A 56,721-nucleotide genomic window follows, 5' to 3' on the forward strand; every position below is an offset into this window, starting at 1 on the left:
ACGACGGCATCGCCATGGGCCATGATGGCATGCTCTATTCGCTGCCCTCGCGCGAACTGATCGCCGACAGCGTCGAATATATGGTCAACGCCCATTGTGCCGACGCCATGGTCTGCATCTCCAATTGCGACAAGATCACTCCCGGCATGCTGATGGCGTCGCTCCGCCTCAACATCCCGACGGTCTTCGTGTCCGGTGGTCCGATGGAAGCCGGCAAGGTGGTCCTGCATGGCAAGACGCATGCACTCGATCTCGTCGATGCGATGGTCGCGGCCGCCGATGACAAGATCAGCGACGAAGATGTCAACGTGATCGAGCGCTCGGCCTGTCCGACCTGTGGCTCGTGCTCCGGCATGTTCACCGCCAATTCAATGAACTGCCTGACCGAAGCGCTTGGCCTGTCGCTGCCAGGCAACGGCTCGACGCTCGCAACGCACGCTGACCGCAAGCGCCTATTCGTCGAGGCCGGCCACCTGATCGTCGATCTAGCTCGCCGCTACTACGAGCAGGACGATGTCAAGGCTCTGCCGCGCACGATCGCCTCCAAACAGGCATTCGAGAACGCGATGGCCCTCGACATCGCCATGGGCGGTTCGACAAATACCGTCCTGCACATCCTGGCGGCTGCGCACGAAGGCGAGATCGATTTCACGATGGCCGATATCGACGCGCTGTCGCGCCGCGTTCCCTGCCTTTCCAAGGTCGCCCCGGCAAAGAACGACGTCCACATGGAAGACGTTCATCGCGCCGGCGGCATTATGTCGATCCTGGGCGAGCTGGATAAGGGCGGCCTGCTCAACCGAGAATGCCCGACGGTCCATGCGGAAACGCTTGGCGATGCGATCGATCGTTGGGACATCACCCGCACCAATAGCGAAACCGTCCGCAATTTCTACCGCGCTGCGCCAGGCGGCATCCCGACCCAGGTTGCCTTCAGCCAAGAAGCGCGCTGGGACGATCTGGACACGGACCGCGAAAAGGGCGTCATCCGCTCCGTCGAACATCCGTTCTCGAAGGATGGAGGCCTTGCGGTTCTCAAGGGCAACCTCGCCCTCGACGGCTGCATTGTGAAAACCGCGGGCGTCGATGAATCGATCCTGAAATTCTCCGGTCCGGCCAAGGTTTATGAAAGCCAGGATGCAGCGGTGAAGGCCATCCTGTCGAACCAGGTCGTGGCCGGCGATGTCGTCGTCATCCGCTATGAAGGTCCGAAGGGCGGTCCCGGGATGCAGGAAATGCTCTACCCGACGAGCTATCTGAAGTCGAAGGGCCTCGGCAAGGCGTGCGCGCTGATCACCGACGGGCGGTTTTCGGGAGGCACCTCCGGCCTTTCCATCGGCCACGTCTCGCCGGAAGCCGCAAACGGCGGCATCATCGGTCTGGTTTGCGAGGACGACATGATCGACATCGACATCCCGAACCGCATCATCAGCCTGCGCGTCGATGACAAGGAACTGGCGAACCGCCGCGCCGAGCAGGAGGAGAAGGGCTGGCATCCGGCCGAGCAGCGCAAGCGCAACGTCACGACGGCGCTGAAGGCCTATGCTGCCTTCGCAACCAGCGCCGACCGCGGCGCCGTTCGCGACCTTGGCAGCCGCTGAACTGCTGATCAAGGGCGTGCATTGATGGACCGGTCGCTAAAGCGGCCGGTTTATTTTTTATAGGTCTCGTCCAGCTGCTTCAGGCGTTCGTCGTAGGCGGCCTTGATGCAAGCCGCATCGGAAGCGCATTCCTGGCGTTTCTTCAGCCAGGCCGTTTGCCCGTCCTGCAACGTGCCGCGCGAACCCATCGCCATCAGCCCGGAAAGCAGGTCGAAGGTCGTCACCATCTTCACATCGGCGTCGTTCAGCGCGCGGTTCTCGCAAATCACCTTTTCGTCCGGCTTCAACTCCTTGGCCTCGCAGTCGAAGCTCGCGGCATAGGAAATGCTGGCAAGGGCCGTGCAATGGATACATATCGCGAAAGGGAGAAGTGTGCTGCGGAGACGTCTCATGCATGAGTTCCTGTTCAATTCGCTGTGGAGCTGCCCATGGGTAGATGATGCACGCCGTGGCTTCGGCAAGAACAGAGTCGCGTTTGCAGGATGAATTGACGGGGAGACGTTCTCTATCGCCATCCGAGAAGGGCTCGTCGCTGCCATCCGTAGAGTCAAGATGTCTCTCACGGGTGACTTTGACCGCCTTTGTCATTAGATATCAGTTGCATGGAGCTCCTTCCTGAATCGATTTGCGAGGCGTGTTCAGCAGTTCGTGAGCTGCTTTATTCTTCCATGCTTCCGCCCTCTTTCCTTTCTAGCGTCCGGCGCTACAACGTCTTCACAAGAGAATTTCAGAAGGACTCCCCATGCAATACCTGTTGAAGCGCGCAGCCCTGCCTTTTGTGGCTCTGGTGCTCGCGCTACCGGTTTCCGCCAATGCTCAGACGGCCAAGACTGTCCCGCAGAGCCAGATGGAGATGCAGCTTTCCTTCGCGCCGCTGGTCAAACAGACGTCCGGAGCCGTCGTAAACGTTTATGCGGAAAAGACGGTACGCAGGCAGTCTCCCTTTGCCGGCGATCCCTTCTTCGAGGAGTTCTTCGGTCAGCAGATGCCGAACCGCAGCGAGAAGCAGTCGTCGCTGGGATCCGGCGTCATCGTTGAAGCAAACGGAACGATCGTCACGAACAATCACGTCGTGGAAGGCGCCGATGATATCAAGGTTGCGCTCTCCGACGGGCGGGAATTTCCGTGCAAGGTCGTCTTGAGGGATGACCGCGTCGATCTCGCTGTTCTCAAGGTCGATACGAAGGAAAGCTTCCCGACGCTGCCGCTCGGCAATTCCGATGCCGTCGAAGTCGGCGATCTCGTCCTGGCGATCGGTAATCCATTCGGTGTCGGCCAGACGGTCACGAGTGGCATCGTTTCGGCGCTGGCGCGCAACCAGGTCGTCAAGAACGAGTTCGGTTTCTTCATCCAGACGGACGCGTCGATCAACCCCGGCAATTCCGGCGGCGCGCTGATGAACATGAAGGGCGAGCTGATCGGCATCAACACGGCGATCTTTTCGCGCGGCGGCGGCTCAAATGGAATCGGCTTTGCGATCCCCGCCAATCTGGTCAAGGTGTTCCTCGCCTCGGCCGATGCGGGCGTAAAATCCTTCGAGCGCCCCTATGTCGGCGCGACGTTCGATGCGGTGACGTCCGAGGTTGCCGAGGCGCTCGGGCTCAACAAGGCGCGCGGCGCCCTCGTGGTCAAGGTGAGTGACGGCAGCCCGGCTGCGAAGGCTGGTTTGAAGACAGGTGAAATCGTGACCGCCGTCGACGGCATTGCGGTCGAGCATCCGGATGCGCTTCTCTATCGCCTGACAACGGCAGGGCTTGGCAAATCGGTGCAGCTGACCGTGGTTGAGAACGGCCGCGAGCAGCAGATCGCGCTGGCACTCGCCAGAGCGCCCGAGACGGCTCCACGCGACCAGCGCACGATCGGCGGCCGCACGCCCTTTACGGGCGCCGTGGTCGAAAACCTGTCGCCTCGCGTCGCCGACGAGCTTCGTATGCCCTCGGAGTCGACCGGCGTGGTTGTTTCCGAGGTGAAGGAGGATTCCCTTGCCGCTCGCCTCGGCTTTGAGCCGAAGGACATCATCATCTCGATCAACGGCACCGAAGTTAGGACGACCAAGGAACTGGCCGCCGTCGCCGACGAGGATCCGAGCTTCTGGCGCGTCGAGATCGAGCGCGATGGCCAACGCATCAGACAGTTTTTCCGATGAGCGACGATCTTTTTGCACCGCATATTCCCGAAGAGGTCGCTAATCGGCGGCCTCTCGCCGATCGCCTGCGACCCCGGACACTCTCGGAAGTGACCGGCCAGGAGCACCTGACCGGTGAAGACGGTGTATTGCGACGCATGATCGAGAGTGGCTCGCTCGGCTCGATGATCTTCTGGGGGCCGCCTGGAACCGGCAAGACCACCGTCGCCCGGTTGCTGTCGGGCGAGGCAGGTCTCGCATTCGAGCAGATATCCGCGATTTTCTCCGGGGTGGCGGATCTGAAGAAGGTATTTGAAACGGCGCGCATGCGCCGGATGGATGGCCGGCAAACGCTACTCTTCGTCGACGAGATCCATCGCTTCAACAGGGCGCAGCAGGACAGCTTCCTTCCTGTCATGGAGGACGGCACGGTCATCCTTGTCGGCGCTACCACCGAGAATCCGTCTTTCGAACTCAACGCGGCCTTGTTGTCGCGCGCTCGCGTGTTGACGTTCAAGTCGCACGACGATGAAAGCCTTGAGGAATTGCTGAAGCGTGCCGAGGCCGTGGAGGGCAAGGTATTGCCGCTGGCGGAAGACGCGCGCGCAAGCCTGCTGCGAATGGCCGACGGCGACGGTCGCGCCGTGCTGACCCTTGCGGAGGAGGTTTGGCGTGCTGCTCGGGATGGAGAAACCTTCGACACGGAGGGCCTGACCCGGATCGTGCAGCGTCGCGCCCCGGTCTATGACAAGGCGCAGGATGGGCACTACAATCTCATCTCTGCACTGCATAAATCCGTCCGCGGCTCCGACCCCGATGCGGCGCTTTACTATCTCGCTCGCATGTTCGACGCCGGCGAAGATCCGCTTTACCTCGGCCGGCGGCTCGTTCGCATGGCCGTCGAAGACATCGGCTTGGCCGACCCGCAGGCGCTGGTGATCTGCAACGCCGCGAAAGATGCCTATGACTACCTCGGTTCGCCGGAGGGCGAACTGGCGTTGGCGCAGGCTTGCGTCTATCTGGCGACTGCGCCGAAATCGAACGCCGTCTATACAGCCTTCAAGGCCGCGACGATGGCTGCCAAGCAGAATGGCTCCCTGCTGCCGCCGAAGCACATCCTGAATGCACCGACAAAGCTGATGAAGGGGGAGGGCTACGGTGAGGGCTATCGCTACGACCACGACGAGCCGGACGCCTTTTCCGGCCAGGACTATTTCCCAGAGAAAATGGGCCGGCAGACTTTCTACGATCCGCCGGAGCGCGGCTTTGAGCGGGATATCCGCAAGCGGCTTGAATGGTGGGCGAAGCTCAGGAAGGAACGCAATCAGAGCTGATCAGGAGGCACGGACCTGTCCAGCGGGCGCGACAAGTTTGACGGCGGATTCCGCAAGCCCGTGATGGCCTTCCATGTCGACGACCAGATGCCAATGTCCGCTGTCGGGAATGGATAGACGGATGGGAGACTTGCGCGCGACACCGCCGACATATTTGAAGTCGAGAACTTCGGTAAAGCGCAGATAGTTTGGTGCCGTCATCAGGCGAACATTCGCGACCGCGTTCAACGTCACCTCGATGATCGTCCCGGCGCGCTGTTCCTTCAGATCGTAGTGGGTAAAACGGAAGTTCGGTTTCGGCATCGGTCTGTGGCGTGGCTCGTCTCTGCCAACACCATAGCCCATTCCAGTTAAGGAAGCGTTCGCCATTTGCGGCGGACCGAACGACCTGGCGCCACTCGTATCAGATTCGTGGATGTCGTTGTCGCCGCGGTCGAGCGCGCTGAACTGCAGGACGACCTCCTCGGCCGCGCGGCAAATCTGCTCGGGATGATGATCGCACTCGGCTGCAAAATGGCGCGCGGCCTGCTCGCTGATGAATACGCCTCCCACGAGCCCCTTCCGGTCTTGTACGACCCAGCGGCCGTTTCGATCCTTGCCGATGATAAAGCGCGCTGAGTTCTGGCGTTGGAGGGGGGCGATTGCTGAAGCAGATCGAAGAGAGGGCATCGATGTTCCTTTCGAATTGTCTTCTGCCTTGGGAACAGGCGGTTGCGACGTTCATGACGTTAGTGGCAATGACATCCACCTTCCATTGGCTGGATCTAGAGAAAATATAAAAATATCATATAGATATGGCGCTTTTTTGGATCTCGGAGAGGCACGCCAGCGCTTGCGATACCGACTGTTTCCCATCGTCATCAAGAGCCAGAAGAGGCAGACGGACCTCCGGATCGATCTGCTGCAAAGTCTGTAACGCGTGCTTAATCGCCGCGGGGTCGACCTCAGCACCCAACGCGGTCGTCAGCGGAGCCAGCCTGTCCTCGAGCAGGCGCGCAGCCGAGAGGTTGCCGCCGCGCGCCGCCTGCTGCAGCGATGCATACAAACGCGGGCATACGTTCGCAGCAGCCGAGATGATGCCGCGGACACCGGTGCTCAGAAACGAGAGCGCCGTTGCGTCCCGATCGGAAAGCCGCAGGAAGCGCTGGCATAAGTCCGAAGGCATGGCCCGTGCAGCGGTGCTGCCGTCGGCAAGGAGCATGCCGACGATTGACGGGATATCGGCAAGGGCCGTGAGTGTAGGCAAGGTCACATCGATTGCCGTGCGCAGCGGGTTGTTCTCAACGATCAGGGGAAGGTGCGTCGCGGCCGCAAGCTGCGCGAAGTGACCGGCAATCCCCTTTTGGCTGGGTTTCGAATAGTAGGGCAGCGTCACAAGGGCTGCGCTCGCTCCCAACTCTTCGGCATCGCGCGTCAACGCGATCGTGCTTGCCGTCGCATTCGTGCCGGTTGCGGCAATCACGGGAACACGACCGCCGGCGAAGCGAACACAAGTAAGGATAACTGCGGCGCGCTCGCTTCTGGTGAGTGTCGGCCCCTCACCAGTCAGCGTGCAGACGGCAAGGCCGTCAACACCGCCACGGATCTGCCGCTCAGCCAATCGCTCCATTTTGGAAAGATCGAGTGCTCCGTCCCGAAACGGCGTTATGAGCGCAGTCGTCGTGGCGCCTAGGCGCAATGCTCTGTCTGCCGGTATCCCGGTGGCTCAAAGTCCACCGAGAATGACGTAGAGTTCGACCGCGGCAAGCACGACGCCGAACAGGATGAGCGCCTGGGCCGTACGTCGTTCGCGCATCTGCCTTTTCGGTGCCGGGCGGCGCGGGCGGGTGAGAGGAGCGTTCGACAGCATGAAGTTTCGCATGGCATTCAACCTTCGCATTTCATGGGAAGGCTAACGCCGTTCACGGTAGGAATTCCATTCGTGGGTAGGTGCGCAGATATAGAAATCGCATAAAGGAGCGGACCCGCCGAAGGCGTTCACTCCGGAGAAAATTTCTGAAATTGCAGATGGTTATTGGAAAATCCCGAATCATCCTCTTAGGAACTTGATTCAACGTCCGAGGAGCCGAGGGCGAACCCAGGGTTGATCTCGTCGCCGCGGCGGTTCACTGAAAGTCTACGACGCGCAAACGCGCGAGGCGCTTGTGCGGCTGGATGGCCGGATCGACACGCAACTGGCCACGCAGGTCTGGGACTCAGCTCTTTCGACTTCGTGGCAAGGTGTACCCGTCTGGTTCCACGGTGACATCGCCTACGGCAATCTTCTGATCAGAAACGGTCGGCTCGATGCCGTCATCGATTTCGGGACGTCGGGCGTTGGCGACCCTGCCTGTGATCTCGCAATCACCTGGCAGCTTTTCGAGGGGGAGAGCCGCGAGGTCTTTCGCAAGGCACGCCCGCTGGACGCGGGAACGTGGGCGCGAGGCCGCGGATGGACGCTGTGGAAGTCCCTGATAGTCGTTGCCGGCATGACAGGCGCAAATCCCGTAGACGTCAAGAGGTCGTGGCAGGTCATAGACGGCGTGCTGGCCGATCATTTGGCTTGGGCGTGAGACCCTCGGGATCGCGGAGTCGAAAATGATGGCGGATGCATGTCGGGAGGGACGATTCAGCTGCGTCCTTTGGGGGAAGGCTTCGCAATCGCAGGTGCTGGGAAGCTGGAAGTCTGGACAATGACGCTGAACGGCTTCGGGCCGAGGGGGAGACGAGATGAGCAAGACGATTGCAATTCTGCTGGCGCGACTGATCTTTGGCGCCGTTTTCGCGATGGCCATGAGCTTCAAGTTCATGGATATTCAGTCCACCGCAAGCTATATCGCCGCGGCAGGCTTTCCATTCCCGCTCTTCCTCGCCTGGATAGCGGCAATCTTCGAACTTGCCCTGACCCTTGCATTCCTCACGGGGGCCTTCTTTTCAGAAGCCTCGTTCCTGGCCGGCATCTACGTGGTCTTCCTGGCGTTTGCGTTCCATGGCCCCAGCCACTGGAGCGGCAATCAGGCGGAGTTCGGCTTCTTCGTCGATCACTTCACCTTCCTCGCTGGCCTACTTTTCGCAGCCGTGCACGGTCCGGGAAACGCGCTGGTCGTGAAGGCGCGCTCGCCATTGACGGCGCGATAGGCACGGACGGTCAGCCTATCCGGAGGCCGGAGGTGTCGCCAATTCATCGAGCAGGCGTTCAAACGCTGTCGGCTTCAGCGTGGCCGGCGGATTGTAGGGATCGGAGAATGCGTAGATGAAGAAGAGTATGATGCCGGTGAAGGCGCCGAGCACCGAAAGTAGAAGTAGGTTTCGCGGATCCGGCGGATAGGGGTAGTAGCCGAGCGCCATGAACACGACGCCGGAAACCGCTGCGAACCAGAAGATGATGCTAATGGAATCGGTGCCGCTGTTTTCCCGTTTGTCTCGGGCCTCGGCGATGCGGTGCACATCGCTGAGCATGTGCTCGCGAATGCTCTGTTGGCGCGCATTGGTTGGTGTCAGGTCGAGCACACGCTGATAGACGTTATCCCACTTGTTCCACGCCGCGGGGGATAGCTGCCCCGTGGCTCCGAGCAGGCGCCACTCATCGTCGACGACGATCTGCACATACTCGAAGAGCGCTTGCTGGATGGGGGCCTTCTCGTCGGCGCCGTAGCGATCCGCATCGAAATAGACGTCCGCGATCGCGTTCGCTTCCGTGACACTCTCAAATTTTAGCTGCTGATACTCGATCATCTCCTGAGCGAAGACGAGGGCCAGGATGAGTGCGTGCAGTGACGCGATCCGCATGACGATGGCACCGGCAAGTTCCCTGTCTTTGCCGGTCGGATCGCTGCCCATGATCAGGCGCATCAGAAAATAGAAAACTAGTGTTACGACGATCGTACCGCCGACAAAGGCAATACCGAACAGGACGACTGCATTCATGCCGCGCTCCCCCAAAGGTCACCCATGACTTTAGGCGGCTGGCAAAATTGATCAACGACGGTTGCTCGGCGCTTCATTCAGCAGTTTGACGAAGAAATATGCTCAGCGGAGGATCCCGTCGAGCGCCGGCATTCCCATGATGGCGGAGGCTGCGATCAGCAGATAGCAGATCGTTCGGAACGTGCTCTCCTTGCCAAGCCCAAACAGCTTCGAGCCGACGTACAGGCCGATGGCGTAACTCGGCAGAATCACGATCGTCAGTGCGAAGACGGCTTGAACGAAGAGCCCACCGAAATAGTAGCTGACGACGCTGAAGCAGGTCGAGATCGCGAAATAGAGAATGACGTTTGCTCGCACCCGGGCAAAATTGGTCTTGCCGCCGAGCCAATAGGCAACGACCGGCGGTCCACCAAGCTGGGCGGCGCCGCTGAAGAGGCCGGCAACGAGACCTGTCATGGAGGTAAGCGATGTTCGCGGTTCGCCATGGTACCGCCACCCGGAAACAAGCAATGCAAGCAGGCAAATGGCAATCGCTGTGATCGCCCAGCGCAACGTCAGCGGATCCACCAACGCCAGGGCTGCTGTACCGGCGGGCACCCCAAGTACCGCGCCCGCAGCCATGGTGAAGACTTCGTGGCGGTTGGCGCTGCGCCAGGCCGGCGGAATCATGCCGAGCGTCGCAAGACCATCGATGACAAGCAGGACGGGCGAAATCAGCTTCGGACCGATGATTGCGCCGCCAAGCGGAATGAAGATCAGCGCAGCTCCAAATCCGGAGAAGCCGCGTGCCAGTCCCGCAATGAAGGCTATGGCGACGAGTGACAGAATGCCGTGATCCGGCAAGGCGGCGACAAACCACGCGCCCGTGTTCGCCAGCAGCGTATCAAGCGACACCGATCGGTTCCGGGACTACGAGGCGAGCATCAGGTCCATGTTCTGGACAGCGGCCCCCGAAGCACCCTTGCCAAGGTTGTCGAGCAGCGCAACGAGATTGATCTGCGACGCGCCTGGCGTGCCAAACACGAAGAGCTTCATCGTGTCCTTGCCAGCAAGCTCGACAGCATCGATGCGCGGGAGTTTGCGGCTTTCTTCCAGCGGCACAACCGTCACGATGTCCTGACCCGCGTAGTGGGCCACAAGAGCAGCATGGATGCTTTCAAGCGTCGTGCCTTCCGCCAGATCATCGAGATGCAGCGGCACCTGAACGATCATGCCCTGCGGGAACTTGCCGACTGACGGGGAGAAGATCGGCGCGCGATCCAGCAGGCCGTGGATCTTCATCTCGGGCACGTGCTTGTGCGTCAGCGTCAGGCCGTAGAGGAAGTGCGGCGCAGCGATCGCATCGTTGCGGTTCTGGTCTTCGATCTGCGCAATCATCTGCTTGCCGCCGCCGGTATAGCCGGAGACTGCATTGACCGTGACCGGATAGCCGTCGGGCAGGATGCCGGCAGTGCGCAGCGGCCGTAGGAGGCCGATCGCACCGGTCGGGTAGCAGCCCGGATTGGCGACGAAGCGTGCCGACTTGATCTTGTCTGCCTGTTCCTTGTCCATTTCCGCAAAGCCGTAGGCCCAGGAAGGATTGACACGGAACGCCGTGGAGGTGTCGATCACCCGCACGTTGTTGTTGCGCGAGACCATCTGCACCGCTTCCTTCGAAGCGTCGTCGGGCAGGCAGAGGATGGCGATATCGGCGCCGTTCAGCATATCCTCGCGCATCGCGGCGTTGCGACGCTCAGCTTCCGGGATGGACAAAAGCTCGACATCGCGACGGCCGGCCATGCGCGTGCGGATCTGCAAGCCCGTCGTGCCGTGTTCGCCATCGATGAAGATCTTCGGTGCCATTGTCTTGCTCACACTTTCAATAGGTTAGAAAGAAGTCCGGAATCATTTTGCAAGAAGGATGAGTCAGCCGTGTGACGCGCTGGCGCGGCGCTCGGCATGCAGCCCCAGCATATACATCGCGACCGTCGCCCCCGCAATGGCGGTGATGTCAGCGTGATCGTAAGGCGGCGAGATCTCGACGACGTCGGCGCCCCTGATATCCAGCTGGTGCAGACGCTGCAGCACGGAGAGGATCTTGGCGCTCGAGGGACCGCCCGCTACAGGCGTACCGGTGCCCGGCGCATAGGCGGGGTCGAGGCAATCGATATCGAAGGTCAAATAGGCTGGCGCGCCACGCGTATGTGAGATGATCGTCGAGGCGATGTCGCCGGCGCTCATCTCCTCAAGTTGATGGCCATAGAGAATATGAATGCCGAAATCCTCGGGCGCATGGGTGCGGATGCCGATCTGGATAGAGCGATCCGGATCGATGATGCCATCGCGCGCAGCCCTTGCCACGAATGAGCCGTGGTCGATCCGCCTGTTGTCGTCGAACCAGGTGTCCTGATGCGCGTCGAACTGGACGAGTGCCAGCGGCCCGTGTTTGGCGGCATGTGCCTTGAGGATGGGCCAGGTAACGAAATGGTCGCCGCCAAGGGTCAGCATGAAGGCGCCACTGTCGACAATGGTCTTGGACTGCCTCTCTATTGCTTCCGGCGTCTCGTGGTGATTGCCGTAGTCGAGCAGGCAGTCGCCGTAGTCGATTACGGCCATCTCGGCAAAGAGATCGCGATTGAAAGGATACTGCGGGTCGTTGTCGAAGATCGCCGACGCACGCCGTATCGCTTGCGGCCCGAATCGCGTCCCCGGCCGATTGGAGGTCGCGGCATCGAAGGGAATACCCCAGACCACGGCGTCCACGCCGGTCAGGTCCTTGGTGAAACGGCGTCGCATGAACGACAGCGCGCCGGCAAAGGTCGGGTCGCTGGCTGCCGAGGTCAGGTTCGTTGCCGTAAATGCATGGTCGATCGACTTGTTGGCCAAGAAATGCTCCTCGAGGGTGTTTTGTCCGCTATGCCTACCAGAAACGAATCTCAAACCGAATGGGCAAAGCTGGTCGCTCGGCCAAGCCTGGTTTAGCCCGGCAGCTTCTCCGCCAGCACTTCGGGAGTCCTCAGCTGCGGAGCCTCGGCAAGCAGCTCCTCTGCTCGGGCCATCAGCGCCGCGGCCACCTTGCCATTCAAATGCGCCTGTCGGCCGGCCTCGTCATCGAAGGCATCGAAGATGGCGAATGTCCTCTGGTCATAGCGAACGGCAAACCATGTCACCGTGCCCGGTTCCTGCGCGACAAGAGCCTGGGCGCTTTTCAAGAACGTGGCCACTTCTTCTTCCTTGCCGGACCTTGCTTTCAGTTCGACATAGATTGCTTGCTTGGTCATTCCTGCCTCCCTTGGCGTGCGCGTGAAGCGCGTGGAATGCGGTAGAACTGGCAAGGGAACTTGGCCGCTTCAAGCGCCCGCCAAAAGAAAAGGCCGGGCAAGAGCCCGGCCTTCGCAATTCCGTATTCCAGTAGCGATTAACGCTTCGAGAACTGGAACGAACGGCGGGCCTTGGCCTTGCCGTACTTCTTACGTTCAACAACGCGGCTGTCGCGGGTCAGGAAGCCGCCCTTCTTCAGGACCGGGCGCAGGCCCGGCTCGAAGTAGGTGAGGGCCTTGGAAAGACCGTGACGAACGGCACCGGCCTGGCCGGAAAGACCGCCGCCTGCAACCGTTGCAATGATGTCGAACTGGCCGTCACGGGCAGCAGCGACGATCGGCTGACGCAGAATCATCTGCAGAACCGGCCGCGCGAAGTATTCCGCGAATTCCTTGCCGTTGACGATGATCTTGCCGGAACCCGGCTTGAGCCAAACGCGGGCAACGGCGTTCTTGCGTTTGCCGGTCGCGTAGGAACGGCCAAGCGAATCGACCTTACGGACGTGAACCGGAGCAGTCGCTGCTTCGGACGTGCCGAGATCCTTCAGGGAGGAGAGGTCAGCCATTCTTAGGCGCTCCTTACATTCTTTTTGTTCAGCTTGGCCACGTCGAGAGCGACAGGCTGCTGGGCTTCATGAGGATGGTTGGAACCAGCGTAAACGCGGAGGTTCTTCATCTGGCGACGGCCGAGCGGGCCACGCGGAACCATGCGCTCAACAGCCTTCTCGAGAACGCGCTCGGGGAAGCGACCTTCGATGATCTGGCGAGCGGTACGCTCCTTGATGCCGCCGGCAAAACCGGTGTGCCAGTAGTAAACCTTGTCGGAATACTTCTTGCCGGTGAAGACGACCTTGTCGGCGTTGATGACAATGACGTTGTCGCCGTCGTCAACGTGAGGCGTGAAGGTAGCCTTGTGCTTGCCACGCAGGCGCATAGCGATAACAGAAGCGAGACGACCAACGACAAGCCCTTCGGCGTCGATGATGACCCACTTCTTCTCCACCTCTGCAGGCTTCTGGGAGAAGGTTGCCATAGTTGTTACTCTCTTTTGATCCCTCGGCCCGAAGGCGAGAGGGCGTTTCTTGTTGCTTGGTTTGGCTGTCCGAAGATACACCAAAAAGAAAGCAGCCCGGAAAGGCTGCATTTCTGGCGGTGTGTATAGAGGCAAAGCGGAACGCGGTCAATATTCTCAGGTTGGTACCTGATAAAAATGTACAAGCAAAATCAGTAGGTTAAGCGTGTGGTATTTTGGTACCTCATATTTCTCGCGGCGGAATGGAGTAAGTCGCGGTCGCATGGGCGATCAACTCATCTGCATTCTCCTGGAAAATTGAGGCGTCGATGACGGCGAGGCGCTTACCAAGCTTGAGAACACGGCAGGTGCAGGTCGTTGGCCTCAGCTTCGGCAGGCGCAGGAAATTGATGCTGAGATTGGTGGTAACCGCCAGCGCGACCGGCCCTATATGCGCCAGTACTGCCGCATAGGCCGTCACGTCCGCCAAAGTGAAGAGGGCCGGGCCGGACACGGTGCCACCCGGTCGCAAATGCCTCTCGCTCGGGTCGAGCCGCATCGAGACGCTGCCGGGTCCGATCTCGGTAATCGTGAACACGCGCCCATCCGTGTGGATCTGCGGAAAGTCCGTATCCAAAAAACGGTGGAGCTCGTCGATCGTCATGATCGGCTGCATGACTTTGCCTCGAAATTGCTTGTCGCCTGTGGCAGAACAATTAGCACGAAAAAGCAATGCAGGGAGTTAGACCATGGCCGAAGTCGTATCCTTTCGAAAGGACCCGAACAAAGCCGGCGATGGCGCGCTCGTCATTCCGCAGTTGAGCGACGGCGTGCTGCGGCTGACGCTCAACAATCCGCCCGCAAATGCACTGTCGATCGCCGTCATGGAGACCCTGATCGGTGAACTCCAATGCGTCGCAGAAGACGCTGCTGTTCGCGTGGTCATCATCGCGTCGACGGGCAATGTCTTTTCCGCAGGTCACGACCTCAAGGAGTTGACCGCGCATCGCGCCGATGAGGATGGAGGCGAGGCATTCTTCGAAGAAACCTTCGCATTGGCAGCTGATCTCATGCTGGAGATCACGCGCCTGCCGAAGCCTGTCATTGCCGAGATCGACGGCCTTGCAACCGCCGCCGGCTGCCAGTTGGTCGCTTCCTGCGACCTCGCGATCTGCACCGATACGGCGACCTTCTGCACGCCGGGCGTCAATATCGGCCTGTTCTGCTCGACACCGATGGTGGCGGTCTCGCGGGCAGCGCATCGCAAGCAGGCGATGGAAATGCTGCTCACCGGCGAGACGATCGACGCCTCTACCGCCAAGGATTTCGGCCTCGTGAACCGCATCGTGCCGAAGCAGTATCTGACGCAGGTCGTCACCAAGTATGCGGCCATCATTGCAAGCAAATCGCCGCTGACGCTGAAGATCGGCAAGGAGGCATTCTATCGCCAACTCGAAATGCCGATCGAGGACGCTTACGGCTACGCCGCGCAAGTCATGGTCGACAATATGCTGACGGCCGATGCCGAAGAGGGGATCGGAGCCTTCCTTTCCAAGCGCATGCCGCAGTGGACGGGCGAATAACTTAGCCGCGTTTCAGGATCAGCCCACCGAGCGCGATGATTGCGCCGGCGAGATAGCGCCAGGGACTCGCCCTTTCCTTCAGCACGATGACGGAAATCAGCAGGGCGAAGAGAATCGACGTCTCGCGCAGCGCTGCAACGGTTGCGACGGGCGCCTTGGTCATTGCCCAGAGCGCGAGGCCGTAGGACGCAATCGATCCGCCGCCACCGATCAGGCCACGCCACCAGTTGTAGCGGACATGCATTGCGACTGCGACGGCACCCCTGTTGGAAATCGCCCAGGCGAAGAGCAGCACGGGCGGCAGCAGCGACATCCACAGGGTATATGACACCGCATTGCCAGAGACGCGGGCGCCGATGCCGTCCACATAGGTGTAGGTCGCAATGACACACGCATTGGCGAGCGCCAGCCTGATCGCGTGCCCGCTGCCATTTCGTGCCTCGAAAACCAGCGTCAGGATACCGGCGCAGATCGTCATCGTGCCGATGAGCGCGCCCGTCGACAGTTTCTCATCCAGAACGAAGCCGCTGGTGGCTGCAATCAGGAGCGGCGCGCACCCGCGCATCAGCGGATAGACGAGGCCGATATCGCCTGCACGATAGGCGCCGGCAACAAGCTGGAAATACACGAATTGCAGCACGGCCGAAGCGCCGATGAAGGGCCACGCCGCCGAGTTCGGCAATGGCAGGAACATCAGGAAGGGAAGGGCGCAAACGGCGCCGCCCGCTGATATCAGGCTGGCATCCAGCGACTTGTCCGTGCCCGCCTTGATCATGGCGTTCCATGTCGCGTGCAGCAGAGCACCAAACAGAACGAGTAAAATGACGTGGAGCGGCAAAAAGACCACCGAATGGTGTGAAAACAGCAACTGCGAACTGCTTGTTACGCCGCTGTCGGTAAAAAGCAATCCCGATTGATGAAGCGACGGAGGGCGCTTCTGTTCTCTTATGTGTTAGGCAACCGGAAGCTGCTGTTTCCGAGCCCGATCAAAAGAGGAACGTACACCAGAAGTGTTTATTTGGCGCTCGCTTATTCAACTATGAGGCGTTGCTAACATACGCAGGAACATATGTGAACATATACAGGATATACATAGAACTCTGACGTCGGCTGCGGGCGTGTCGCTTCGAATTTTACAGGAGTGTGACAAAGCCATCACGAAATCCTTCGATCCACCCGATCTTCGGGGAGCGCGCACTTGTGTCAGCAAGGCTCACGCCTCACGATTTAGCAAAGCAGGAGCCGACTTTTACAGCGAGTAATAGGGGATGATAAACATCCCGTCGAGGTTGTCGATATTCTGGCAATTCAGGACACGGCACCTCGGATTGTCCTTTGTCGGGATGGTCGTCCATTCCGCGTATTTGTTGGCGTCGCAATAATTGCTGTTACGAATGTAGCGGTCGAACAGTGTCGTGCCGGGCATCCGCTTCGATGGATATCGCAAAATCACGGCGCCCTCATTGTGGATCGCTGCGCGCGCTGCCTGGCAGCTTATCGTGAGCGAATTGTATCGCGAAATGGCAAGCGCCGGGGAGGCGACCATGACAAAGGCGACCACAACAACCAATTTTTTCATGGGAACATCCTCCGTCGGCGTCCTAAATTCCTATATAGGCGGAAGCTAACTGCTGGTTTCAACGAAGCGCGAAATAAACGCGATTGTTCTTGGAGGCGAAGCCCTTGAATCACGATAAATATGAGGATGACTACATCCTCGATATTTTGCGTTCCGTGAAGACGATTGCCCTGACTGGCGCTTCGCCGAATCCCGCTCGGCCGAGCAATGGTGTGATGGGCTATCTGCTGTCACGGGGATACAACGTCATCCCTGTGAATCCGGGCCAGGCAGGCAGGCAGATCCAGAGCCAAACGGTTTACGCCCGGCTCGCCGATGTGCCTGGAGCCGTAGACATGGTCGAGGTCTTCCGGGCTTCGGAATATCTGTCCCGCGTTGTCGATGAGGCATTGGCGATGAACCCGCAACCGAAGGTGATATGGGCGCAGCTTGGCGTGCGTGATGATGCGGCGGCCGCAAGAGCCGAGGCGGCCGGCATCAAGGTGGTCATGGATCGCTGCCCGGCCATCGAGTATCCACGCCTGATCGGCTAAAGGGTTGGATTTTTCAAATAGCGTGTCTGGGTTGAAATGGAACGCGATTAACTTTTTGCGATCGTCGGCTATGCTCGCCGCCATTCGATCAAGCTGAATGGGAGGGCTTCATGGCCAATAACGGTCCGGGTTTCAATACGTTGGCAATCCATGCGGGGGCGCAGCCGGACCCCGCGACCGGCGCACGCGCGACGCCGATCTACCAGACGACGGCTTACGTCTTCAACGATTCGGATCATGCGGCCGCCCTTTTCGGTCTGCAGCAGTTCGGCAACATCTACACCCGTATCATGAACCCGACCCAGGCCGTGCTCGAAGAGCGCGTCGCGGCGCTCGAAGGCGGCACTGCGGCGCTCGCCGTTGCGTCCGGCCACGCGGCGCAGGTGATCGTCTTTCACACGATCATGCGTCCCGGCGAGAACTTCGTGGCCGCAAAGCGGCTCTATGGCGGCTCGATCAACCAGTTCGGCCATGCCTTCAATAATTTTGGCTGGGAGGTTCGCTGGGGCGATTCCGCAGATCCGGCAAGCTTCGAAAGCCAGATCGATGACAAGACGCGTGCGATCTTCATCGAAAGCCTCGCCAATCCGGGCGGCACCTTCGTCGACATCGCAGCGATCGCCGCGGTGGCGCACAGGCATGGCCTGCCGCTGATCGTCGACAACACCATGGCCAGCCCCTATCTTATTCGGCCGATCGAACACGGTGCCGATATCGTCGTGCATTCGCTGACGAAATTTCTCGGCGGCCATGGCAATTCCATGGGCGGCATGATCGTCGACGGCGGGACCTTCGATTGGTCGAAGTCCGGCAACTACCCGATGCTCTCCGCGCCGCGGCCGGAGTATAATGGCGTGGTCTTGCACTCGACCTTCGGCAATTTCGCATTCGCCATCGCGTGCCGCGTGCTCGGTCTGCGCGATCTCGGTCCGGCCATCTCGCCCTTCAATGCGTTCCTGATCCTGACGGGCATCGAGACGTTGCCGCTGCGCATGCAACGCCACAGCGACAACGCGATCGCTGTCGCAAAGTGGTTGAAGGCACACAGCAAGGTCGCCTGGGTGAATTATTCCGGCCTCGACGACGATCCGAACCATGCGCTGCAGCAGCGCTACTCGCCGAAGGGCGCCGGCTCCGTCTTCACCTTCGGCGTCAGGGGCGGTTATGAGGCCGGCAAGACGCTGGTCGAAGGATTGGAGCTGTTCTCGCATCTCGCCAACATCGGCGATACCCGCTCGCTCGTGATCCATCCGGCGTCGACCACGCACCGCCAATTGACGGACGAGCAAAGGATCGCCGCCGGTGCTGGTCCCGATGTCGTTCGCCTTTCGGTCGGCATCGAGGATGTGAAGGATATCATCGCCGATCTCGAGCAATCGCTGGCGAAGATATGAATGTCCTTCGCAGCAAACGTTTGTAATTTCGCAGACTACCTTTGTCGAAATACAACCATAGGATCAGCGCCCGATTCGAACAGAGTCGGGCGCTGATTTCGTTTTGTCGTGACAGAAAAAGCGGTGAAATCGGGAGCCTGAAAATGTGGTTACCAATTTTGCTAAAATTTCATCAAATGGCTTTCGCGAAATGGAAATCTAAATATCTACGTTGTCTAATCTTTCCCATTAAGAAATGAAGCCGCTCGCGAAGAGCTCGCGGGCGGCTCGAAGCGGCTCGATGGATACGAGCGGAATGCGGCGTTCCTTCGCCTTTCGGTCCAGCCACAAATACCCCATAAAGAACTCGATGACCGTCTTCTCAGTCTCGAAGAAATTAATGACCGCGGGGTCCAGCCGCTCGAATGGCGTCTTTGAGTGGGGGCTACCCCGCCATTCGCGAGGCCGATTGCTTAGGCAGGCCGGACCGGCCGACGATCACTCTCACATCGTCACCCCGCCCCAAAGGAGCGTGCTGCTAAGGTTTAGGCGTGCTTCGTGTGCAACGGTTCGCAACATCACCATCGCGGACCAAAGCACCCCGCTGCTGAAGAGTCGCCTTGACCGGCAAACAGCGCGCCGTTCTCTCCAGCAGCTAGTAAAGCGTTCTCTCGTATTCAACTTCGAGATCGTCATCTATCTTGCGCATCTCATCCTCGTCGCTTGGCGCGCCAGTGGTTTCGTCCAGAATGATCTTTACAAGTGATGGCATCTTGGTGCGGTCCTGGAAATGATCTGGTTCCACAAGTGCGATCGCCGAAATGCCTTGGCGCAGTGCATGAAGACCTCACTCACTTTGACCACAATTGCGAGTTTGGGAGCGCGATCATTGACACTCATGCTCCCCAGAAGTTCAGGGTCATTCATCAGAGTGGCGCGCCCATTCACGCGCAATGTGTCTTCAAACCCCGGAATGATGAACAAGAGTCCAACGCTCGGATTGGCGAGAATGTTGACCAGTGTATCGAGACGGTTGTTGCCGGGTCGGTCCGGTATCGCCAGCGTGCGCTCATCAAGAATTTTGACAAAGCCGACAGGATCACCGCGGGGGCTGACATCCGCTTTTCCAGCCAGATTTTGTGTGCCGATGCACAGGAATGGCGAACGCCTGATAAACTCTTGCGCATGCTTGCCGAGGTTATCCTGACACTTCTGTATGGCCAGAGCATGTGTCGCATCAAACAGACTTCTAAGCGATTGTTCATCTGTTATGGCGAATTCTGGATTAACCTTGAACTCCTTCATCATATTGCCTTTCGAAGTTCTCCTGTTGGCTTAATCAGCCCCCCGAGTGGTCCCATTTGAATTTCTGCGCACTGTGGGCCTTTGATTCAGCGGAACGATAATTTTCGGCTATGAGGTACGTACATCATATCACGTTTGATATAGTGAATTTTGGTTGCAATCAAGTGGAACCTCTCGCGTTTCGGAAGAAGACCGCGTCATTCGCCACGCTGATGCGAGAGGTCTTCAATCTTCTGCCATGAGTGAAGCCTATCCAAGGCCGAGATCGATGAATTGCTAAAGTTGTAGAAGATGCGCTCTGATCCGCAACTCGCAGCGGCGCGGCGGCGGTGTTACCTGTTTCCCGGCCGAAACCAGGAACCGGGCCACATCTCGACGCGCCAATATGCTCGGCGAAAAGAAAAATGGCTCATTCCGTTCACGTGTTGCCTCAATTCTCTGTGCATCGAAGAAATCGACAACAGATATCGATTCCCGCCTTTGATTCCAATGCTTGGGCAATAACGAGCGCGATTCGCGGCAAAGTGTCCCTGTTGACGTTCTGCAGAATAATTCAAGCTTGATGATGTCGTAAACGATCCCGTCGGCAAAGTACTCCTGCTCGGCGCTATCCCCGAGGCAGACGAATGGCAAGACGGCCAGGGCCGGCAAAGAGGACAGGGCGTCGTGACGTTGGCGCTCGACACGAAGCAGGCGGTAGCCGATCCGGGGCACGGTCGTGATCCACTCGCCATTGTCCGGTGTGGGACCCAGCGCCTTGCGGAGTGCTGCCATCTGGACAGTCAGATTGCTTTCTTCCAATCGCGTATGCTGCGAATGTGCTGGACGTATTTTGCAACTGGATACAAAATTGCTAACGATTTCAACCGACCGCATGCAAACATTTGATGCGAAGGACATATGAAACGATATGGCAAACTACCTGACCTTTGACATCAATGGCGTCGAACCGGAGTTCGGCGCCCCGGATGCCGACCGTGTGCTGGCAGGCGAACCGGAGTTCAAGACCTGGAATCTGGAGGAGGCCGATGGCGGCGTCTACTCCGGCATATGGGAAGCATCCCCCGGCAAGTGGCGCATCGTCTATGACGAGTGGGAATACTTCAGTGTGCTCTCCGGCTACTCCATCGTGACGGAGGATGGCGGCGATGCCGTGCATCTTCAGGCGGGCGATCGCATGATCCTCAGGCCAGGCTTCAAGGGAACCTGGGAAGTGGTTGAAACAACTCGCAAAGACTACGTCATCCGGCTCTGATTTCAGCGCAGCAACAGGCTGAGGCAAGATGCCCAAGGATGGTCAGTCGACGCGTTTCCGTCTTGTCCTTTCGAAAGGCTGGATACACCTAACTCCTTTCGGAAGCCGACGCGAAATCGCTACGGACAATGCCGTGGCGCTGGAGCTTGTCGTAGAACGTCTTCCTGGGGATGCCGAGGTCCGCGATGGTACGACGCACGTCGCCGTCGTTGGCGTTCAGAGCTTCGCGAATGATGTGAGCCTCATACCGTTCGAGCCGGTCAGGCAGGGACAGGGCTTCATCCGCCCCCGGTGCTGCTGCCGGAATACGGTCGGAGACGTGCCCGACACCCAGCACAAACCGCTCGGCAAAATGGGACAGTTCACGCACGTTGCCCGGCCAGTCGTGTTCCCGCAGGTGAGTGTGGATCGATGAGGGGATCGTGGGCACGTCCCGCTTGAAGCGCCTCGCGGCGCGCTCGGCGAAGTAGCCGAAAAGAAGTGGAATGTCGTCGCGGCGCTCCTTGAGCGTCGGAATGGAGATCGTCACGACGTTAAGCCGGTAATAGAGATCCTCGCGAAAGTCGCCGCGCTGGCGGGGATCGCCGAGATCGATCTTGGACGCTGCGACAACGCGCAGGTCCACGGGTCGGACCTCGTTGGTGCCGAGCGGCGTAACCTCGCGCATCTCGAGCACACGCAGCATCTGCACCTGCGTTGCCGGCGGCATGCTCTCGATCTCGTCGAGAAAGAGCGTTCCGCCGCTCGCATGTTCAATACGGCCGATGCGTTTCTTCTGCGCGCCGGTGAAAGCGCCCGGCTCGTGTCCGAACAGCTCGCTTTCAACCACGCTTTCCGGCAGCGCCCCGCAGTTGAGCGCGACGAAATTACCGGATGCGCGCCTGCTCCAGCGGTGGAGCAGGCTTGCCACCACCTCCTTGCCACTGCCGGTTTCTCCCATCAGGAGAACGTCGACATCGGTATCGGCAATCTGCCGCAAGGTGTGGCGCAGCCGTTCCATCGCCGGTGTCTGGCCGATCAGCGGCAGGTCGTCACGCGCCTGTTCGGTCGCTTTCCGCAAAGATCTGTTCTCCATGACCAGACGGCGCTTTTCAGCAGCGCGCCGAACGCTTTGGATAAGCCGGTCTGTCGCGAAGGGTTTCGTGATGAAGTCGTAGACGCCATCTTGCATGGCTTTCACCGCCATCGGAATGTCGCCGTGGCCGGTGACCAGGATGACCGGCAGGTCCTCGTCGTGCTGTCGCACGCGGTTGAAGAGTTGCAAGCCATCGATTTGCGGCATCCGGATATCGGAAACGAGAACGCCTGCGAAGTCCGGGTTCAATGCCGCCAGCGCTTCGCCAGCGTCGGAAAAGGCGGAAACGGAAAAGCCGGCGAGTTCAAGCGTCTGCTTGGTTGCCCGCAACAGGTCCCTGTCGTCATCGACGAGGAAGATCGGCGTTACATCGGTCATTCCATGGCCTTCCGCAAATGCACCGTGAAGCAGGTCCCGTTTTCATCGCTCGTCACGTCGATGCGGCCGCCGTAGTCGGCCACGATGTCCTTGGAAATGACGAGGCCGAGACCCAGGCCTCGTTCCTTGGATGTGTTGAATGGCGTGAAAAGCGACTTCAGGATGGCAGATGAAATGCCCGGGCCGTTGTCGGCAACGTCAATTGCAACCTCATCATGCGTCTCGGTCACAGAGACGTCGACCTTCGCGTCGGTGCGCCCATCAAGGGCTTCCAAGGCGTTCTGGAAGAGGTTGATCAGAATCTGCTCAAGCCGGATCCGGTTGCCGAGCACACATAACCCTGCGGGCGGCGGCCGAATATCGAGCGCTTCCAGCTGGCCGGCAAATCGGCTTTTCAGCAGGACGACAGCCCCATCAATGACGCTACGCAATTCCACGGGCTCCGGCGCCACTCGGCCCTTGCGCGCGAATGCCTTCAATTCTTCGGTAATCGCGCCGATCCTTTCGGTGAGGCCGGCGATCGCCTCGAGGTTTTCGTCGACCGGATTGGTTTGCTTGCGCTCCAGAAAGACGCGGGCATTGTCTGCGTAGGCACGTATGGTCGCGACCGGCTGATTGATCTCATGAGCAACGCCTGCGGCCACTTGGCCGAGGATTGCGAGCCGGTTTGCCTGCACTAGCTCCTGCTGGACGATCTGCAACCTTGCTTCCGTTTCCCGATGGTCGGAGATCTCGGCTTGCAGACTGTCGCGTGCCCGGCTGAGATCGTCTGTTCGCTCAACCACCCGCCGCTCCAGTTCTTCGCGCATGGCCTGTTCTTCCGCGATCTTTGTCGCAGCCGCCTGGCGTCTCCACAGAATTAGCGCTGCGATGGCGAGAAGGGGCAGAAGGACGGCCAGGGACATCAGCCGAATTTCACGAACCGAGGCCGCGACCGGCGCGTCGGTGGGCACAAGGTATTCGAGATGCCATGGGGTGGTGGGGACTGGTGTCGCGAGGCGCAGATACTGACCCTCGCCACCACCGGGAAGAACGGCGAAAACAAGCGATGCTTCGGCGTCGATGGGCTGTGGGCGCATGATCGGCAATGTCGCCAGCGGCGCATCGCCGAACTGCAGGCTGTCGCGTATGGCAGCAAGGTCGGCCTCCGGCACAGGCCTGTTCATCATAAAGCGCCAGGAGGGAATGCTGGTGATCAGAACGACGCCGCGATCATCCGTGACATAAACCGGGCGATGCGTGTCGCGCCAGTCACTCTCAAGCCGGTCGAACTCAAGCTTCACGACGACCACACCAAGCGGCGCAGCAGCACTGCCCACACGTCGGGAAATGTAGAGGCCAGGGCGCTTGCTGACACTGCCCAGGGCAAAATGCTCGGCGGTTCCTTCTTCCATAGCCTTTCGGAAGTAGTCGCGGAAGGTGTAGTCGTTGCCGACGAAACTGATCGGTTCCCGCCAATTGCTCGAGGATACGGCGATGCCATTGGGGCCGATGACGTAGAGCACAGCGGCCTGTGTTCCCGTGACGAGTCGCTCAAGCTTCCGGTTCAATATGTCGATCGCATCGTTGCCTTTGGAGGAGAGGCCATCGAGAACCTGTTGGTCCTCCGCAAGAAGCAGCGGTAGCGCGCGAGGTCTCTCCAGGACTGCGTTGAGGAGTGCGACCTTGAGGTTGGCGTCGGTTCGGCTTTGACCCTCAATCGCGTCAATGGCGGAGCGTCGCCCATAAACATCAGCACCAAACAGAGCGGCAAGGATGAGCGCGGCTGAAACGGAGGCAAACAGAATCCACACTCGCCGTGCCCGACGGCGGACACGGTCGAAAGAGCCCAAGCCTGACATCGATGACGACTGAAGCATCATGCAATGTGTGCGTAATTTCGCACTCAGGTCAAATCAATTTGTGCGAAAATACGCGCACGTCTTCGATCCTACGAACGGCCTCCGAGAAAAAATGATTATAAATCAATAATGTAAAGCCGCTGTCCATGAGTTGGCACGCATGTTGCAAAACCTCCGCAAACAGCCGTGTGGGCTGTTGACTTGGTAACGCAATCGCCCCGGGAGGCCACGTTGGTTTTGGGGCACATGGAGGACATCATGGGTGCAGCACTTCCAGTCGCGCAGCCGCGCGGCAAGGTTCCCTTCTATCGGCTTCTCTACGTGCAGGTTCTTGCCGCCATCTGTGCTGGTATCCTGCTCGGCCATTTCTATCCCGACATAGGCACCGCTCTGAAGCCACTCGGCGATGCCTTCATCAAGCTCGTCAAGATGATCATCGCCCCCGTCATCTTCTTGACGGTCGCGACCGGCATCGCCGGCATGTCCGATCTGCAGAAGGTTGGGCGCGTTGCTGGCAAGGCCATGCTTTACTTCCTCGTCTTTTCGACGCTGGCCCTGGCGGTCGGTCTGCTGGTCGCCAACGTCATACAGCCCGGCGCCGGCATGCATATCGATCCGGCAACGCTGGATGCCAAGGCCGTGGCAAGCTACGCGGCGAAGGCTCATGACACGACTGTCACGGGCTTCCTGATGAACATCATTCCGAACACGATCGTTGGTGCCTTTGCCGACGGCGACATTCTTCAGGTGCTGTTCTTCTCGGTCCTCTTCGGCATCGCGCTCGCCATGGTCGGCGATCGCAGCCGTCCGGTCGTCGATTTTCTGCAGGCCCTGACGGCACCGGTCTTCAAGCTGGTCGCGGTCCTGATGAAGGCTGCTCCGATCGGCGCTTTTGGCGCCATGGCCTTCACGATCGGCAAATACGGCATCGGCTCAATTGCAAATCTGGCAATGCTGATCGGGACCTTCTACCTGACGTCGCTGCTCTTCGTCCTCGTCGTTCTCGGTGCTGTTGCCCGGTACAACGGATTCTCGATCCTGGCTCTGATCCGCTACATCAAGGAGGAGTTGCTGCTGGTACTCGGCACGTCCTCTTCGGAAGCGGCCCTTCCCGGTCTCATGGCGAAGATGGAACAGGCAGGCTGCAAGCGCTCGGTCGTCGGTCTCGTCATTCCGACGGGCTATTCCTTCAACCTCGACGGCACGAACATCTATATGACGCTCGCGGCCCTCTTCATCGCTCAGGCGACGGACACGCCGCTGACCCTGGCAGACCAGATCTTGCTTCTGCTGGTTGCGATGTTGAGCTCGAAGGGTGCTGCCGGCATCACCGGCGCCGGCTTCATCACGCTTGCCGCGACGCTCTCCGTGGTACCCTCGGTTCCCGTTGCCGGCATGGCGCTGATCCTCGGTATCGACCGCTTCATGTCGGAATGCCGCGCGCTGACGAATTTTGTCGGCAACGCCGTTGCGACGGTCGTTGTCGCCCGCTGGGAAAATGAACTTGACCAGACGAAGTTTGCTGCTGCCATGGCCGGCAAGCTGCCGCCGGAACCGATAGACGGCGTGCCGGCTCTGCAGGCTGCGGAATAGCGCGCATTGCCATAAGGCGCCAGAAAGCGACGATAAAGCCCGCGCTCTCTCCGGAGCGCGGGTTCTTTTATCGGTGGCCTACCAGGCGAGATCCAGGCGATCCAGCCCGTGGAAGTGGTAGACGTCCTTCACCATCGGTGTATGGGCGAGCCTGAGCCCTGGCAGCCGCTCGAAGAGAATTGGCAGGACGACGTTCAGTTCCAGTCTTGCCAGCGGCGCCCCGATGCAGAAATGGATGCCCGCGCCAAAGGAGAGGTTGGGAGCCTCGTTCCGGTCAGGCTTGAACGTTAGCGGATCGCTGTACTTCGCCGGGTCGAGATTGGCTGCGGCCAGAATGAGGCTCACCTTGTCGCCTCGTTTGAACGAAATACCGTCGATTTCGACAGGTTCCAGCGCCCAACGCTGGAAGATGTGAACCGGCGCGCAGATACGCAAGGACTCTTCCACCGTTCGTTCGGTCGTCGCCTCGTCCTTGAAGAGAGCGGCCGGATCGCGCCCGCTTTCCAAGATGATGCGGGCCGAGTTTCCGATCTGGTGGACCGTCGCCTCGTGACCGGCATTGAGTAGCACGATCGTCGTCGAGACAAGTTCGTCCTCGGACAGGTACTGGCCCTTGTGCTCCGTGTGGATCATGTGCGTCAGCAGGTCGTCCCGCGGATTGGCGCGGCGCTGCGCGATGGCCGTCTTCACATAATCCGAGAATTCCTTCGCGGCCCGTTCGGCGCCATCCTCGTCCTCGCGGGTGCGGCCGAAGAGATACATGCGGATATAGGCGTGCGACCACTTCAGGAGCTGCGGTCCCATTTCCTCCGGAATGCCGATCATGCGGGCGATCATCGTCACCGGGATAACATCGGCAAATGCCGAAAGCAGCTCGACTTCGTTGTTTTTCTCGAAGCCGTCGATGAGCTTGTTGGCGAGCTCGGCAAGCTCCGGCTTCATCCTCTCGACGTGGCGAGAGACAAAAGCGCGGTTGACGAGCGTTCGAAGACGGGTGTGCTCGGGTGGCTCCAGCTCAAGCAAGGAGTATCGTTCGGCGAGATCGAAATTCGCCACGTGCTGATCCGGCTCAGGAAGGCCAAGCTCCTCGCGCGTGGCGATATGCAGGATCTGGCGGCCGAAGCGACGGTCGCGAAGCAGGCTGTTGACATGGTCGTAGCCGGTGAAAAACCATTGCTTCTGCTGCTCCCAGTAGAATGTGGGGCAGTGTACGTGCAAAGCGGCGTAAACGGCGTTCGGATCGCTGTAGAAAGCCGGATTGCTTGCGTCGAGGGAGACGTGACGCGTGGCGGGATCGATGGAAAGAAAAGGTGGGATCATCATGCCTCGAGGCTTAGCGGATTTGCCAAGCCTCGAAAAGATGGGTTCAACCTCAAGACAGTGAGCCGACGCGACGAAGCGCGTGAATCTGGTCGTCGAGCGTGGGGACGAGTTCGCCACTTGTTTGATCTGGTTCCGGAGGCGGCGGTGCCGCAGCTTCGGCTTCACCGAAGATGACGGTGCAGTTGCGGCCGGCGGCCTTGGCGGCATACAGCGCGCGATCGGCCGCCGAAACCAGCTTGTCCCTGTTGGCCTCGATCGCAGAGGCAAGAGCGACGCCGGTGCTGACCGTTGCTGGAATGATCGCATCCCCGGTGCTCACCGGGACCCGGCAGAATTCGGCGCGGATCAATTCTGCGAGCGCTTCCGCCTCGGTCTGGTCGGCCACCGTCGCGAAGGCAGCAAACTCCTCGCCGCCCATGCGGCCGAAGGCACCGGCAGGAACAAACTGTCGGGCCATGCGCGCGAAGACAGTCAGTACGATGTCGCCAGCCTGATGGCCGAACCGATCGTTGACGCGTTTGAAATGATCGAGGTCGAAGAGCAGCACGGCGACCTGGCGGTTGTTTTGGAATGCGCTCTCCTGAATGGCATCGAACCGGCCGAAAAGGCCTCGTCTGTTCAAGACACCCGTCAGTGAATCGGTCAGGCTGAGCATGCGAAGGTGCTTCTCCGATCGTTCCATGATGACAAGGCAGGTGAGGGCGCACGCCAAAGTCAGCAGAAAGCCTGTCGCCATAGCGGCGGCGCCCGCAAAATTGGCGGCTTCCGCCTCGGTGGGGCCAATGATCGCCATTGCCATCGCCGTGCCGAAGCACAAGAGACTCTGGATTACAAAAATAGCGCCCAGTTTGCTTCTCGAGCCCTCGTTGCGCGGGGCGGCCGTGCATACAGCCATTGCTAGCGCTGTCGCGCCGGTGGCTGAGGCCAGGTTGTAGAGAATGACGCGATTGGTGTAGTCGTCGTTGACCCACGGCAGGAAGACGCCTGCGAGCCATACGAGTGGGGGCAGCAGCGCCCACCATTCGACCTTGCGACGGTCGAGCGCCAGATATCCGACAACCCACGCGCTCTGCCCACATAGCGCGATCGCGTTGCCGATTTCGATGGAGAGAATGTCGGGTATCTGCCCGCGCAGGGCCACCATTGCAAAACCCACGCCGCTAAGAAGAAAACCCATTCCCCAATAGAAATAGGTCTTGTTTCGGACATTGTGGCGCCAGGCCATGAACGCTACAAGCGCGAGCGTCATGGCTTCCGAGCACCAAATGGCTAATCCAGTCGTAATATTGAACACGGCAATACCCCTTGCATTGCGCGCATTCTTTCGGAAGAAACTGGCAACTTCATTAATTGCGCTTGGCCCGTCGGTGCATTTTTGTGCGGACTTGTCGTTAGGCTTTCTGGTCTGTAAACGCCGCACAGTCGTAAACGGATTCAGAATTCGTTCATCCTGACGCCGACAAAAGCTGTGCGACAGCGTGATCGCCGCTCGCTCTTTGAGGCGATTTGCAAGAATGACTCCACATCGGGCGAAAAGTTGTTCGCATTGCACCGGCCCCTCTTAACGTTATCCATCAGCGCGTCTTGAAGAGGAGGGCAGGGAAGCTCTATGTAGGGATAAGGCATTTTCTTTGATTCCCGGCCATAGCCGGCAGACGTTGACAAAGGACGCACATGAGAAACCCAGTCGATACCGCTATGGCCCTCGTGCCGATGGTCGTGGAACAGACCAACCGCGGTGAACGCTCCTACGACATCTATTCGCGCCTGCTCAAGGAACGCATCATCTTCCTGACGGGTCCGGTCGAGGATCACATGGCGACGCTCGTTTGCGCCCAGCTCCTTTTCCTCGAGGCTGAAAACCCGAAAAAGGAAATCGCGCTCTACATCAATTCTCCGGGCGGTGTTGTAACAGCGGGCATGGCGATCTACGATACGATGCAGTTCATCAAGCCGGCGGTCTCGACGCTCTGCATCGGCCAGGCCGCCTCCATGGGCTCGCTGCTGCTGGCTGCCGGCCACAAGGACATGCGCTTTGCCACTCCGAACTCCCGCATCATGGTGCATCAGCCATCGGGCGGCTTCCAGGGCCAGGCATCGGATATCGAGCGTCACGCGCGCGATATTCTGAAGATGAAGCGCCGCCTCAACGAAGTTTACGTCAAGCACACCGGTCGAACCTACGAGGAAGTCGAAAAGACCCTTGATCGCGACCACTTCATGGATGCGGACGAGGCCCGGGCCTGGGGTGTGATCGACAAGGTCCTGACATCGCGTGTCGAGATGGAAGGTGATGCCGCCTAGTGAGAAGTAGGGATGGTGTTGTATCCGCCACAGTTCTATCTCATTTGTGATCGAACAAGGGAAGAAACCCGGTGGCGGGTGCGGCAATCTCAAGTATTAATGCTATGTTGAATTCTTATGACATAGCATCGGCAGTCGAAGGGGAATTCGTTGCCGCCGGAGCCAGGACAGCATAGTTTGGACCGGTTCGTACCCCTTAACGGCCTTGGCCGGCTGGGGCTCCAAGCATGGAGCAGGCCAATGAGTGGACCGTTATTTCACCTTGAAATGCGGCGTGCTGGAAGGAAAGTGATATGAGCAAAGTCAGCGGCAGCAACGGCGGCGACTCTAAGAACACCCTGTACTGCTCCTTCTGCGGAAAGAGCCAGCACGAAGTCCGGAAGCTTATTGCCGGACCGACCGTTTTCATCTGCGATGAATGCGTCGAATTGTGCATGGACATCATCCGCGAGGAGAACAAGTCCTCGATGGTCAAGTCCCGTGACGGTGTCCCGACGCCTCAGGACATCATCAAGGTACTCGACGAATATGTCATCGGTCAGCGCCAGGCGAAGAAGATCCTGTCGGTTGCCGTTCACAACCATTACAAGCGCCTCGCGCATGCCACGAAGAATAGCGAAGTCGAACTGTCGAAGTCGAACATCATGCTGGTCGGCCCGACCGGCTGCGGCAAGACCTATCTTGCCCAGACGCTCGCCCGTATCATCGACGTTCCCTTCACGATGGCCGACGCGACGACGCTGACCGAAGCCGGCTATGTCGGCGAGGACGTCGAGAACATTATCCTGAAGCTGCTGCAGGCTGCAGACTACAATGTCGAGCGGGCCCAGCGCGGCATCGTCTACATCGACGAAGTTGACAAGATTTCCCGCAAGTCCGACAACCCGTCGATCACCCGCGACGTTTCGGGTGAGGGCGTTCAGCAGGCGCTTCTGAAGATCATGGAAGGCACGGTTGCCTCGGTGCCCCCGCAGGGCGGCCGCAAGCATCCGCAGCAGGAATTCCTGCAAGTCGACACGACGAACATCCTGTTCATCTGCGGCGGCGCCTTTGCCGGCCTCGACAAGATCATTTCTGCCCGCGGCGAGAAGACCTCGATCGGCTTCGGTGCAACGGTGAAGGCTCCAGACGACCGCCGTGTCGGCGAAGTCCTGCGTGAACTAGAGCCGGAAGATCTGGTCAAGTTCGGTCTCATCCCTGAGTTCATCGGCCGTCTGCCGGTCTTGGCGACGCTTGAGGATCTCGACGAGGATGCGCTGATCCAGATCCTTTCCGAGCCGAAGAATGCGCTGATCAAGCAGTACCAGCGCCTGTTCGAGATGGAAGACGTGGAACTGACCTTCCACGAGGATGCTCTTCGCGAGATCGCCCGCAAGGCGATCGTGCGCAAAACCGGCGCTCGCGGCCTTCGCTCGATCATGGAGAAGATCCTGCTTGATACGATGTTCGAACTGCCGGCGCTGGAAGGCGTACGTGAAGTCGTCATCTCCGAGGAAGTGGCACGCGGCTCTGCCCGTCCGCTTTACATCTACGCCGATCGACAGGACGAGAAGGCCAACGCTTCGGCGTGAGACGTTAGAGATATCTTGACGATACGAACCGTGAATTTGAGGGGCTTGCCGTCGGCAGGCCCCTTTCTATTTGAAAACCAGTGCACGACCCTGATAAATCTTGCTAAAGAGGTCGGAAAGCGCCTCTGCGGCCGTTGCGGATTCCCACGTCCGTGGCAATTATGGAATGATTCCGTTTGGTGTGTTTCGGTCTTGTGTGTTAGCCGGCGCGGAAGTGGCAAGCGCCGGTCCAGCCTGGCGCTCCAGAGTGAAGGTGTTCCGTTGTAGCATAGCTGTCATGTCCGAGGGGACACCGGCCATGGCGCAGCTTGAAAAGCATAGTCAGAACCTCCACTTGTGTCTCAAGTGGAGTGCGGCCCGGTTCTAGTGGCCGCGCCAGAAGAGCCCGGCAACGGGACGATGGAAAGGAAATAAAATGACGAAGAAAACGTCAGCTGCGAGCATCGCATATCCGGTTTTGCCCCTGCGCGACATCGTCGTCTTCCCGCATATGATCGTGCCGCTGTTCGTCGGCCGCGAGAAGTCGATCCGTGCGCTGGAGGAGGTCATGGGATCGGACAAGCAGATCATGCTCGTCACACAAATCAACGCGAGCGATGACGATCCGGAACCGTCCGCCATCCACAATGTCGGCACCGTCGCCAACGTATTGCAGTTGCTGAAGCTGCCTGATGGCACCGTCAAGGTCCTGGTCGAAGGTCGCGCACGCGCCGAGATCGATGCCTACACCGATCGCGAGGATTTCTATGAAGCCCTCGGTCATGTTCTCGAAGAGCCGCAGGACGATCCGGTCGAACTCGAAGCTCTGAGCCGTTCGGTTGTCTCCGAATTCGAGAGCTACGTAAAACTCAACAAGAAGATCTCGCCGGAAGTTGTCGGGGCGGCCAGCCAGATCGACGACTACTCGAAGCTCGCCGATACGGTCGCTTCGCATCTGTCGATCAAGATCACCGAAAAGCAGGAGATGCTGGAAACCACCAGCGTCAAGGCTCGCCTCGAAAAGGCGCTCGGCTTCATGGAAGGCGAGATTTCGGTTCTGCAGGTCGAGAAGCGCATCCGCTCGCGCGTCAAGCGCCAGATGGAGAAGACCCAGCGCGAGTACTACCTGAATGAGCAGATGAAGGCGATCCAGAAGGAACTCGGCGACGGCGAGGAAGGCCGCGACGAGATGGCCGAACTGGAAGAGCGCATCACGAAGACGAAGCTGTCCAAGGAAGCCCGCGAAAAGGCCGATGCCGAGCTGAAAAAGCTGCGGCAGATGAGCCCGATGTCTGCTGAAGCGACCGTGGTCCGCAACTACCTCGACTGGCTGCTGGGTATTCCGTGGGGCAAGAAGTCGAAGATCAAGTCAGACCTCAACAACGCCGAGAAGATTCTCGAAGCCGATCACTTCGGTCTCGACAAGGTCAAGGAGCGCATCGTCGAGTACCTGGCTGTTCAGGCTCGCGCGACCAAGATCAAGGGTCCGATCCTGTGCCTCGTCGGCCCTCCGGGCGTCGGCAAGACCTCGCTTGCCCAGTCGATCGCCAAGGCGACCGGCCGTGAGTATGTCCGCATGGCGCTTGGCGGCGTTCGTGACGAAGCCGAAATCCGCGGTCACCGCCGCACCTACATCGGTTCGATGCCCGGCAAGGTCATCCAGTCGATGAAGAAGGCAAAGAAGTCCAATCCACTCTTCCTGTTCGATGAAATCGACAAGATGGGCCAGGATTTCCGTGGCGATCCGTCGTCGGCTCTGCTCGAAGTGCTGGATCCGGCTCAGAACTCGACCTTCATGGATCACTACCTGGAAGTCGAATACGACCTGTCGGACGTGATGTTCATCACGACGGCGAACACGCTGAACATTCCTGCACCTTTGATGGACCGCATGGAAGTCATCCGTATCGCCGGCTACACCGAAGACGAAAAGCGCGAGATCGCCAAGCGGCACCTGCTGCCGAAGGCGATCAAGGAACACGCGCTGCAGCCGAACGAATTCTCGGTCAGCGACGATGCGCTGATGGCGATCAGCCAGCAGTATACCCGCGAAGCCGGTGTTCGTAACTTCGAACGCGAATTGATGAAGCTCGCCCGCAAGGCGGTCACCGAGATCATCAAGGGCAAGACGAAGTCCGTTCATGTGACCGCAGAGAACATTGACGACTATCTGGGCGTTCCGCGCTTCCGCCATGGCGAAGCCGAACGCGAAGATCAGGTCGGCGTTGTAACCGGTCTTGCCTGGACGGAAGTCGGTGGCGAACTGCTGACGATCGAAGGCGTGATGATGCCAGGCAAGGGTCGCATGACCGTTACCGGCAACCTGAAGGAAGTCATGAAGGAATCGATTTCCGCAGCGGCATCCTATGTGCGCTCGCGCGCAGTCGATTTCGGCATCCAGCCACCGCTCTTCGACAAGAGCGACATCCACGTGCACGTGCCGGAAGGCGCGACGCCGAAGGATGGCCCGTCGGCCGGTGTCGCCATGGCAACCGCGATCGTCTCGATCATGACCGGTATCCCGGTCGACAGGAACGTCGCGATGACCGGTGAAATCACGCTGCGCGGCCGCGTGCTGCCGATCGGCGGTCTGAAGGAAAAGCTGCTTGCAGCGCTTCGCGGCGGCATCAAGAAGGTGCTGATCCCGGAAGAAAATGCCAAGGATCTGGCGGAGATTCCGGACAACGTGAAGAACAACATGGAGATCATCCCGGTGTCCCGCATGGGCGAGGTGATCAAGCATGCGCTGGTCCGCAGACCAGAGCCGATCGAGTGGGATGGCACGGTGGAAACGCCGGTCATTGCAACGGTCGAAGGGCTCGACGAAACGGGTGCAACCATAGCTCACTGAGCCATGTTTGCCACATTCGCGCCCAATTGCTTAAAAACCCTGAAAAGGCTGGCGTTTTCGCCAGCCTTTTTTTGTGAAATCGACACGCAGACGCTTGCATTTCCTTGATTTGCAGGGTCTTTGGGGTGCGGCGGGCCTGATGAACTCCGTTCTGCGCCTAGCTTATAGATTTGAGTCGTTTCGAACCATTTAGAAAGGGGTGGAAACATGAACAAGAATGAACTCGTGTCCGCAGTTGCCGAAAAGGCAGGACTCTCGAAGACCGACGCTGCTTCCGCAGTTGATGCTGTTTTCGAAGTCGTCCAGGCTGAACTGAAGGGCAAGGGCGACGTTCGTCTCGCTGGTTTCGGTAGCTTCACCGTTTCCCATCGCGCTGCCACGAAGGGCCGCAACCCGTCCACCGGCGCTGAAGTCGATATTCCGGCTCGCAACGTGCCGAAGTTCACGCCCGGCAAGGGCCTGAAGGACGCCGTAAACGGCTGATATGAATTTGCTTGGCGGCCGGACCACCAGACCGGCGGTGTAAGTTTCGAAGGGTTCGGCCACGGCCGAACCCTTTTTGCTTTTCGCGGACTTGTCGGCACACGAAGCACGTCCTATGAAATGGTTGTTCTCAGGGCGGGGTGAAAGTCCCCACCGGCGGTAAGAGCTTCGGCTCAAGCCCGCGAGCGTCTTTCGGCCGATCTGCCGAAAGGGTCAGCAGATCCGGTGCAACTCCGGAGCCGACGGTTACAGTCCGGATGAAAGAGAATGAGCGGAGCGGGCGAGGGCGAAATCTGTCCTTGCCGTGACATCGCGCTCATGCGTCCTGATTTGTGTTGGTTTCGGATGAAAGACATGAATCAGACTTTCCAGATATCTTCTGCCTCGCGTGCAATGGTCGGTGCTGCCTGGATGGTCGCCGCGGGCATTGCCTTCTCGATCCTCAATGTCCTCACACAGTGGCTGACGATGAAGCTCGCCTTTCCCTCGGCCTCGGCAGCCTTCTGGCAGTATGCCATTGCATTGGTCTTCTCGTTGCCCTTTTTCCGGCGCGTCGGCCTCGGGGCGATGCGAACGCGCTATCCCTGGCGCCATGTCGTGCGCGTTGCCTTTGCGGCATTCGGCGTGACGACCTGGGTCGCAGGACTCGCGTCCGTACCGATCTGGCAGGCGATTGCGTTGGTGATGACCTCGCCGTTCTTCATCATCATGGGTGCACGCATCTTCCTTGGTGAATATATCGGTCCCGCGAGGTGGGCAGCGACCGGTACCGGCTTCGTCGGAGCGATGATCATCCTGCAGCCATGGTCCGATAGCTTCAGTTGGGCGGCGTTTTTGCCGATCCTCTCTGCCCTTCTGTGGGGCGCCTCGTCGCTGATCACCAAGAGTCTCACCGGAGTGGAACGGCCCGAAACCATCACCGTCTGGCTGCTGGCACTCCTCACTCCGATCAACGGCGGCTTGGCTGTGGCCGCCGGCCTCAGCATTCCCTCCGGCCTGACGCTTCTCCTTTTTGTCGTGGCAGGTCTGCTGACCGTCATGGCCCAATATTTCCTGACGCTCGCCTACAGCACGGCCGATGCCGCCTACATCCAGCCTTTCGACGATCTGAAGCTTCCCCTGAATGTTTTCGCCGGCTGGCTGGTCTTCGGCTATGCCCCGACCGGTTATCTCTGGTTGGGTGCGCTGCTGATCCTCGGGGCATCGCTCTTCATCATGCGGAACGAAATGAAAAAGGAGCGGGGGGCCGGCTAACGCAGCCGGAATACGGCGCAGGTGTCATTGCGCTGTCATGCCCGACCCGCAAAAACCCTGTGTTTGAATTCATGGGGGATTTCATGACAATATTTTCGCGCAAGACAGCGGTTGTTGCCGTGCTTCTGACGACGGCGGCCTTTCCGGCCGCCGCAGAGCCCGTTTTCAACCGCATCGCAACCTTCCCGGTGGCATCCAACCTGCCGGAGGGAAAAGACAAGCTTTCGGCCACGTCGGCGGAAATCATTACGGCCACTGACGACGGCATGACGCTGATCTACAGCGATAGCCCGCTCGGTGCGATCGGCTTTGTCGATATCTCAGACGCCAAGGCACCAAAGGCCGGTGGGGCGCTTATGATGGACGGCGAGCCGACATCCGTGACATCCGCTGCGGGCAAGGTGCTGGTTGCGGTCAATACGTCGAAGAGCAAGGCAAAGCCCTCGGGGCGCCTGGCGATCGTTGACGTTGCCACCAAGAAGATCGAGAGCACCTGTGATCTTGGCGGTCAGCCGGATTCCATCGCGCTCAACAAGGACAAGACCCTCGGCACGATCGCAATCGAGAACGAGCGTGACGGAGAGGTGAACGACGGCAAGATTCCGCAGCTGCCAGCCGGCGACCTGGTCGTATTCCAGGTCAAGGATGGCACGGTTGATTGCGGCTCGATCAAGCACGTCGCGCTGAGCGGACTTGCCGGGATCGCGGCCGACGATCCGGAACCGGAATTCGTCTCCCTCAACGATCAGAACGAGATCGCCCTGACCCTTCAGGAAAACAACGAAATCGTCATCATTGACGCGGTAACTGCGTCTGTGAAGACGCACTTCTCCGCGGGCAGCGTCGATCTTGCAGGCATCGACACCAAGCGCGATGGCGCGCTGAAGTTTGCCGGTGAGCTCAAGAACGTCGCACGCGAGCCTGACGCTGTGAAGTGGCTCGACAATGATCGTCTGGTCGTCGCCAACGAAGGCGACTATCAAGGCGGTTCGCGCGGTTTCACGATTTTCGACACAACCGGCAAGGTACTCTATGAGTCCGGTGCCTCCTTCGAACGCGCCGTTGCCAATATCGGTCATTATCCGGACAAGCGTTCATCCGCCAAGGGTGTCGAGCCGGAAGGCCTGGAAGTGGCAACGATCGGAGGTCAGAAATATATACTCCTGCTCGCGGAGCGCGCCTCCGTCGTCGGCGTCTACAAGGATACCGGTGCCGTGCCTCAACTCGTCCAGATCCTTCCGTCCGGCGTTTCACCTGAGGGCGCTGTCGCCGTTCCGTCGCGCAATCTTCTCGCCACCGCCAACGAAGTCGATCTCGGCAAGGATAGTGGCCCGCGGTCGCATGTGATGATCTATGAACTTGCCGAGGGTGAGATCGCCTATCCGAAGATCGTTGCCGCCGAAAAGGACGGCAACCCGGTTGGCTTTTCGGCGCTCTCCGGCCTTGCTGCCGTTCCGGAAAAGCCAGGCCAGCTGATTGCGGTCAGCGACAGCGTGCTCGGCATGCAGCCGACGATCTACACGATCGACGTAACCAAGGAGCCAGCCGTGATCACCGAGGCGCTGACCGTGAAGCGCGACGGCCAGCCGGCACAGAAGCTCGACATCGAGGGTGTGGCTGTCGATGAAAAGGGTTGGATCTGGCTGGCGTCGGAAGGCAACAGTGAGAAGCTGGTGCCGCACGCTCTCTATCACGTCAACCCAAAGGGCGAGATCAAGGAAGAGATAGCACTTCCGAAGGAGCTGGCGGCTAACGAAATCCGCTACGGCTTTGAAGGCGTGACGATCGTCGGCTCCGGCGACGACGCGACGCTCTGGATGGCCGTTCAGCGTGAGTGGAAGGATGACGAGAAGGGCTTTGTCAAACTCGTTTCCTACAATGCGAAGAGCAAGGAGTGGGGTGCCGTCCGCTACCCGCTCGACAAGTCCGAAGGGGGGTGGGTCGGTCTTTCCGAAATCTCCGCTCACGGCGACAGCGTCTACATCATCGAACGCGACAATCTCGTCGGTGACGCGGCAAAGCTGAAGAAACTCTACAAGGTGGCGATATCAGATCTGAAGCCCGCCAAGTTGGGCGGCGAGTTGCCGGTGGTCAAGAAGACTGAGGCTCACGACTTCCTTCCGGAGTTAAAGGCCGCCACCAACGGCTATGTTCTCGACAAGCTAGAAGGCTTCGCTTTCGATGCCTCCGGCAAGGCCTACGCGGTCACGGACAATGACGGCGTCGACGATTCCTCGGGTGAAACCCTGTTCTTCCCGGTCAATCTCGTCGGCACGAACTGAGATTGATCTATCAAGGAAACAGAATGGCCGGGTCTTAGCCCGGCCATTTTTTCTTGTGGTCGTCTTACCAGCGCTGGTGGACATAGGGAGCGACCAGCCGCTCGTAGATCTCGCGTGTTGCGTCCATCACTTCATGCGATAGCGGCGCGAGGCCAGCAGCTGCTGCGTTGGCGCGTGCATGTTCGGCGTTGCGTGCGCCGGGGATGACGACGGTTACCGAATCGCTCATCAGGATCCAGCGCAGCGCGAAGGCCGCCATTGTTGCGCCGGCCGGCACGAGCTTGCGCACTTCCTCCACAGCCTGCAGGCCGACCTCGAAGGGAACGCCGGCAAATGTCTCGCCGACGTCGAAGGCCTCGCCGTGGCGATTGAAATTGCGGTGATCGTCGCTCGCAAACTTCGTCTCGCGAGAGATCTTCCCGGACAACAGCCCGCTTGCGAGCGGCACGCGGGCGATGACCGCGATGTTCCTTCGTCGCGCCTCCTGGAAGAACAGGTGATCGGGCCGCTGGCGGAAGAGGTTGTAGATGATCTGGATGCTGACGACGCCAGGATACTCGATCGCCTTCAGCGCTTCCTCGACTTTTGCGACGCTGACGCCGTAGCCTCTGATCTTGCCGGCCTTCTGCAACTCATTCAGGCCTTCGAAGACCTCCGGGCGATAAAGCACCTCGGTCGGCGGGCAATGCAATTGCACGAGGTCGAGGCTGTCGACGCGCAGATTCTTCAGGCTGCGATCGATGAAGCCTTCGAGATTGGCCTTGGTGTAGCCGTCGGCAACATGCGGATTGAGCCGCCGACCTGCCTTGGTCGCAACCATCGGCCGTTCGCCGCCGCGGCTATCGAGAACGTCGGCAATGATCTTTTCCGACCGGCCATCGCCGTAAACGTCGGCGGTATCGATGAAGGTCATGCCGGCGTCGAGCGCCGCATTCAGCGCATCGCGACCGTCGGCTTCGCTGACATCGCCCCAGGCGCCGCCGATCTGCCATGCGCCGAAGCCGATATTCGTGACGGTGTGGGGCAGGTGACCGAAAGAATGCTGTTTCATGGAAATCCTCCGCGTGATGAAATGCCAGGCACTAGCAGTCGCCCAGGCAGGGAGCAAGCGTCTGCAGCCGAGATAGGGCGGCATCTGCCAAGCGTTGCCAATTCTGGCGAAGAGCGACGCAAACGGCGCGGTCGGCGACCGATTTGCCAGATATCGCTGTCGTCGGACACGTCGTATCACTGGCCGGTGACTGAAGGCCTGCTGGTCAACAGGACAGGCTGTACGATCGAGCCATACATCGCTTGGATGATGCGGACGCTTGGCTTACGGTCGGCTCAGACGGGCAGGTCAAGTTCGAAAGGAAAATCTGATGGAGATCAAACCCTGCGGATCACAACCCTCGATGAAGGCGCCGGCAGAGTATTTCACGGGATCCGTCCGCCAGGATCCATTGATGGATGCGCCGAGCCCGGCCCGGATGCGGGTGGTGAGCGTCACCTTCGAGCCAGGTTCCCGAACCGCATGGCACACCCATCCGCTGGGACAGACCCTCTTTGTCACCGCCGGAAAAGGCCTGGCGCAGAGCGAGGGCGGCCCCCTTCGTGAAATTCGCGCCGGCGATACGGTCTGGTTCGCGCCGGGCGAAAAACACTGGCATGGCGCCGCACCCGATACCGCGATGACGCACATCGCGATCCATGAAGCGCTTGACGGCAGCGCCGCCGACTGGATGGAACGCGTTACCGACGAGCAATACACCGGAACGGCCTGAGGTCAGAGACGCTTGAGACAGTAGGAAAAATGCGCGTGCGATTCGACCGTTAGGAACTCGAACTGCCAGCCATAATCCTTGCAGAATTTGGTGACCGCTTCGACGACGCCGTAGACGATCGGCTTCACAGTGTTGCCGGTGCAGAAATCGTGCCCGGCGATTCTTCCCGTTCGTTTCACTTTCTTCTCGCAAAGGAGGAGTTCCTGCCAGGTGAGCTCGAAGGAATGGTCCGTATCGATGTAGGCCCAGTCGAGGAAGTCATCGTCGAACTCGGCGAGCTTTTCGAGCGATGTGCCCTGCATCAGGTGCAGTTGTCCGCTCTCGATCTGGTCTTTGAATTGAGTGTGGATTTGATCGAGCCCCGAACTATAGCGGTCCATGCTCCAGGGATCGATCAGGTAAAGCTGCGCTGGCCGGTTCTTTTCGAGGATCTCTGCCGTGTACTCCCCAAAGGCGGCTCCGACTTCGACACCGATGCCGCCGTTCGGGATACGATAGAGCAACTCGCCCCGATCCGGCAGCAGCCTTGCGTTCTCCATGTGATGAGCGGCAAGCTGGGTCCTCGGCATGCTCGCCCGTTGTGCCTGCCGTTCCGCGCGTGTTTTCATGATGATGTCTCGGATGATGCTTGTACAATTGGACCGTGCGGCCCGTGAGAACCACCTTATAGCCAGTGCGACGTAAAGTTGGCTAGGCTTCTTCCTGAGGAAGGCGCAACGCAGATCGCCGACGTCTGATTCTATCGATAAATGAGCCAGTCCTTCGGCACGTGCGAGACATTCGTCACGCCATGTATGGAGACATTGTCTCCGCCCGATGCCTTTGCCATAGCGAGCGCTTGCTCGGCGAATGCGATCACGCCATCAGCAGTCAGGGCCTCCTTCGACATACATATCCCGACCGAGAATGAAAGCGCAGCGGCCCGTTTTCCGGATACTGGATGCACCACCGCAAGCCCCTTTATTCGATCGCGGAGCCTGTCGATGAGCCGCATGATTTCCGTCTCGTCTGCGGTTCGGAAAACGAAACCGAAGCGACCGCGATCGAAGCGGCAGGCCAGGTCTTCTTTGCTGGAGATCCCCTGGATCAGCTCGCCGATTTTCTTGAGGACGGGTTCGAGGAGGTTCGGAACGGCGGCAATCGTCTCATAGCCGTCGATGTCCGCAAAGGCGATTCCACAAAGATCAGGCAGCCCTGATTTCTCGTAGATCTTGGCTAGTTCCTTGTTGAACCCCCGGCGGTTCCCCAGCCCGGTCACCGTATCGACAAATCTGGCAGCGTTCGCCGCGGCGGTCTCTCGCTGCACCTCCTCAAGTTTCTGCGATTTCTCCACCACCTTCGAGGCGAGCATTGAGCTTTGTGCCTCGCGAGCGTGTGTGGCCGAGCTCACCGATTGCAACGATTGCGTGAGAGCGACCTTGTCTGTCACATCATTGGCTTCGAAAATTCGGGCAGCTTGGCTGATGACACTTCCGTAACGCGTAAGAGCGGACTTCTCCTCGTTGAGCAGGGAGAGGATGCTCTGCAGCTCCTGCTGCACCTGGCCGGAACGCGCCTCGAGTAGGCTGCCTTCGAAGTGATGGGGCAGGTAACGTCGGCAAATCGCATCCAGAGCATCCTGCGTCTTGACCGGGCCGAGCGACCTGAGTTCACGGGCGAGATCCGGACTATTGCCGGTCATGGCCTCGAACACGAGCTCATAGTTGCGCGGCAGCCCCTCGATACCCAATTGTTGCAAGACCGTTGCAACGCGAAAGGCCAGATTCGTGTGCGTATTGGGCTGCACCAGATGCTCTCCACCGTGACACTGTGTTTACCATCGATGAACTGCGGGAAGGGGCCGGATCACCGGCCAGCATGGCAGTCACTATTTAGGCAAGGTATGCTGGGGACTTCCTGCAGCGACCTTTGGCCGTGCCGAAAAGCATAAGAGATATGTATGAGAGAAACCGCAGAGCGTCATGCTCGCGCGGCAGACAACTTATAAGAACAATATTGCGCGCGCTCAATTAAAACGGAGTAAATGCCGAATTTGGCATAGAATGATGTGAACCTGCTGGCGCGCGTTTGGCTCCCAGCCGCTTGAGATCCGGTGGTCTTCGCTTGGCCGGCAGGCGTCTGCTGGCGCGGGCAGCGAAAGACGTTTTGCCAGTAGCAAATGCCATCGCGGATATGAACGGAAAGAATGGTGGGCGATGAGAGACTCGAACTCCCGACATCCTCGGTGTAAACGAGGCGCTCTACCAACTGAGCTAATCGCCCTCGCGAGAACGGTCCGGTTCGGTCCGCCGCGTCGGTGGCCGTGATCTATGCGGATCGCGGACAAACCGCAAGAGTGTTTGCGAAGATTTTTTGATTTTTTTGAGTGGAGCTGCTCGCCTTGCTTTGGTCTCGGCGATTTCTGAACTGTGGAAAACCGCAGGCTGGGCAGGCGAGGGCTGGGGAGTTGGTTGCCTGCCCGCAGCTCGGCAGGCACTCACTTAACAATACTTCGATTTTGCCCATGGAATTTGAGGCCCCGAAAACAATTCGCGGACTGTCATCGTTTTGTCTCTAAAGCTGCTTGACACTGAAATGCGAACCCCTTAGTTAGCCGCTCATCGAAGCGGCGAGGCTGCTTTGACATGGACGCGAAAGCTTCCGGATGCTTGAAATGAATGCGGGTGTAGCTCAGTCGGTTAGAGTGCCGGCCTGTCACGCCGGAGGTCGCGGGTTCGAGCCCCGTCACTCGCGCCATTTCAAGAAAAGGTACCACCTGGTGCTTGATCCGGTCCTTTGGTCCAACATGCGCGGGTGTAGCTCAGTCGGTTAGAGTGCCGGCCTGTCACGCCGGAGGTCGCGGGTTCGAGCCCCGTCACTCGCGCCATTCCGTCCCGGATAGGGTGTTTTTCTCTTCTTGTTGCATGCCTGCTTGGTCACCGGTTCCGATCTTTCCGTTGGCTTGGAGTTCGTCTTTCGTTGCGAGCCATGCAATATCCGACGGGCTGGCATGCAGTCTGAATCGACTTGTGTGGATTTGTCGCGACATCATTGCATCTGCTTGATAATGTCGCGCCTCGGCAGTCGAATTGGTGCTCTAAAAGTCTTGCGCCGTGGCGCTGGCTGCGCTAACCACGGCTGTGTTGCAACGCACGTTCGCTTGCCGGGCAATTGCCCACTTGCGCCTTCCTGGCGCAGCCCGCAAGCAGGGATGAACCTGATGACTGGACTGCTCAGTTCCTATATTCCGATCGCTATTTTCATTGGTATCGCCCTTGTAATCGGCCTGGCGCTTCTGATCGCGCCGTTTGCCGTTGCCTTCAAGGCGCCTGATTCCGAAAAGCTTTCGGCCTTCGAGTGCGGCTTCAACGCATTCGATGACGCTCGCATGAAGTTCGATATCCGTTTCTACTTGGTATCAATCCTCTTCATCATCTTCGACCTCGAAGTCGCTTTCCTCTTTCCGTGGGCCGTTTCGTTCGGCGCGATCGGCTGGTTCGGCTTCTGGTCCATGATGGTCTTCCTCGCTGTGCTGACCATCGGCTTTATCTATGAATGGAAAAAGGGAGCCCTGGAATGGGAGTAGCCCAAAGCGATAAGGCGCTCGTCGCGCCACACCCGAAGGGCATCATCGACCCGGCAACGGGAAAGCCGATCGGCAGCGACAGCGCCGTCTTCGGCGAAATCAACGATGAACTGGCCGATAAGGGCTTTCTCGTTACCTCGACCCGCGATCTGATCACCTGGGCCCGTACGGGCTCGTTGATGTGGATGCAATTCGGTCTGGCATGCTGTGCCGTCGAAGGCCTGATGCAGGTTTCCGGTCCGCGTTACGACATGGAGCGCTTCGGTGTTGCTCCGCGCGCTTCGCCGCGCCAGTCGGACGTTATGATCGTTGCCGGCACGCTGACCAACAAGATGGCGCCTGCGCTGCGCAAGGTCTACGACCAGATGCCTGAGCCGCGCTACGTCATCTCGATGGGATCCTGCGCCAATGGCGGCGGTTACTATCACTATTCCTATTCGGTCGTCCGTGGTTGCGACCGTGTCGTTCCTGTCGATATCTACGTGCCGGGCTGTCCCCCCACGGCAGAAGCGCTGCTCTACGGGGTGCTGCTTCTGCAGAAGAAGATCCGTCGAACCGGAACGATCGAGCGCTAAGGGCGGAGGACTGTCATGACTGAAGCCTTGAGCGAATTGTCTTCGTATCTCCGCGAGATGCGCGGCGATCTCTTTCTCGATGCATCCATCAGCTACGATGAGCTGAACGTCGCTGCGACGCCGGAAACGATTCTGGCGCTGCTGACGTTCCTGCGCGACGACGCACGCTGCGGCTTCATCAGCATGATCGATATCTGCGGTGTAGACTGGCCGCAGCGCGAAAAGCGTTTCGATGTCGTCTATCACCTGCTGTCGCCGAAGCAAAACCTGCGCATCCGTGTCAAGGTTGCCGTGGCTGACGGCGAACCGGTGCCGTCGGCAACCGCCGTTTATAAGGGTGCCGAATGGTTCGAGCGGGAAGCCTGGGACATGTACGGCATTCCGTTCTCCGGTCATGCGGACCTGCGCCGTCTTCTCACCGATTACGGTTTCGAGGGCCACCCGCTGCGCAAGGACTTCCCGACGACGGGTTACGTCGAAGTGCGTTATGACGATGCTGCCAAGCGCGTTGTCTACGAACCCGTCGAACTGAAGCAGGAATTCCGCAATTTCGACTTCATGTCCCCTTGGGAGGGCACGGACTACGTGCTGCCGGGAGACGAGAAGGCGGCGAAGTGAAGATGAGGCTCGGATTCTTGAAGCCTCTCTGCTTTTCGTCTCATGCCAATTGCCAGCGCGGAGCGCGTCGCTATGACTGAACATAACGTTCGCAATTTTACGATCAATTTCGGACCGGAGCATCCGTCCGCGCACGGTGTTCTGCGTCTCGTGCTTGAGCTCGATGGTGAAATCATCGAGCGCGTCGATCCGCATATCGGCCTTCTGCATCGGGGCACTGAAAAGCTGATCGAGACGAAGACCTACCTGCAGGCCGTTCCCTATTTCGATCGTCTCGACTACGTCGCGCCGATGAACCAGGAACACGCTTTCGCGCTCGCCGTCGAAAAGATGCTGAAGCTCGAAATTCCGATTCGCGGTCAGCTCATTCGCGTTCTCTACTCCGAAATTGGCCGAATCTTGTCGCACATCATGAACGTGACGACGCAGGCCATGGACGTCGGTGCGATGACGCCGCCGGTCTGGGGTTTCGAAGAGCGCGAAAAGCTGATGGTGTTTTATGAGCGCGCCTGCGGCGCCCGTATGCACTCAGCCTATTTCCGTCCGGGTGGCGTTCACCAGGACCTCCCGCCGGAGCTGGTCGAGGATATCGGGAAGTGGTGCGATCCCTTCTTAAAGATCCTCGACGATATCGAAGGCCTGCTGACCGACAACCGTATCTTCAAGCAGCGTAACGTCGATATCGGCGTCGTATCGCTGGAAGACGCATGGTCGTGGGGCTTCTCGGGCGTCATGGTGCGCGGTTCGGGCGCTGCCTGGGATCTGCGCCGCTCGCAGCCCTACGAGTGTTACAACGATATGGAATTCGACATTCCGATCGGCAAGAACGGCGACTGCTACGATCGCTACCTGATCCGCATGATCGAGATGCGCCAGTCGGTTCGCATCATGAAGCAGTGCGTCGAGCGCCTGATGGGCAGTGCCAAGACCGGTCCGGTCTCGTCGATCGACGGCAAGGTCGTTCCGCCGAAGCGCGGCGAGATGAAGCGTTCGATGGAAGCGCTCATTCACCACTTCAAGCTCTACACGGAAGGCTATCACGTGCCGGCCGGCGAAGTGTATGCGGCCGTCGAAGCGCCGAAGGGCGAATTCGGCGTCTACGTCGTCGCCGATGGCAGCAACAGGCCGTACCGCTGCAAGATCCGTGCACCGGGCTACGCCCACCTGCAGGCGATGGACTTCCTCTGCAAGGGCCACATGCTCGCTGACGTGACGGCCGTGCTCGGTTCGCTCGACATCGTGTTCGGTGAGGTAGACCGCTGATGAAGCTGCCGCCGCTTGCTGCTGTAGTTCTCCTTGCTGCCTCCGGGGCCGTCGCCCAGGACGTCGGCGGAATGGGCCCGAAGCTGGGCCAGGGCGAGGTGCAGCCGCCGGCAGCAAAGGCCTCGATGGGCGACCTGTTGTCCAAGGGCTATGAAATCAAGGCCGCCGTTCCGAACGGCGGCAAGTTCGTTGTGTTTTTGCAAAAAGACCAGTCGGCCTACGCATGCGAGATGAAGTCTCTGACGGCATCGCAGTGTGGGACCATAAACTGACAAGGCGTGAGGAAGAATGTCCGTTCGTCGATTAGCCGAAGATCAATTCCAGCCTGCCGCGTTCGCCTTCAATGACGAGAACGCGCTCCGGGCGGAAAAGACGATCAAGAAATATCCCGCTGGCCGTCAGCAATCCGCGGTCATCCCGCTGTTGATGCGGGCGCAGGAGCAGGATGGTTGGGTCACGCGCCCCGCGATCGAAAAGATCGCCGACATGCTCGACATGGCCTATATCCGCGTTCTCGAAGTTGCGACCTTCTACACGCAGTTCCAGCTGAACCCGGTCGGTACGCGCGCCCACGTCCAGGTGTGCGGCACAACGCCCTGCATGCTGCGCGGCTCGGAAAGCCTGATGGCGGTCTGCAAGAGCAAGATCCACCATCACCCCTTTGAGCGTAACGCTGACGGCACGCTCTCCTGGGAAGAAGTCGAGTGTCTTGGGGCCTGCGTCAACGCGCCTATGGTCATGATCGGCAAGGATACGTACGAGGACCTGACGCCGGAACGTCTTGAAGAAATCATTGATACCTTCGAGGCCGGCAATGGCGCGAGCATCACGCCCGGCCCGCAGATCGACCGTCACTTCTCGTCGCCGGAGGGCGGCCCGACGACGCTGACGGAAGACGAACCGAAGGCAAAGAAGGCGCCTGCAAAGAAGGCCGTTGCCGAAGCTGCGACGGCAAAGGTCGATGCTGCTCCGGTTCCGCCGTCTGAAGCTGCGCGCCCGAAGAGCACCGATGCTGAAACCAACGCTGCATTGAAGACGCCGGCAACGGCGCCGAAGGCGGCCGCCAGGAACGTGAAGGCTGTCGAAGAACAGGCGGCTGCTGCACCGGCAGCGGCTCCGGTTGCCACGGCAAAGCCCTCGCTTACCGACAAAAACCGTCCGGCCGGCATCGAAAAACCGGCTGCTCCGGATGATCTGAAGCTGATCTCCGGCGTCGGTCCGAAGATCGAAGGCACGCTCCACGAACTCGGCATCTTCACTTTCGCGCAGGTCGCGAGCTGGAAGAGGGCCGAACGCGAATGGGTTGATGGCTACCTGAATTTCAAGGGCCGCATCGAGCGCGACGACTGGGTCAAGCAGGCCAAGGCGCTCGCCAAGGGCGGCGAAGCCGAATACATTAAAGTCTTCGGTAAGAAGCCGCGGTAAGGGGTGAAGCATGTTACAAGATAAAGACCGCATCTTTACCAATATCTACGGCCTCAAGGACAAGTCTCTGAAGGGCGCGATGAGCCGCGGCCACTGGGACGGCACCAAGCAGATCCTCGAAAAGGGTCGCGACTGGATCATCAACGAGATGAAGGCATCGGGCCTTCGCGGCCGAGGCGGCGCGGGTTTCCCGACCGGTCTCAAGTGGTCCTTTATGCCGAAGGAAAGCGACGGACGCCCACATTATCTCGTCGTCAATGCCGACGAATCGGAGCCCGGCACCTGCAAGGACCGGGACATCATGCGCCATGATCCGCATACGCTGATCGAGGGCTGCGTGATCGCCAGCTTCGCCATGGGTGCAAACGCGGCCTATATCTACGTCCGCGGCGAATATATCCGTGAGCGTGAAGCCCTGCAGGCGGCGATCGACGAATGCTATGATTACGGCCTGCTCGGCAAGAACAACAAGCTGGGCTGGGACATGGACATCTTCGTCCATCACGGCGCCGGCGCCTATATCTGCGGCGAAGAAACCGCTCTGCTCGAAAGCCTGGAAGGCAAGAAGGGCCAGCCGCGCCTGAAGCCGCCGTTCCCGGCCAACATGGGTCTCTACGGCTGCCCGACGACGGTCAACAACGTCGAATCGATCGCGGTTGCTCCGACCATTCTGCGCCGCGGCGCTGGCTGGTTCTCGTCGATCGGTCGTCCGAACAACGTCGGCACCAAGCTGTTCATGCTGTCGGGCCACGTCAACAAGCCGTGCACCGTCGAAGAGGAAATGGGCATCACTTTCCGCGAGCTCGTCGATCGCCACGCAGGCGGCATCCGCGGCGGTTGGGACAACCTGCTTGCAGTGATTCCGGGCGGCGCATCGTGCCCGATCGTTCCGGCAAAGGACATCATCGACTGCCCGATGGACTTCGATGGCCTGCGCGCGGTCGGTTCTTCCTTCGGTACGGCCGCTGCGATCGTCATGGACAAGTCCACCGATGTCATCAAGGCCATCGCCCGCATCTCGGCGTTCTTCAAGCATGAGAGCTGCGGCCAGTGTACGCCGTGCCGCGAAGGTACCGGCTGGATGTGGCGCGTGATGGAGCGCATGGCCAAAGGCAATGCCCACAAGCGCGAAATCGACATGCTGTTCCAGGTCACCAAGCAAATCGAAGGTCACACTATCTGTGCGCTCGGTGATGCTGCCGCATGGCCGGTGCAGGGTCTGATCCGTAACTTCCGTCACGAGATCGAAGCGCGTATCGACCAGTATACGGCAAGCGCACTGGATCACGGGGCGGTTCTCGAGGCTGCAGAGTAAGGCTGATGACGAAGGCGTCCGATAGCACTGACAAGGAAGGGGTGGCTGATTTCTCGGCCGACTTCGGCCGCCTTGCTGCCGAGATGCTGGAAAACGCCCGTGCGCTGCCGGTGCCGTCCGTGATGGTCAATCCGGCTGCGGCAATGGCGGCGGCTACCGCGATCGGTTTCGGCTTTTCGACGCAGATGGCCGGCGCATTCTTCGGAGCGCTGCAGGGCGCGCTCGATGCAACGAGCAAGCTCGCCTCCGTTCTCGACGAAACGCCGCCCGATGAGGGCAAGCCGCAAGTCGAGGTCCGGCCGGAGAGGGCGCCTGCCAGGAAGGTTGCAGACAAAGTCAGGCTTTCGGTTGTTCCGGTTAGGCAACCGAATGCCACGCCTGAAGTGGTTGCCAAACCCGCTTCAGGCGCTCGAAAGGCGGACGATCTGAAGCAGATTTCCGGCGTCGGTCCGAAGATCGAGCAGGTGCTGAACGCCAGGGGCATTCGCTCCTTCGCCATAATCGCCGGCTGGTCGGACGAGGACGCGGCGCACATCGACGCCGAACTCGGCTTCGACGGGCGGATCGCCCGCGATGGCTGGGTTGCGCAGGCCAAGGCGCTGATCGCCAAGGGGCGAAAGCGGAAGTGAATTTTCGGCCGAAACGGCCGGAGCAGGGTCAAGGCTGAAGAGGACGGGCAGGCGCCCGAAACTGCGAAGGCCGAAGGCTGATCCCGGGTCTCGGGATCGGCAGAGAATTTGAGCGACACCGATGCCAACGGGACAAGAATCCGGCCTGGCAGCGAAACTGTTGCAAAGTGGGTTTGTTTGCCGCCATCCGGCAAACGGAAAACAGGACTGAGTGACGATGGCAAAACTGAAGATTGACGGTAACGAGATCGAAGTACCCGATCATTACACCCTCATTCAGGCGTGTGAGGAAGCCGGTGCTGAAGTTCCGCGCTTCTGCTTCCATGAGCGCCTTTCGGTTGCCGGCAACTGCCGCATGTGCCTCGTTGAGGTAAAAGGCGGCCCGCCGAAGCCGCAGGCATCCTGCGCCATGGGCGTGCGCGATATCCGCGGCGGCCCGAACGGCGAACTGCCGGAGGTCTTCACCAACACGCCGATGGTCAAGAAGGCCCGTGAAGGCGTGATGGAGTTCCTGCTGATCAACCATCCGCTGGATTGCCCGATCTGCGACCAGGGCGGCGAATGCGACCTGCAGGACCAGGCGATGGCCTTTGGCATCGATAGCTCGCGCTATCAGGAAGACAAGCGCGCCGTCGAAGACAAGTACATCGGACCGCTCGTCAAGACGGTCATGAACCGCTGCATTCACTGCACGCGTTGCGTCCGCTTCACGACCGAGGTAGCCGGCATTTCCGAACTCGGCCTGATCGGCCGCGGCGAGGACGCCGAAATCACGACCTACCTCGAGCAGGCGATGACCTCCGAGCTGCAGGGCAATGTCGTCGACCTTTGCCCGGTTGGCGCTCTGACCTCGAAGCCGTTCGCCTTCACGGCCCGTCCTTGGGAATTGAACAAGACCGAAACGATCGACGTCATGGACGCACTCGGTTCCGCAATCCGTGTTGACACGCGCGGCCGCGAAGTCATGCGCGTGATGCCGCGGGTCAACGACCAGATCAATGAAGAGTGGATTTCCGACAAGAGCCGCTTCATCTGGGACGGCCTTAAGACGCAGCGCCTCGACCGCCCATACGTCCGCAAGGACGGCCGCCTGCAGGCTGCGACCTGGGGCGAAGCTTTCGGCGCGATCAAGGCTGCCGTTGCCGCGACCAGCGGCGAGAAGGTCGGCGCAATAGCCGGCGACCTCGCATCCGTCGAAGAAATGTACGCACTGTCGGAACTCGTGAAGTCGCTCGGTTCCGAGAACCTCGACTGTCGCCAGGATGGGACGGCACTTGATCCGTCGCTCGGCCGCGCAAGCTACCTCTTCAACCCGACGATCGAAGGCATCGAGCAGGCGGACGCACTGCTGATCATCGGCGCCAACCCGCGCTTCGAAGCCGCCGTGCTCAACGCCCGCATCCGCAAGCGCTGGCGCCGCGGCAACTTCCCGATCGGGGTGATCGGCGAAGCTGGCGAACTGCGCTACGGCCATGAATATCTCGGCGCTGGCCCGGACACGCTGAAGGATCTCGCTGACGACAACCACGCCTTCGCCAAGGTTCTGACGGATGCCAAGAAGCCGCTGATCATCATCGGCCAGGGCGCTCTGTCGCGCAGCGATGGTGCTGGTGTTCTCGCAACTGCTGCAAAGCTTGCCGGCACGGTCGGTGCAGTCGTGGAAGGCTGGAACGGCTTTGCTGTTCTGCACACGGCGGCATCGCGCGTCGGCGGTCTCGACCTCGGCTTCGTGCCCGGTGCAAAGGGCGTCAACGCTGCAGAGATGCTGGCATCAATGGATGTTCTCTTCCTGCTTGGCGCCGACGAACTTGATTTCGCCGCCAAGAAGGCAAAGCTGACGGTCTACATCGGATCGCACGGTGACCACGGTGCCCACAATGCCGATGTCATCCTGCCGGCGGCAGCCTACACCGAGAAGTCCGGCACCTGGGTCAACACCGAGGGTCGCGTTCAGATGGGCAATCGAGCCGGCTTCGCACCGGGTGACGCCCGCGAAGACTGGGCGATCCTGCGCGCGCTTTCCGACGTGCTCGGCAAGAAGCTTCCGTTTGACTCGCTTGGCGAATTGCGTGCAAAGCTCTATGCGGCCTTCCCCCATTTCGCAGCGCTTGACGAGATCGCTGAAAGCGACAGCGCCAAAATTGCCGCAGTTGCGAAAAAAGCCGGCAAGATGAACAAATCCGGGTTTGCTTCGCCGGTCAAAGACTTCTATTTGACGAACCCGATCGCGCGCGCTTCGGCAGTGATGGCCGAGTGCTCGGCATTGGCCCGCAACAACTTCAAAGTCGCGGCAGAGTAAGGGCAGGGGACTATGGAATCGTTTGTTTCAACTTATGTCTTGCCTGGCCTCCTCATGGTCGGTCAGTCGCTTCTTCTCCTGGTCTGCTTGCTCGTCTTCATCGCCTACATCCTGTTGGCAGACCGCAAGATCTGGGCAGCAGTGCAGCTCCGCCGAGGTCCGAATGTGGTAGGTCCGTGGGGACTTTTCCAGTCCTTCGCCGACCTTTTGAAGTTCGTCTTCAAGGAGCCGGTCATTCCGGCCGGCGCCAACAAGGCGGTCTTCCTGCTGGCGCCGCTCGTGACCGTGCTTCTGGCGCTGTCGACCTGGGCCGTCGTGCCTCTGGCTGATGGATGGGTCATCGCCAACATCAATGTCGGCATCCTGTACATCTTCGCGATCTCCTCGCTTGAAGTGTATGGCATCATCATGGGTGGCTGGGCCTCGAACTCGAAGTATCCGTTCCTCGGCGCGCTCCGCTCGGCCGCGCAGATGGTGTCCTACGAAGTCTCTATCGGCTTCGTCATCGTCACAGTCCTGCTCTGCGTCGGTTCGTTGAACCTGACGGATATCGTCCATGCCCAGCAGGCCGGCCTCGGCACGCGCCTCGGTCTGCCATCGTCGTTCCTCGACTGGCATTGGCTGGCGCTGTTCCCGATGTTCATCATCTTCTTCATTTCGGCGCTGGCCGAAACGAATCGCCCGCCTTTCGACCTTCCGGAAGCAGAATCGGAACTCGTCGCCGGCTTCATGGTCGAATACGGCTCCTCGCTCTACATGATGTTCATGCTCGGCGAATATGCGGCCATCGTTTTGATGTGCTCGCTGACGACCATCCTGTTCCTGGGGGGGTGGCTGCCGCCGGTCGACGTATGGTTCCTGAACTGGGTACCGGGCGTCATCTGGTTCACGCTGAAGTCGTGCCTGGTGTTCTTCATGATCGCGATGGTCAAGGCATTTGTCCCGCGCTATCGCTACGACCAACTGATGCGCCTGGGCTGGAAGGTCTTCCTTCCCTTGTCGCTCGCCATGGTCGTTATCGTTGCATTCGTGCTGAAGCTGACGGGTTGGGCATGATCATGCCGGCCCTCGTTTCAAGCAATATTGGAGGTTGAAGATGGCAGGCTTGTCCAACGCTGTCAGCTCGCTGTTCCTGAAGGAATTCGTCAGTGCGTTCTGGCTGACCTTCCGGTACATTTTTAAGCAGAAAGCAACAATCAACTACCCGTTCGAAAAGGGGCCGGTCAGCCCGCGCTTCCGCGGCGAACACGCACTGCGTCGCTATCCCAACGGCGAAGAGCGCTGCATCGCCTGCAAGCTCTGCGAGGCGATCTGTCCTGCCCAGGCGATCACCATCGAAGCTGGTCCCCGCCGCAACGATGGCACGCGCCGCACGGTTCGTTACGACATCGACATGGTAAAGTGCATCTACTGCGGCTTCTGCCAGGAGGCATGTCCGGTCGATGCGATCGTCGAAGGTCCGAATTTCGAATTTGCAACGGAAACCCGCGAAGAACTCTACTTCGACAAGGCGCGGCTTCTGGAGAACGGCGACCGTTGGGAGCGCGAAATCGCGCGCAACATCGCGCTGGACGCACCGTACCGTTGATCGAAATTGAAATGCCGGAATGCCGCCCGTCGCGCGGCTACCGGTCAACATGCACCGAGGCTTTGCCGGACCCGTCCATGCGAAGCTTCATCGGGCAGGGAAACTCCCGGCTGCCCGGGGGAAGATGAAAAAGGCACCAACATGGGTCTGCAGGCTCTATTTTTCTATCTTTTCGCCTTTGTCGCGGTAGCGTCGGCGTTCATGGTCATTTGGTCGAAGAATCCGGTACATTCGGTTCTCTTCCTGATCCTGGTTTTCTTCAACGCGGCCGGCCTCTTCCTGCTGCTCGGCGCCGAATTCCTTGCGATGATCCTGCTCGTCGTTTACGTCGGTGCCGTGGCGGTTCTCTTCCTCTTCGTGGTCATGATGCTTGACATCGACTTCACGGAGCTGCGCGCCGGCGTTCTCGAGTACGCGCCGATCGGTGCGATAATCGGGTTGATCCTGGCGGCTGAGCTCATCGTTGTCGTCGGCGGTACGGTCATTTCGCCGGAGATCGCCAAGACGGTCGCGATGCCGATCCCGGCTCTGACCGAGCGGACGAATACCGCTGCACTCGGCGACGTGCTCTATACGAATTACGTCTACTTCTTCCAGATCGCTGGTCTCGTGCTGCTCGTCGCTATGATCGGTGCGATCGTGCTGACGCTCAAGCATCGCACGCACATCAAGCGGCAGGACATTGCCAGACAGGTTGCCCGCAATCCGGCGACCGCCGTTGAGGTGGTCAAGGTCAAGCCGGGGCAGGGCGTTTAAGGCAGGCGCGAGCTTAAGGAACAAACACAATGGTCATCGGACTTTCCCATTACCTGACGGTCAGCGCCATCCTCTTCACGCTCGGCGTCTTCGGCATCTTCCTGAACCGGAAGAACATCATCGTCATCCTGATGTCGATCGAGCTCATCCTGCTCGCGGTCAACATCAACATGGTCGCCTTCTCGTCGTTCCTGAATGACATCGTCGGCCAGGTTTTTGCACTGTTCATTCTGACCGTCGCTGCAGCTGAAGCGGCAATCGGTCTTGCAATTCTCGTCGTCTTCTACCGCAACCGCGGCTCGATCGGCGTCGAAGACGTCAATATGATGAAGGGCTGAGGGCTCATGTTTTTATATAAAGCTATCGTCTTTCTTCCCCTGATTGGCGCGATCATCGCCGGCCTCTTCGGCCGCGCGATCGGCGCCAAGGCATCGGAATACGTTACCTGCGGCCTGATGATCATCGCCGCGGTGCTGTCGTGGTATGTCTTCATCACCGTCGGCATGGGTCACCATGAAGGCGGCCCGATCAAGGTTGAAGTCCTGCGCTGGATCCAGTCCGGCGGCATTGACGTTTCCTGGTCGCTGCGCGTCGACACGCTCACCTCCGTCATGCTGATCGTCGTCAACACGGTCTCGACGCTGGTGCACGTCTATTCGATCGGATACATGCATCATGATCCGCATCGCCCGCGCTTCTTCGCCTACCTCTCGCTCTTCACCTTCGCCATGCTGATGCTGGTGACCGCCGACAATCTGGCCCAGATGTTCTTCGGCTGGGAGGGCGTTGGTCTGGCCTCGTATCTGCTCATCGGCTTCTGGTTCAAGAAGCCGTCGGCAAACGCCGCCGCAATCAAGGCCTTCATCGTCAACCGCGTTGGCGACTTCGGCTTCATCCTCGGTATTTCCAGCCTGTTCGTACTCTTCGGCTCGATCAACCTCGACACCATCTTCGCGAACGCAGCGAGCTTTGCTCCGGCCGAAGCCGGCGGCGCGGGCGGCGAAATCGTTCTCAACCTCTTCGGCATGCACCTCGACAAGGCACATGCGCTGACCGGGGCCTGCCTTCTTCTCTTCATGGGCGCAATGGGTAAGTCGGCACAATTCCTGCTGCACACCTGGTTGCCTGATGCCATGGAAGGCCCGACGCCGGTGTCGGCACTCATCCATGCCGCGACCATGGTTACCGCAGGCGTCTTCCTCGTTGCCCGCATGTCGCCGTTGTTCGAGCTTTCGCCAGATGCGCTTGTCTTCGTAACGACGATCGGTGCCATCACGGCCTTCTTCGCCGCAACTGTCGGCCTCGTTCAGAACGACATCAAGCGCGTCATCGCTTATTCGACCTGCTCGCAGCTCGGCTACATGTTCGTCGCTCTCGGCGTCGGTGCATATGGCGCTGCAATCTTCCATCTCTTCACGCACGCCTTCTTCAAGGCTCTGCTGTTCCTCGGTGCCGGCTCGGTCATCCACGCCGTCGATGGTGAGCAGGACATGCGGTACATGGGTGGCCTGCGGACACACATCCCCGTCACCTTCTGGATGATGACGATTGGCACGCTGGCACTGACCGGCGTCGGCATTCCGTTCACGCCGTTCGGCTTTGCCGGCTTCTTCTCGAAGGACGTCATCATCGAAGCGACTTACGCTTCGCATTCGCCGGTCGCGGGCTTCGCCTTCACGCTCCTGGTCATTGCAGCTCTGTTCACCAGTTTCTATTCCTGGCGCCTGGCGTTTCTGACCTTCTTCGGACAGCCGCGCGCCTCGCACGAAGTCATGCACCACGTCCATGAATCGCCGCAAGTCATGCTGGTTCCGCTCTATCTTCTCGCTGCCGGTGCGGTTCTGGCAGGCGTGCTGTTTGAAGGCCGCTTCTATGGCGAGGAGTATGCCGAGTTCTGGAAGGGCGCGCTCTTCACCTCCAAGGAAAACGAGCTGCTTGAGCAGTTCCACCACGTTCCCGCGTGGGTCGGCCTCAGCCCCTTCATTGCGATGGTCGTTGGCTTCGTCACGGCCTGGTACATGTACATCAAGTCGCCATCGACGCCGCGCATCCTCGCGCAGCAGCATCGGGTTCTGTACCAGTTCCTGCTCAACAAGTGGTACTTCGACGAACTTTACGACTTCCTGTTCGTACGCTCGGCAAAGGCGCTCGGCCGCTTCTTGTGGCAAAAAGGTGACGTCGGCGTCATCGACACCTACGGCCCGAACGGCATCGCTGCCCGCGTCGTCGATGTCACCAACCGCGTCGTGCGCTTGCAGACCGGTTACCTCTATCACTACGCGTTCGCCATGCTGATCGGCGTTGCGGCGCTTGTTACCTGGATGATGCTCGGGAGTTCCTTCTGATGACCGATTGGCCTATTCTTTCAACGGTCACCTTCCTGCCGCTCGTCGGCGTGGTGCTCCTACTGCTGATGAATGAAAACGGTCCGAGTGGCCGCCGCAACGTGCTCAACATCTCGTTGATGACGACGGTCGTGACGTTCGTCCTTTCGCTCCTCCTCTGGATTGGTTTCGACAATGCGAACCCGGGCTTCCAGATGATCGAGAAGCATGGCTGGCTTGGCACCGGCATCAGCTATCATCTCGGCGTTGACGGGATCTCGATGCTCTTCGTGATCCTGACGACCTTCCTCATGCCTTTCTGCGTGCTGGCGAGCTGGCTGTCGATCGAGAAGCGCCTGAAGGACTACATGATCGCTTTCCTGATCCTGGAAGTGATGATGGTCGGCGTCTTCGTTTCGCTTGATATCGTTCTCTTCTACGTCTTCTTCGAAGCCGGCCTCATTCCGATGTTCCTCATCATCGGTGTCTGGGGCGGCAAGGATCGCGTCTACGCCAGCTACAAGTTCTTCCTCTACACGCTGCTCGGCTCCGTTCTGATGCTGCTTGCCATTATGGCGATGTACTGGCAGGCCGGCACGACCGATATTCAGGCACTGCTCGCCTACCAGTTCCCGCCGCAGATGCAGACCTGGCTCTGGCTTGCCTTCTTCGCGTCATTCGCGGTGAAGATGCCGATGTGGCCGGTTCATACCTGGCTTCCAGACGCGCACGTTCAGGCGCCGACGGCCGGCTCGGTCATCC

At 59.5% G+C, this 56,721-nt stretch carries 51 protein-coding genes, 3 tRNA genes, 3 pseudogenes and 1 riboswitch (2 of these 58 only partly in view); of the genes and pseudogenes, 34 read left to right on the forward strand and 23 right to left on the reverse strand.

Translation table 11 applies throughout. From position 1 onward, the window contains the following. Window positions 1-1,601, forward strand: partial view of a dihydroxy-acid dehydratase gene (gene ilvD, locus LPU83_RS46250; protein ID WP_024314760.1) — the 3' portion only. Its footprint begins 238 nt before the window's first position; only the last 1,601 of its 1,839 coding nucleotides appear in the window; its start codon lies beyond the left edge, outside the window; it ends in the stop codon at window positions 1,599-1,601. Window positions 1,602-1,637: 36 nt separating this feature from the next. Here ilvD and LPU83_RS46255 read toward each other — a convergent pair. Next, window positions 1,638-1,993, reverse strand: a pseudogene (locus LPU83_RS46255) (lysozyme inhibitor LprI family protein). 350 nt (window positions 1,994-2,343) lie between these two features. On the opposite strand from LPU83_RS46255, the gene LPU83_RS46260 reads away from it, so the two are divergent. Then, window positions 2,344-3,747 carry a DegQ family serine endoprotease gene (locus LPU83_RS46260; protein WP_024314759.1) on the forward strand — a complete coding sequence of 468 codons (1,404 nt, stop codon included), beginning with the start codon at window positions 2,344-2,346 and terminating at the stop codon, window positions 3,745-3,747. After that, window positions 3,744-5,060, forward strand: coding sequence for a replication-associated recombination protein A (locus LPU83_RS46265; RefSeq protein ID WP_024314758.1), 1,317 nt, complete (start codon window positions 3,744-3,746; stop codon window positions 5,058-5,060). The genes LPU83_RS46260 and LPU83_RS46265 overlap by 4 nt, the downstream gene beginning before the upstream one ends. Here LPU83_RS46265 and LPU83_RS46270 read toward each other — a convergent pair whose 3' ends face one another. Further along, window positions 5,061-5,363: a DUF1883 domain-containing protein gene (locus tag LPU83_RS46270; RefSeq protein ID WP_024314757.1), complete on the reverse strand. Its 303-nt coding sequence runs from the start codon at window positions 5,361-5,363 to the stop codon at window positions 5,061-5,063. Window positions 5,364-5,844: 481 nt separating this feature from the next. Then, window positions 5,845-6,756 carry a 4-hydroxy-tetrahydrodipicolinate synthase gene (gene dapA, locus LPU83_RS46280; RefSeq protein WP_037069375.1) on the reverse strand — a complete coding sequence of 304 codons (912 nt, stop codon included), beginning with the start codon at window positions 6,754-6,756 and terminating at the stop codon, window positions 5,845-5,847. A gap of 400 nt (window positions 6,757-7,156) precedes the next feature. Between dapA and LPU83_RS46285 the strand changes: the two are divergent. Together LPU83_RS46285 and LPU83_RS46290 are read left to right on the forward strand one after the other, a co-directional pair. Further along, window positions 7,157-7,612, forward strand: a pseudogene (locus LPU83_RS46285) (phosphotransferase); the annotation flags it as partial. Window positions 7,613-7,769: 157 nt separating this feature from the next. Beyond that, window positions 7,770-8,177: a DoxX family protein gene (locus LPU83_RS46290; RefSeq protein WP_024314754.1), complete on the forward strand. Its 408-nt coding sequence runs from the start codon at window positions 7,770-7,772 to the stop codon at window positions 8,175-8,177. 15 nt (window positions 8,178-8,192) lie between these two features. Here LPU83_RS46290 and LPU83_RS46295 read toward each other — a convergent pair whose 3' ends face one another. The 8 genes from LPU83_RS46295 to LPU83_RS46330 all read right to left on the reverse strand — a co-directional run bounded on the left by LPU83_RS46295 (window position 8,193) and on the right by LPU83_RS46330 (window position 13,953). Then, a complete protein-coding gene (locus tag LPU83_RS46295; RefSeq protein WP_037069378.1) occupies window positions 8,193-8,966 on the reverse strand; it encodes a bestrophin-like domain in 774 nt (257 codons plus the stop codon). Window positions 8,967-9,068: 102 nt separating this feature from the next. Then, entirely contained in the window at window positions 9,069-9,860 is a 792-nt protein-coding gene (locus LPU83_RS46300) for a sulfite exporter TauE/SafE family protein (RefSeq protein ID WP_037069381.1), read from the reverse strand. A gap of 15 nt (window positions 9,861-9,875) precedes the next feature. Beyond that, window positions 9,876-10,808: an N-acetyl-gamma-glutamyl-phosphate reductase gene (gene argC / locus LPU83_RS46305; protein WP_024314751.1), complete on the reverse strand. Its 933-nt coding sequence runs from the start codon at window positions 10,806-10,808 to the stop codon at window positions 9,876-9,878. Between the two features lie 63 nt (window positions 10,809-10,871). Next, entirely contained in the window at window positions 10,872-11,831 is a 960-nt protein-coding gene (gene speB, locus LPU83_RS46310; protein WP_024314750.1) for an agmatinase, read from the reverse strand. A 92-nt stretch (window positions 11,832-11,923) separates the two neighbouring features. After that, window positions 11,924-12,226, reverse strand: a complete 303-nt coding sequence (locus LPU83_RS46315) for a putative quinol monooxygenase (RefSeq protein WP_024314749.1) — start codon at window positions 12,224-12,226, stop codon at window positions 11,924-11,926. A gap of 137 nt (window positions 12,227-12,363) precedes the next feature. After that, window positions 12,364-12,831, reverse strand: a complete 468-nt coding sequence (gene rpsI, locus LPU83_RS46320; RefSeq protein ID WP_024314748.1) for a 30S ribosomal protein S9 — start codon at window positions 12,829-12,831, stop codon at window positions 12,364-12,366. Between the two features lie 2 nt (window positions 12,832-12,833). Further along, the gene (gene rplM, locus LPU83_RS46325) at window positions 12,834-13,298 is read right to left on the reverse strand and encodes a 50S ribosomal protein L13 (protein ID WP_024314747.1); all 465 of its coding nucleotides are present in this window, start codon (window positions 13,296-13,298) and stop codon (window positions 12,834-12,836) included. A 223-nt stretch (window positions 13,299-13,521) separates the two neighbouring features. Then, window positions 13,522-13,953 carry a PaaI family thioesterase gene (locus LPU83_RS46330; RefSeq protein WP_024314746.1) on the reverse strand — a complete coding sequence of 144 codons (432 nt, stop codon included), beginning with the start codon at window positions 13,951-13,953 and terminating at the stop codon, window positions 13,522-13,524. 73 nt (window positions 13,954-14,026) lie between these two features. Between LPU83_RS46330 and LPU83_RS46335 the strand changes: the two genes are divergently transcribed. Then, the gene (locus tag LPU83_RS46335; protein ID WP_024314745.1) at window positions 14,027-14,860 is read left to right on the forward strand and encodes an enoyl-CoA hydratase; all 834 of its coding nucleotides are present in this window, start codon (window positions 14,027-14,029) and stop codon (window positions 14,858-14,860) included. 1 nt (window position 14,861) lies between these two features. Here the strand turns inward: LPU83_RS46335 and LPU83_RS46340 are convergent, their stop codons facing one another. Beyond that, window positions 14,862-15,698 (reverse strand): EamA family transporter, encoded by an 837-nt coding sequence (locus tag LPU83_RS46340; RefSeq protein WP_024314744.1) that lies wholly within the window; start codon window positions 15,696-15,698, stop codon window positions 14,862-14,864. 411 nt (window positions 15,699-16,109) lie between these two features. Further along, on the reverse strand, window positions 16,110-16,439 hold the full coding sequence (locus tag LPU83_RS46345; protein WP_024314743.1) for a hypothetical protein: 330 nt from the start codon (window positions 16,437-16,439) through the stop codon (window positions 16,110-16,112). Between the two features lie 104 nt (window positions 16,440-16,543). Here LPU83_RS46345 and LPU83_RS46350 point away from each other — a divergent pair, with 104 nt between their 5' ends. Both LPU83_RS46350 and LPU83_RS46355 read left to right on the forward strand, forming a co-directional pair. Continuing rightward, window positions 16,544-16,972, forward strand: coding sequence for a CoA-binding protein (locus LPU83_RS46350; protein WP_024314742.1), 429 nt, complete (start codon window positions 16,544-16,546; stop codon window positions 16,970-16,972). A gap of 110 nt (window positions 16,973-17,082) precedes the next feature. Then, a complete protein-coding gene (locus tag LPU83_RS46355) occupies window positions 17,083-18,366 on the forward strand; it encodes an O-acetylhomoserine aminocarboxypropyltransferase (protein ID WP_024314741.1) in 1,284 nt (427 codons plus the stop codon). Window positions 18,367-19,000: 634 nt separating this feature from the next. Here LPU83_RS46355 and LPU83_RS46360 read toward each other — a convergent pair. Together LPU83_RS46360 and LPU83_RS75350 are read right to left on the reverse strand one after the other, a co-directional pair. Continuing rightward, window positions 19,001-19,650, reverse strand: a pseudogene (locus LPU83_RS46360) (pyridoxamine 5'-phosphate oxidase family protein). Window positions 19,651-19,926: 276 nt separating this feature from the next. Further along, a complete protein-coding gene (locus LPU83_RS75350) occupies window positions 19,927-20,451 on the reverse strand; it encodes a winged helix-turn-helix domain-containing protein (RefSeq protein ID WP_037070630.1) in 525 nt (174 codons plus the stop codon). 109 nt (window positions 20,452-20,560) lie between these two features. Here LPU83_RS75350 and LPU83_RS46370 point away from each other — a divergent pair, with 109 nt between their 5' ends. Next, window positions 20,561-20,905, forward strand: coding sequence for a cupin domain-containing protein (locus tag LPU83_RS46370; protein WP_024314739.1), 345 nt, complete (start codon window positions 20,561-20,563; stop codon window positions 20,903-20,905). Window positions 20,906-20,993: 88 nt separating this feature from the next. Here the strand turns inward: LPU83_RS46370 and LPU83_RS46375 are convergent, their stop codons facing one another. Both LPU83_RS46375 and LPU83_RS46380 read right to left on the reverse strand, forming a co-directional pair. Next, a complete protein-coding gene (locus LPU83_RS46375; RefSeq protein ID WP_024314738.1) occupies window positions 20,994-22,358 on the reverse strand; it encodes a sigma-54-dependent transcriptional regulator in 1,365 nt (454 codons plus the stop codon). Then, window positions 22,355-24,220, reverse strand: coding sequence for a sensor histidine kinase (locus tag LPU83_RS46380; RefSeq protein ID WP_374046189.1), 1,866 nt, complete (start codon window positions 24,218-24,220; stop codon window positions 22,355-22,357). Before LPU83_RS46380 ends, LPU83_RS46375 begins: the two co-directional genes overlap by 4 nt. 237 nt (window positions 24,221-24,457) lie before the next feature. On the opposite strand from LPU83_RS46380, the gene LPU83_RS46385 reads away from it, so the two are divergent. After that, the gene (locus LPU83_RS46385; protein ID WP_024314736.1) at window positions 24,458-25,792 is read left to right on the forward strand and encodes a dicarboxylate/amino acid:cation symporter; all 1,335 of its coding nucleotides are present in this window, start codon (window positions 24,458-24,460) and stop codon (window positions 25,790-25,792) included. Between the two features lie 78 nt (window positions 25,793-25,870). Here LPU83_RS46385 and LPU83_RS46390 read toward each other — a convergent pair whose 3' ends face one another. Beyond that, entirely contained in the window at window positions 25,871-27,115 is a 1,245-nt protein-coding gene (locus LPU83_RS46390) for a cytochrome P450 (protein WP_024314735.1), read from the reverse strand. Between the two features lie 49 nt (window positions 27,116-27,164). Continuing rightward, entirely contained in the window at window positions 27,165-28,409 is a 1,245-nt protein-coding gene (locus LPU83_RS46395) for a GGDEF domain-containing protein (RefSeq protein WP_029709999.1), read from the reverse strand. 380 nt (window positions 28,410-28,789) lie between these two features. Between LPU83_RS46395 and clpP the strand changes: the two genes are divergently transcribed. The 6 genes from clpP to LPU83_RS46425 all read left to right on the forward strand — a co-directional run bounded on the left by clpP (window position 28,790) and on the right by LPU83_RS46425 (window position 37,839). Further along, the gene (gene clpP, locus LPU83_RS46400) at window positions 28,790-29,419 is read left to right on the forward strand and encodes an ATP-dependent Clp endopeptidase proteolytic subunit ClpP (RefSeq protein ID WP_024314734.1); all 630 of its coding nucleotides are present in this window, start codon (window positions 28,790-28,792) and stop codon (window positions 29,417-29,419) included. 293 nt (window positions 29,420-29,712) lie between these two features. Then, window positions 29,713-30,990, forward strand: a complete 1,278-nt coding sequence (clpX, locus tag LPU83_RS46405; RefSeq protein WP_024314733.1) for an ATP-dependent Clp protease ATP-binding subunit ClpX — start codon at window positions 29,713-29,715, stop codon at window positions 30,988-30,990. A 415-nt stretch (window positions 30,991-31,405) separates the two neighbouring features. Beyond that, complete coding sequence (lon, locus tag LPU83_RS46410) at window positions 31,406-33,820, forward strand: endopeptidase La (RefSeq protein ID WP_024314732.1); 2,415 nt, start codon at window positions 31,406-31,408, stop codon at window positions 33,818-33,820. A gap of 207 nt (window positions 33,821-34,027) precedes the next feature. Then, window positions 34,028-34,303 (forward strand): DNA-binding protein HupB, encoded by a 276-nt coding sequence (gene hupB / locus LPU83_RS46415; protein ID WP_007531759.1) that lies wholly within the window; start codon window positions 34,028-34,030, stop codon window positions 34,301-34,303. A 122-nt stretch (window positions 34,304-34,425) separates the two neighbouring features. Then, window positions 34,426-34,576, forward strand: a riboswitch (FMN riboswitch). Window positions 34,577-34,657: 81 nt separating this feature from the next. Further along, window positions 34,658-35,557: a DMT family transporter gene (locus LPU83_RS46420; RefSeq protein ID WP_024314731.1), complete on the forward strand. Its 900-nt coding sequence runs from the start codon at window positions 34,658-34,660 to the stop codon at window positions 35,555-35,557. A 71-nt stretch (window positions 35,558-35,628) separates the two neighbouring features. Beyond that, window positions 35,629-37,839 (forward strand): esterase-like activity of phytase family protein, encoded by a 2,211-nt coding sequence (locus tag LPU83_RS46425; RefSeq protein WP_024314730.1) that lies wholly within the window; start codon window positions 35,629-35,631, stop codon window positions 37,837-37,839. A gap of 64 nt (window positions 37,840-37,903) precedes the next feature. Here LPU83_RS46425 and LPU83_RS46430 read toward each other — a convergent pair whose 3' ends face one another. Further along, the gene (locus LPU83_RS46430; protein WP_024314729.1) at window positions 37,904-38,890 is read right to left on the reverse strand and encodes an aldo/keto reductase; all 987 of its coding nucleotides are present in this window, start codon (window positions 38,888-38,890) and stop codon (window positions 37,904-37,906) included. A 310-nt stretch (window positions 38,891-39,200) separates the two neighbouring features. Between LPU83_RS46430 and LPU83_RS46435 the strand changes: the two genes are divergently transcribed. Then, window positions 39,201-39,602, forward strand: a complete 402-nt coding sequence (locus LPU83_RS46435) for a (R)-mandelonitrile lyase (RefSeq protein ID WP_024314728.1) — start codon at window positions 39,201-39,203, stop codon at window positions 39,600-39,602. A 2-nt stretch (window positions 39,603-39,604) separates the two neighbouring features. On the opposite strand, the gene LPU83_RS46440 is transcribed toward LPU83_RS46435, so the two are convergent. The 3 genes from LPU83_RS46440 to LPU83_RS46450 form a co-directional block, all read right to left on the reverse strand. Then, entirely contained in the window at window positions 39,605-40,210 is a 606-nt protein-coding gene (locus tag LPU83_RS46440) for a class I SAM-dependent methyltransferase (protein ID WP_024314727.1), read from the reverse strand. A 131-nt stretch (window positions 40,211-40,341) separates the two neighbouring features. Beyond that, entirely contained in the window at window positions 40,342-41,388 is a 1,047-nt protein-coding gene (locus LPU83_RS46445) for a GGDEF domain-containing protein (RefSeq protein WP_024314726.1), read from the reverse strand. 400 nt (window positions 41,389-41,788) lie between these two features. Further along, window positions 41,789-41,864, reverse strand: a tRNA-Val gene (locus LPU83_RS46450). 397 nt (window positions 41,865-42,261) lie between these two features. On the opposite strand from LPU83_RS46450, the gene LPU83_RS46455 reads away from it, so the two are divergent. The 17 genes from LPU83_RS46455 to LPU83_RS46535 all read left to right on the forward strand — a co-directional run. Beyond that, window positions 42,262-42,338: transfer RNA gene (locus tag LPU83_RS46455), tRNA-Asp, on the forward strand. 53 nt (window positions 42,339-42,391) lie between these two features. Continuing rightward, window positions 42,392-42,468, forward strand: a tRNA-Asp gene (locus tag LPU83_RS46460). Window positions 42,469-42,801: 333 nt separating this feature from the next. Next, window positions 42,802-43,167 carry an NADH-quinone oxidoreductase subunit A gene (locus tag LPU83_RS46465; RefSeq protein ID WP_007789653.1) on the forward strand — a complete coding sequence of 122 codons (366 nt, stop codon included), beginning with the start codon at window positions 42,802-42,804 and terminating at the stop codon, window positions 43,165-43,167. Further along, window positions 43,158-43,742, forward strand: coding sequence for a NuoB/complex I 20 kDa subunit family protein (locus LPU83_RS46470; RefSeq protein ID WP_024314725.1), 585 nt, complete (start codon window positions 43,158-43,160; stop codon window positions 43,740-43,742). The genes LPU83_RS46465 and LPU83_RS46470 overlap by 10 nt, the downstream gene beginning before the upstream one ends. 15 nt (window positions 43,743-43,757) lie before the next feature. Next, window positions 43,758-44,360: an NADH-quinone oxidoreductase subunit C gene (locus LPU83_RS46475; RefSeq protein WP_024314724.1), complete on the forward strand. Its 603-nt coding sequence runs from the start codon at window positions 43,758-43,760 to the stop codon at window positions 44,358-44,360. A gap of 72 nt (window positions 44,361-44,432) precedes the next feature. Continuing rightward, window positions 44,433-45,623 (forward strand): NADH-quinone oxidoreductase subunit D, encoded by a 1,191-nt coding sequence (locus tag LPU83_RS46480; RefSeq protein ID WP_024314723.1) that lies wholly within the window; start codon window positions 44,433-44,435, stop codon window positions 45,621-45,623. Further along, on the forward strand, window positions 45,623-45,895 hold the full coding sequence (locus tag LPU83_RS46485; RefSeq protein WP_024314722.1) for a hypothetical protein: 273 nt from the start codon (window positions 45,623-45,625) through the stop codon (window positions 45,893-45,895). The genes LPU83_RS46480 and LPU83_RS46485 overlap by 1 nt, the downstream gene beginning before the upstream one ends. Window positions 45,896-45,911: 16 nt before the next feature. Continuing rightward, entirely contained in the window at window positions 45,912-47,048 is a 1,137-nt protein-coding gene (locus LPU83_RS46490; RefSeq protein WP_024314721.1) for an NADH-quinone oxidoreductase subunit E, read from the forward strand. 10 nt (window positions 47,049-47,058) lie between these two features. Then, on the forward strand, window positions 47,059-48,363 hold the full coding sequence (gene nuoF / locus LPU83_RS46495) for an NADH-quinone oxidoreductase subunit NuoF (RefSeq protein WP_024314720.1): 1,305 nt from the start codon (window positions 47,059-47,061) through the stop codon (window positions 48,361-48,363). A gap of 2 nt (window positions 48,364-48,365) precedes the next feature. Beyond that, window positions 48,366-48,992, forward strand: coding sequence for a 5' DNA nuclease (locus LPU83_RS46500; protein WP_197901955.1), 627 nt, complete (start codon window positions 48,366-48,368; stop codon window positions 48,990-48,992). A 217-nt stretch (window positions 48,993-49,209) separates the two neighbouring features. Next, window positions 49,210-51,291 (forward strand): NADH-quinone oxidoreductase subunit NuoG, encoded by a 2,082-nt coding sequence (nuoG, locus tag LPU83_RS46505; RefSeq protein WP_024314718.1) that lies wholly within the window; start codon window positions 49,210-49,212, stop codon window positions 51,289-51,291. Between the two features lie 12 nt (window positions 51,292-51,303). After that, a complete protein-coding gene (gene nuoH, locus LPU83_RS46510) occupies window positions 51,304-52,347 on the forward strand; it encodes an NADH-quinone oxidoreductase subunit NuoH (protein ID WP_024314717.1) in 1,044 nt (347 codons plus the stop codon). Between the two features lie 40 nt (window positions 52,348-52,387). After that, window positions 52,388-52,879, forward strand: coding sequence for an NADH-quinone oxidoreductase subunit NuoI (gene nuoI, locus LPU83_RS46515; protein ID WP_007789671.1), 492 nt, complete (start codon window positions 52,388-52,390; stop codon window positions 52,877-52,879). A 141-nt stretch (window positions 52,880-53,020) separates the two neighbouring features. Next, window positions 53,021-53,635: an NADH-quinone oxidoreductase subunit J gene (locus LPU83_RS46520; RefSeq protein WP_024314716.1), complete on the forward strand. Its 615-nt coding sequence runs from the start codon at window positions 53,021-53,023 to the stop codon at window positions 53,633-53,635. Window positions 53,636-53,664: 29 nt separating this feature from the next. Continuing rightward, window positions 53,665-53,973: an NADH-quinone oxidoreductase subunit NuoK gene (gene nuoK / locus LPU83_RS46525; protein WP_007531803.1), complete on the forward strand. Its 309-nt coding sequence runs from the start codon at window positions 53,665-53,667 to the stop codon at window positions 53,971-53,973. 6 nt (window positions 53,974-53,979) lie between these two features. Beyond that, a complete protein-coding gene (gene nuoL / locus LPU83_RS46530; protein WP_024314715.1) occupies window positions 53,980-55,980 on the forward strand; it encodes an NADH-quinone oxidoreductase subunit L in 2,001 nt (666 codons plus the stop codon). Next, window positions 55,980-56,721: the start of an NADH-quinone oxidoreductase subunit M gene (locus tag LPU83_RS46535; RefSeq protein ID WP_024314714.1), read on the forward strand. The gene runs 770 nt beyond the window's last position; only the first 742 of its 1,512 coding nucleotides appear in the window; its start codon is at window positions 55,980-55,982; its stop codon lies off the right edge, out of view. Before nuoL ends, LPU83_RS46535 begins: the two co-directional genes overlap by 1 nt.

Origin of the sequence: Rhizobium favelukesii, assembly GCF_000577275.2 — a bacterium.
Taxonomy (GTDB): Bacteria; Pseudomonadota; Alphaproteobacteria; order Rhizobiales; family Rhizobiaceae; genus Rhizobium; species Rhizobium favelukesii.

Excerpts from the sequence above, each read along its gene's own strand:
- LPU83_RS46260 (WP_024314759.1), top strand. The coding sequence starts at position 2,344 with ATGCAATACCTGTTGAAGCGCGCAGCCCTGCCTTTTGTGGCTCTGGTG.
- LPU83_RS46265 (WP_024314758.1), top strand. The coding sequence starts at position 3,744 with ATGAGCGACGATCTTTTTGCACCGCATATTCCCGAAGAGGTCGCTAAT.
- LPU83_RS46270 (WP_024314757.1), bottom strand. The coding sequence starts at position 5,363 with ATGCCGAAACCGAACTTCCGTTTTACCCACTACGATCTGAAGGAACAG.
- LPU83_RS46290 (WP_024314754.1), top strand. The coding sequence starts at position 7,770 with ATGAGCAAGACGATTGCAATTCTGCTGGCGCGACTGATCTTTGGCGCC.
- LPU83_RS46295 (WP_037069378.1), bottom strand. The coding sequence starts at position 8,966 with ATGAATGCAGTCGTCCTGTTCGGTATTGCCTTTGTCGGCGGTACGATC.
- argC (WP_024314751.1), bottom strand. The coding sequence starts at position 10,808 with ATGGCACCGAAGATCTTCATCGATGGCGAACACGGCACGACGGGCTTG.
- LPU83_RS46315 (WP_024314749.1), bottom strand. The coding sequence starts at position 12,226 with ATGACCAAGCAAGCAATCTATGTCGAACTGAAAGCAAGGTCCGGCAAG.
- rpsI (WP_024314748.1), bottom strand. The coding sequence starts at position 12,831 with ATGGCTGACCTCTCCTCCCTGAAGGATCTCGGCACGTCCGAAGCAGCG.
- rplM (WP_024314747.1), bottom strand. The coding sequence starts at position 13,298 with ATGGCAACCTTCTCCCAGAAGCCTGCAGAGGTGGAGAAGAAGTGGGTC.
- LPU83_RS46330 (WP_024314746.1), bottom strand. The coding sequence starts at position 13,953 with ATGCAGCCGATCATGACGATCGACGAGCTCCACCGTTTTTTGGATACG.
- LPU83_RS46335 (WP_024314745.1), top strand. The coding sequence starts at position 14,027 with ATGGCCGAAGTCGTATCCTTTCGAAAGGACCCGAACAAAGCCGGCGAT.
- LPU83_RS46345 (WP_024314743.1), bottom strand. The coding sequence starts at position 16,439 with ATGAAAAAATTGGTTGTTGTGGTCGCCTTTGTCATGGTCGCCTCCCCG.
- LPU83_RS46355 (WP_024314741.1), top strand. The coding sequence starts at position 17,083 with ATGGCCAATAACGGTCCGGGTTTCAATACGTTGGCAATCCATGCGGGG.
- LPU83_RS46370 (WP_024314739.1), top strand. The coding sequence starts at position 20,561 with ATGGCAAACTACCTGACCTTTGACATCAATGGCGTCGAACCGGAGTTC.
- LPU83_RS46375 (WP_024314738.1), bottom strand. The coding sequence starts at position 22,358 with ATGACCGATGTAACGCCGATCTTCCTCGTCGATGACGACAGGGACCTG.
- LPU83_RS46380 (WP_374046189.1), bottom strand. The coding sequence starts at position 24,220 with ATGATGCTTCAGTCGTCATCGATGTCAGGCTTGGGCTCTTTCGACCGT.
- LPU83_RS46385 (WP_024314736.1), top strand. The coding sequence starts at position 24,458 with ATGGGTGCAGCACTTCCAGTCGCGCAGCCGCGCGGCAAGGTTCCCTTC.
- LPU83_RS46390 (WP_024314735.1), bottom strand. The coding sequence starts at position 27,115 with ATGATGATCCCACCTTTTCTTTCCATCGATCCCGCCACGCGTCACGTC.
- clpP (WP_024314734.1), top strand. The coding sequence starts at position 28,790 with ATGAGAAACCCAGTCGATACCGCTATGGCCCTCGTGCCGATGGTCGTG.
- clpX (WP_024314733.1), top strand. The coding sequence starts at position 29,713 with ATGAGCAAAGTCAGCGGCAGCAACGGCGGCGACTCTAAGAACACCCTG.
- lon (WP_024314732.1), top strand. The coding sequence starts at position 31,406 with ATGACGAAGAAAACGTCAGCTGCGAGCATCGCATATCCGGTTTTGCCC.
- hupB (WP_007531759.1), top strand. The coding sequence starts at position 34,028 with ATGAACAAGAATGAACTCGTGTCCGCAGTTGCCGAAAAGGCAGGACTC.
- LPU83_RS46420 (WP_024314731.1), top strand. The coding sequence starts at position 34,658 with ATGAATCAGACTTTCCAGATATCTTCTGCCTCGCGTGCAATGGTCGGT.
- LPU83_RS46425 (WP_024314730.1), top strand. The coding sequence starts at position 35,629 with ATGGGGGATTTCATGACAATATTTTCGCGCAAGACAGCGGTTGTTGCC.
- LPU83_RS46430 (WP_024314729.1), bottom strand. The coding sequence starts at position 38,890 with ATGAAACAGCATTCTTTCGGTCACCTGCCCCACACCGTCACGAATATC.
- LPU83_RS46435 (WP_024314728.1), top strand. The coding sequence starts at position 39,201 with ATGGAGATCAAACCCTGCGGATCACAACCCTCGATGAAGGCGCCGGCA.
- LPU83_RS46440 (WP_024314727.1), bottom strand. The coding sequence starts at position 40,210 with ATGAAAACACGCGCGGAACGGCAGGCACAACGGGCGAGCATGCCGAGG.
- LPU83_RS46465 (WP_007789653.1), top strand. The coding sequence starts at position 42,802 with ATGACTGGACTGCTCAGTTCCTATATTCCGATCGCTATTTTCATTGGT.
- LPU83_RS46470 (WP_024314725.1), top strand. The coding sequence starts at position 43,158 with ATGGGAGTAGCCCAAAGCGATAAGGCGCTCGTCGCGCCACACCCGAAG.
- LPU83_RS46475 (WP_024314724.1), top strand. The coding sequence starts at position 43,758 with ATGACTGAAGCCTTGAGCGAATTGTCTTCGTATCTCCGCGAGATGCGC.
- LPU83_RS46480 (WP_024314723.1), top strand. The coding sequence starts at position 44,433 with ATGACTGAACATAACGTTCGCAATTTTACGATCAATTTCGGACCGGAG.
- LPU83_RS46485 (WP_024314722.1), top strand. The coding sequence starts at position 45,623 with ATGAAGCTGCCGCCGCTTGCTGCTGTAGTTCTCCTTGCTGCCTCCGGG.
- LPU83_RS46490 (WP_024314721.1), top strand. The coding sequence starts at position 45,912 with ATGTCCGTTCGTCGATTAGCCGAAGATCAATTCCAGCCTGCCGCGTTC.
- nuoF (WP_024314720.1), top strand. The coding sequence starts at position 47,059 with ATGTTACAAGATAAAGACCGCATCTTTACCAATATCTACGGCCTCAAG.
- nuoG (WP_024314718.1), top strand. The coding sequence starts at position 49,210 with ATGGCAAAACTGAAGATTGACGGTAACGAGATCGAAGTACCCGATCAT.
- nuoH (WP_024314717.1), top strand. The coding sequence starts at position 51,304 with ATGGAATCGTTTGTTTCAACTTATGTCTTGCCTGGCCTCCTCATGGTC.
- nuoI (WP_007789671.1), top strand. The coding sequence starts at position 52,388 with ATGGCAGGCTTGTCCAACGCTGTCAGCTCGCTGTTCCTGAAGGAATTC.
- LPU83_RS46520 (WP_024314716.1), top strand. The coding sequence starts at position 53,021 with ATGGGTCTGCAGGCTCTATTTTTCTATCTTTTCGCCTTTGTCGCGGTA.
- nuoK (WP_007531803.1), top strand. The coding sequence starts at position 53,665 with ATGGTCATCGGACTTTCCCATTACCTGACGGTCAGCGCCATCCTCTTC.
- nuoL (WP_024314715.1), top strand. The coding sequence starts at position 53,980 with ATGTTTTTATATAAAGCTATCGTCTTTCTTCCCCTGATTGGCGCGATC.